54 protein-coding genes (2 of these 54 only partly in view) are annotated in these 57,671 nt (G+C 50.6%); 23 read left to right on the top strand and 31 right to left on the bottom strand.

Annotated elements, in window-relative coordinates:
* The 3 genes from cgtA to rplU form a co-directional block, all read right to left on the bottom strand.
* Positions 1-300: the 5' portion of an Obg family GTPase CgtA gene (cgtA, locus tag BM191_RS08485; protein WP_092877098.1), read on the bottom strand. 876 nt of this gene lie to the left of the window's left edge; 300 of the gene's 1,176 nt are visible here — the first part of the coding sequence; the start codon lies at positions 298-300; its stop codon lies off the left edge, out of view.
* Positions 301-540: 240 nt separating this feature from the next.
* Complete coding sequence (gene rpmA, locus BM191_RS08490; RefSeq protein ID WP_078003462.1) at positions 541-798, bottom strand: 50S ribosomal protein L27; 258 nt, start codon at positions 796-798, stop codon at positions 541-543.
* A 15-nt stretch (positions 799-813) separates the two neighbouring features.
* Positions 814-1,125 (bottom strand): 50S ribosomal protein L21, encoded by a 312-nt coding sequence (gene rplU / locus BM191_RS08495; protein ID WP_092877100.1) that lies wholly within the window; start codon positions 1,123-1,125, stop codon positions 814-816.
* Between the two features lie 292 nt (positions 1,126-1,417).
* Here rplU and ispB point away from each other — a divergent pair, with 292 nt between their 5' ends.
* Together ispB and BM191_RS08505 are read left to right on the top strand one after the other, a co-directional pair.
* A complete protein-coding gene (ispB, locus tag BM191_RS08500) occupies positions 1,418-2,389 on the top strand; it encodes an octaprenyl diphosphate synthase (protein ID WP_092877102.1) in 972 nt (323 codons plus the stop codon).
* Between the two features lie 854 nt (positions 2,390-3,243).
* The gene (locus BM191_RS08505) at positions 3,244-3,543 is read left to right on the top strand and encodes a helix-turn-helix domain-containing protein (RefSeq protein WP_092877104.1); all 300 of its coding nucleotides are present in this window, start codon (positions 3,244-3,246) and stop codon (positions 3,541-3,543) included.
* Between the two features lie 46 nt (positions 3,544-3,589).
* Here BM191_RS08505 and murA read toward each other — a convergent pair whose 3' ends face one another.
* The 7 genes from murA to mlaF all read right to left on the bottom strand — a co-directional run bounded on the left by murA (position 3,590) and on the right by mlaF (position 8,393).
* Positions 3,590-4,858 carry a UDP-N-acetylglucosamine 1-carboxyvinyltransferase gene (murA, locus tag BM191_RS08510; RefSeq protein WP_092877106.1) on the bottom strand — a complete coding sequence of 423 codons (1,269 nt, stop codon included), beginning with the start codon at positions 4,856-4,858 and terminating at the stop codon, positions 3,590-3,592.
* Positions 4,859-4,927: 69 nt separating this feature from the next.
* Positions 4,928-5,182, bottom strand: coding sequence for a BolA family iron metabolism protein IbaG (gene ibaG, locus BM191_RS08515; protein WP_092877108.1), 255 nt, complete (start codon positions 5,180-5,182; stop codon positions 4,928-4,930).
* 124 nt (positions 5,183-5,306) lie between these two features.
* Positions 5,307-5,600: a lipid asymmetry maintenance protein MlaB gene (gene mlaB / locus BM191_RS08520; protein WP_092877110.1), complete on the bottom strand. Its 294-nt coding sequence runs from the start codon at positions 5,598-5,600 to the stop codon at positions 5,307-5,309.
* Entirely contained in the window at positions 5,597-6,232 is a 636-nt protein-coding gene (gene mlaC, locus BM191_RS08525) for a phospholipid-binding protein MlaC (protein WP_092877112.1), read from the bottom strand. Before mlaC ends, mlaB begins: the two co-directional genes overlap by 4 nt.
* Positions 6,233-6,240: 8 nt before the next feature.
* A complete protein-coding gene (mlaD, locus tag BM191_RS08530; RefSeq protein WP_092877274.1) occupies positions 6,241-6,786 on the bottom strand; it encodes an outer membrane lipid asymmetry maintenance protein MlaD in 546 nt (181 codons plus the stop codon).
* Between the two features lie 4 nt (positions 6,787-6,790).
* Complete coding sequence (gene mlaE / locus BM191_RS08535; RefSeq protein ID WP_092877114.1) at positions 6,791-7,573, bottom strand: lipid asymmetry maintenance ABC transporter permease subunit MlaE; 783 nt, start codon at positions 7,571-7,573, stop codon at positions 6,791-6,793.
* A 7-nt stretch (positions 7,574-7,580) separates the two neighbouring features.
* Positions 7,581-8,393 carry a phospholipid ABC transporter ATP-binding protein MlaF gene (mlaF, locus tag BM191_RS08540; protein WP_092877116.1) on the bottom strand — a complete coding sequence of 271 codons (813 nt, stop codon included), beginning with the start codon at positions 8,391-8,393 and terminating at the stop codon, positions 7,581-7,583.
* 216 nt (positions 8,394-8,609) lie between these two features.
* Between mlaF and BM191_RS08545 the strand changes: the two genes are divergently transcribed.
* The 11 genes from BM191_RS08545 (at position 8,610) to npr (ending at position 16,619) form a co-directional block, all read left to right on the top strand.
* Entirely contained in the window at positions 8,610-9,590 is a 981-nt protein-coding gene (locus tag BM191_RS08545) for a calcium/sodium antiporter (protein WP_092877119.1), read from the top strand.
* A 10-nt stretch (positions 9,591-9,600) separates the two neighbouring features.
* A complete protein-coding gene (gene kdsD / locus BM191_RS08550) occupies positions 9,601-10,587 on the top strand; it encodes an arabinose-5-phosphate isomerase KdsD (RefSeq protein ID WP_092877121.1) in 987 nt (328 codons plus the stop codon).
* 25 nt (positions 10,588-10,612) lie between these two features.
* The gene (gene kdsC / locus BM191_RS08555) at positions 10,613-11,167 is read left to right on the top strand and encodes a 3-deoxy-manno-octulosonate-8-phosphatase KdsC (RefSeq protein WP_092877124.1); all 555 of its coding nucleotides are present in this window, start codon (positions 10,613-10,615) and stop codon (positions 11,165-11,167) included.
* Positions 11,164-11,742, top strand: coding sequence for an LPS export ABC transporter periplasmic protein LptC (lptC, locus tag BM191_RS08560; protein ID WP_092877126.1), 579 nt, complete (start codon positions 11,164-11,166; stop codon positions 11,740-11,742). Before kdsC ends, lptC begins: the two co-directional genes overlap by 4 nt.
* Positions 11,714-12,259, top strand: a complete 546-nt coding sequence (gene lptA, locus BM191_RS08565) for a lipopolysaccharide ABC transporter substrate-binding protein LptA (RefSeq protein WP_092877128.1) — start codon at positions 11,714-11,716, stop codon at positions 12,257-12,259. The genes lptC and lptA overlap by 29 nt, the downstream gene beginning before the upstream one ends.
* 6 nt (positions 12,260-12,265) lie before the next feature.
* Positions 12,266-12,991 carry an LPS export ABC transporter ATP-binding protein gene (lptB, locus tag BM191_RS08570; RefSeq protein ID WP_092877130.1) on the top strand — a complete coding sequence of 242 codons (726 nt, stop codon included), beginning with the start codon at positions 12,266-12,268 and terminating at the stop codon, positions 12,989-12,991.
* A gap of 48 nt (positions 12,992-13,039) precedes the next feature.
* Positions 13,040-14,473 carry an RNA polymerase factor sigma-54 gene (gene rpoN / locus BM191_RS08575; RefSeq protein WP_092877132.1) on the top strand — a complete coding sequence of 478 codons (1,434 nt, stop codon included), beginning with the start codon at positions 13,040-13,042 and terminating at the stop codon, positions 14,471-14,473.
* Positions 14,474-14,495: 22 nt separating this feature from the next.
* Complete coding sequence (gene hpf / locus BM191_RS08580) at positions 14,496-14,783, top strand: ribosome hibernation promoting factor (RefSeq protein WP_092877135.1); 288 nt, start codon at positions 14,496-14,498, stop codon at positions 14,781-14,783.
* Positions 14,784-14,982: 199 nt separating this feature from the next.
* On the top strand, positions 14,983-15,465 hold the full coding sequence (gene ptsN / locus BM191_RS08585; protein ID WP_177203319.1) for a PTS IIA-like nitrogen regulatory protein PtsN: 483 nt from the start codon (positions 14,983-14,985) through the stop codon (positions 15,463-15,465).
* 30 nt (positions 15,466-15,495) lie between these two features.
* On the top strand, positions 15,496-16,350 hold the full coding sequence (rapZ, locus tag BM191_RS08590) for an RNase adapter RapZ (protein WP_092877140.1): 855 nt from the start codon (positions 15,496-15,498) through the stop codon (positions 16,348-16,350).
* On the top strand, positions 16,347-16,619 hold the full coding sequence (gene npr, locus BM191_RS08595; RefSeq protein WP_092877142.1) for a PTS phosphocarrier protein NPr: 273 nt from the start codon (positions 16,347-16,349) through the stop codon (positions 16,617-16,619). Before rapZ ends, npr begins: the two co-directional genes overlap by 4 nt.
* A gap of 9 nt (positions 16,620-16,628) precedes the next feature.
* Here npr and mtgA read toward each other — a convergent pair whose 3' ends face one another.
* Both mtgA and arcB read right to left on the bottom strand, forming a co-directional pair.
* Positions 16,629-17,345 (bottom strand): monofunctional biosynthetic peptidoglycan transglycosylase, encoded by a 717-nt coding sequence (gene mtgA / locus BM191_RS08600; protein ID WP_407927869.1) that lies wholly within the window; start codon positions 17,343-17,345, stop codon positions 16,629-16,631.
* A 768-nt stretch (positions 17,346-18,113) separates the two neighbouring features.
* Complete coding sequence (gene arcB, locus BM191_RS08605) at positions 18,114-20,456, bottom strand: aerobic respiration two-component sensor histidine kinase ArcB (protein WP_092877146.1); 2,343 nt, start codon at positions 20,454-20,456, stop codon at positions 18,114-18,116.
* Between the two features lie 871 nt (positions 20,457-21,327).
* Between arcB and gltB the strand changes: the two genes are divergently transcribed.
* Together gltB and BM191_RS08620 are read left to right on the top strand one after the other, a co-directional pair.
* The gene (gene gltB / locus BM191_RS08615) at positions 21,328-25,794 is read left to right on the top strand and encodes a glutamate synthase large subunit (protein WP_092877148.1); all 4,467 of its coding nucleotides are present in this window, start codon (positions 21,328-21,330) and stop codon (positions 25,792-25,794) included.
* 11 nt (positions 25,795-25,805) lie between these two features.
* The gene (locus BM191_RS08620) at positions 25,806-27,224 is read left to right on the top strand and encodes a glutamate synthase small subunit (RefSeq protein WP_092877150.1); all 1,419 of its coding nucleotides are present in this window, start codon (positions 25,806-25,808) and stop codon (positions 27,222-27,224) included.
* Positions 27,225-27,329: 105 nt separating this feature from the next.
* Here the strand turns inward: BM191_RS08620 and sspB are convergent, their stop codons facing one another.
* The 5 genes from sspB to zapE form a co-directional block, all read right to left on the bottom strand.
* Positions 27,330-27,830 carry a ClpXP protease specificity-enhancing factor gene (gene sspB, locus BM191_RS08625; protein WP_092877152.1) on the bottom strand — a complete coding sequence of 167 codons (501 nt, stop codon included), beginning with the start codon at positions 27,828-27,830 and terminating at the stop codon, positions 27,330-27,332.
* 5 nt (positions 27,831-27,835) lie between these two features.
* Positions 27,836-28,477, bottom strand: coding sequence for a stringent starvation protein SspA (sspA, locus tag BM191_RS08630; RefSeq protein ID WP_092877154.1), 642 nt, complete (start codon positions 28,475-28,477; stop codon positions 27,836-27,838).
* Between the two features lie 305 nt (positions 28,478-28,782).
* Complete coding sequence (rpsI, locus tag BM191_RS08635) at positions 28,783-29,175, bottom strand: 30S ribosomal protein S9 (RefSeq protein WP_092877156.1); 393 nt, start codon at positions 29,173-29,175, stop codon at positions 28,783-28,785.
* 15 nt (positions 29,176-29,190) lie between these two features.
* Positions 29,191-29,619, bottom strand: a complete 429-nt coding sequence (gene rplM / locus BM191_RS08640) for a 50S ribosomal protein L13 (RefSeq protein ID WP_092877158.1) — start codon at positions 29,617-29,619, stop codon at positions 29,191-29,193.
* Positions 29,620-29,847: 228 nt separating this feature from the next.
* Positions 29,848-30,978, bottom strand: a complete 1,131-nt coding sequence (gene zapE / locus BM191_RS08645) for a cell division protein ZapE (RefSeq protein ID WP_092877161.1) — start codon at positions 30,976-30,978, stop codon at positions 29,848-29,850.
* A 166-nt stretch (positions 30,979-31,144) separates the two neighbouring features.
* Here zapE and zapG point away from each other — a divergent pair, with 166 nt between their 5' ends.
* The 3 genes from zapG (at position 31,145) to degS (ending at position 34,214) form a co-directional block, all read left to right on the top strand.
* Positions 31,145-31,549: a Z-ring associated protein ZapG gene (zapG, locus tag BM191_RS08650; protein ID WP_092877163.1), complete on the top strand. Its 405-nt coding sequence runs from the start codon at positions 31,145-31,147 to the stop codon at positions 31,547-31,549.
* A 150-nt stretch (positions 31,550-31,699) separates the two neighbouring features.
* Positions 31,700-33,067, top strand: coding sequence for a serine endoprotease DegQ (gene degQ, locus BM191_RS08655; RefSeq protein WP_092877165.1), 1,368 nt, complete (start codon positions 31,700-31,702; stop codon positions 33,065-33,067).
* Between the two features lie 88 nt (positions 33,068-33,155).
* Positions 33,156-34,214, top strand: coding sequence for an outer membrane-stress sensor serine endopeptidase DegS (gene degS, locus BM191_RS08660; protein WP_092877167.1), 1,059 nt, complete (start codon positions 33,156-33,158; stop codon positions 34,212-34,214).
* 478 nt (positions 34,215-34,692) lie between these two features.
* Here degS and mdh read toward each other — a convergent pair whose 3' ends face one another.
* Complete coding sequence (gene mdh, locus BM191_RS08665) at positions 34,693-35,628, bottom strand: malate dehydrogenase (RefSeq protein ID WP_092877170.1); 936 nt, start codon at positions 35,626-35,628, stop codon at positions 34,693-34,695.
* A 419-nt stretch (positions 35,629-36,047) separates the two neighbouring features.
* On the opposite strand from mdh, the gene argR reads away from it, so the two are divergent.
* Positions 36,048-36,518 (top strand): transcriptional regulator ArgR, encoded by a 471-nt coding sequence (gene argR / locus BM191_RS08670; protein WP_092877172.1) that lies wholly within the window; start codon positions 36,048-36,050, stop codon positions 36,516-36,518.
* A 148-nt stretch (positions 36,519-36,666) separates the two neighbouring features.
* Here the strand turns inward: argR and BM191_RS16785 are convergent, their stop codons facing one another.
* The 5 genes from BM191_RS16785 to aaeX form a co-directional block, all read right to left on the bottom strand.
* Positions 36,667-36,828 carry a hypothetical protein gene (locus BM191_RS16785; protein WP_177203317.1) on the bottom strand — a complete coding sequence of 54 codons (162 nt, stop codon included), beginning with the start codon at positions 36,826-36,828 and terminating at the stop codon, positions 36,667-36,669.
* Between the two features lie 333 nt (positions 36,829-37,161).
* Positions 37,162-38,616: an NAD-dependent succinate-semialdehyde dehydrogenase gene (locus tag BM191_RS08675; RefSeq protein WP_230479556.1), complete on the bottom strand. Its 1,455-nt coding sequence runs from the start codon at positions 38,614-38,616 to the stop codon at positions 37,162-37,164.
* A 110-nt stretch (positions 38,617-38,726) separates the two neighbouring features.
* Positions 38,727-40,685 carry a p-hydroxybenzoic acid efflux pump subunit AaeB gene (aaeB, locus tag BM191_RS08680; RefSeq protein WP_092877176.1) on the bottom strand — a complete coding sequence of 653 codons (1,959 nt, stop codon included), beginning with the start codon at positions 40,683-40,685 and terminating at the stop codon, positions 38,727-38,729.
* 8 nt (positions 40,686-40,693) lie between these two features.
* Positions 40,694-41,626, bottom strand: coding sequence for a p-hydroxybenzoic acid efflux pump subunit AaeA (aaeA, locus tag BM191_RS08685; RefSeq protein ID WP_092877178.1), 933 nt, complete (start codon positions 41,624-41,626; stop codon positions 40,694-40,696).
* A 7-nt stretch (positions 41,627-41,633) separates the two neighbouring features.
* Positions 41,634-41,837 (bottom strand): p-hydroxybenzoic acid efflux pump operon protein AaeX, encoded by a 204-nt coding sequence (aaeX, locus tag BM191_RS08690; protein ID WP_092877180.1) that lies wholly within the window; start codon positions 41,835-41,837, stop codon positions 41,634-41,636.
* 489 nt (positions 41,838-42,326) lie between these two features.
* Here aaeX and BM191_RS08695 point away from each other — a divergent pair, with 489 nt between their 5' ends.
* A complete protein-coding gene (locus BM191_RS08695) occupies positions 42,327-42,533 on the top strand; it encodes a hypothetical protein (RefSeq protein WP_143088809.1) in 207 nt (68 codons plus the stop codon).
* A 65-nt stretch (positions 42,534-42,598) separates the two neighbouring features.
* Here BM191_RS08695 and tldD read toward each other — a convergent pair whose 3' ends face one another.
* From tldD to csrD, 8 genes are all read right to left on the bottom strand, one after another.
* Positions 42,599-44,044 carry a metalloprotease TldD gene (gene tldD, locus BM191_RS08700; RefSeq protein ID WP_092877184.1) on the bottom strand — a complete coding sequence of 482 codons (1,446 nt, stop codon included), beginning with the start codon at positions 44,042-44,044 and terminating at the stop codon, positions 42,599-42,601.
* A gap of 91 nt (positions 44,045-44,135) precedes the next feature.
* Positions 44,136-47,990 (bottom strand): AsmA2 domain-containing protein YhdP, encoded by a 3,855-nt coding sequence (gene yhdP, locus BM191_RS08705; protein ID WP_092877187.1) that lies wholly within the window; start codon positions 47,988-47,990, stop codon positions 44,136-44,138.
* A gap of 159 nt (positions 47,991-48,149) precedes the next feature.
* Complete coding sequence (rng, locus tag BM191_RS08710) at positions 48,150-49,619, bottom strand: ribonuclease G (RefSeq protein WP_092877190.1); 1,470 nt, start codon at positions 49,617-49,619, stop codon at positions 48,150-48,152.
* Positions 49,609-50,202, bottom strand: a complete 594-nt coding sequence (locus tag BM191_RS08715) for a Maf family protein (RefSeq protein WP_092877193.1) — start codon at positions 50,200-50,202, stop codon at positions 49,609-49,611. The genes rng and BM191_RS08715 overlap by 11 nt, the downstream gene beginning before the upstream one ends.
* Positions 50,203-50,210: 8 nt before the next feature.
* A complete protein-coding gene (mreD, locus tag BM191_RS08720) occupies positions 50,211-50,699 on the bottom strand; it encodes a rod shape-determining protein MreD (RefSeq protein WP_092877195.1) in 489 nt (162 codons plus the stop codon).
* A complete protein-coding gene (gene mreC, locus BM191_RS08725; protein WP_092877197.1) occupies positions 50,696-51,826 on the bottom strand; it encodes a rod shape-determining protein MreC in 1,131 nt (376 codons plus the stop codon). Before mreC ends, mreD begins: the two co-directional genes overlap by 4 nt.
* 116 nt (positions 51,827-51,942) lie before the next feature.
* Positions 51,943-52,986, bottom strand: coding sequence for a rod shape-determining protein MreB (mreB, locus tag BM191_RS08730; protein WP_092877199.1), 1,044 nt, complete (start codon positions 52,984-52,986; stop codon positions 51,943-51,945).
* A 329-nt stretch (positions 52,987-53,315) separates the two neighbouring features.
* Positions 53,316-55,256 carry an RNase E specificity factor CsrD gene (gene csrD, locus BM191_RS08735; protein WP_092877201.1) on the bottom strand — a complete coding sequence of 647 codons (1,941 nt, stop codon included), beginning with the start codon at positions 55,254-55,256 and terminating at the stop codon, positions 53,316-53,318.
* Between the two features lie 233 nt (positions 55,257-55,489).
* Here csrD and acuI point away from each other — a divergent pair, with 233 nt between their 5' ends.
* From acuI to msrQ, 3 genes are all read left to right on the top strand, one after another.
* Positions 55,490-56,467 (top strand): acrylyl-CoA reductase (NADPH), encoded by a 978-nt coding sequence (gene acuI / locus BM191_RS08740; protein WP_092877203.1) that lies wholly within the window; start codon positions 55,490-55,492, stop codon positions 56,465-56,467.
* A gap of 132 nt (positions 56,468-56,599) precedes the next feature.
* Positions 56,600-57,607, top strand: a complete 1,008-nt coding sequence (gene msrP / locus BM191_RS08745) for a protein-methionine-sulfoxide reductase catalytic subunit MsrP (protein WP_092877205.1) — start codon at positions 56,600-56,602, stop codon at positions 57,605-57,607.
* Positions 57,608-57,671, top strand: partial view of a protein-methionine-sulfoxide reductase heme-binding subunit MsrQ gene (gene msrQ, locus BM191_RS08750; protein WP_092877207.1) — the 5' portion only. 536 nt of this gene lie beyond the right edge of the window; only the first 64 of its 600 coding nucleotides appear in the window; it begins with the start codon at positions 57,608-57,610; its stop codon lies beyond the right edge, outside the window. It begins immediately after the preceding gene.

Consider the following 57,671-nt stretch of genomic DNA (forward strand, 5'->3'; position numbering starts at 1 on the left):
CCCCTGATCGATAATACGCGTTCCTACCGGAACCTTGACGGTAACGTCTTTACCGCGCTTACCGGTACAATCACGACTCTGACCGTTATGACCACGCTCGGCGCGAAAGGCTTTTTCGAATCGATAATCGATTAGGGTATTGAGGTTTTCATCAGCTTCAATGTAAACGTCACCGCCGTCACCGCCATCTCCGCCATCCGGTCCACCTTTAGGAATATACTTTTCCCGACGGAAGCTAACGCAACCATTTCCGCCATCACCGGCAGCCACCAGGATAGTGGCTTCATCAACAAACTTCATCTTACTTCTCCGTCTATCATTCGCCCGATGTCAGGCGCGGAAAATCCGCGTCTGTCATCCGGGAAGACACCATGCGGACTCAAAACAGCGATAACGCAAACTGCGTATAAAGTATACAACACCCTTACCGTGCATCGCTAACGTCGGTCTGGCGCAGAATGTAAAAAAGCCCCGCCATCTTGAGCGGGGCTTTCTGAATCATCGTTACACAGTGTTAATAGCTGTGCGGCGCGATAACCATTACTCAGCTACGATGCTGACGTACTTACGGTTGTTCGGGCCTTTAACTTCAAATTTGACTTTACCATTTTCGGTCGCAAAGAGCGTGTGGTCACGACCACAGCCAACGTTAGTTCCCGCATGGAATTTAGTGCCACGTTGGCGAACGATGATGTTACCAGCCAGAACGCTTTCGCCACCAAAACGTTTTACGCCGAGGCGTTTTGCATTTGAGTCGCGACCGTTACGAGTGGAGCCGCCAGCCTTTTTGTGTGCCATTTGTCAGATCTCCTGTTAGGCGCTGATGCCAGTGATCTTCACATCAGTGAACCACTGACGGTGACCCTGCTGCTTACGGTAGTGCTTGCGACGACGAAACTTAACGATTTTAACTTTTTCGCCGCGACCATGAGCAACAACTTCTGCTTTAATCACACCACCTGAAACTAAAGGCGCGCCAATTGTCACGTCTTCACCATTGGCAATCATCAGAACCTGGTCGAACTCAATAGTTTCGCCGGTTGCGATGTCCAGCTTTTCCAGGCGAATGGTCTGACCTTCGCTTACTCGGTGTTGTTTACCACCACTTTGGAAAACCGCGTACATATCAAACTCCGCTTACGCGCTTGCCGTCTTATATTTCAGGCCGCGCAATAAATTATTCACAATAGGGCGCGAATTCTACGCAAGTTTCTTGATTAAGACAAGTGTCAGTTCGCGACTATTGCAGAAAAAAAGCGCAGCACGATTAGGTGAGTTTCAACCGCTCAATTTTCAAGTACACTCTTGGATATATCCATCGTCATGTCGGGCATATACGCCCGGAGATAAACAGGGCACAGCCACGGTAAGCCGGCACTTATCCTGGCAGTAAAATGAGTAACAACTGAACAGACTGATGAACTTAGAACAAATAAATAAACTCACCGCACAAGACATGGCGGATGTAAATGCAATCATAATGGAACAATTGAATTCCGACGTGTCGTTGATCAATCAATTGGGCTACTACATCGTCAGCGGCGGCGGTAAGCGCATCCGCCCTATGATTGCTATTCTCTCGGCACGAGCCCTCGATTACAGCGAACAACAACATACCACCGTGGCAGCACTCATCGAATTTATCCACACGGCAACCTTGTTGCACGATGATGTGGTTGATGAATCAGACATGCGACGCGGCAAAGCCACAGCAAATGCTGCTTTCGGCAACGCGGCAAGCGTGCTGGTAGGTGATTTCATTTATACCCGCGCTTTTCAGATGATGACAGGCATCGGCTCCTTACGCGTGCTGGCGCTTATGTCTGAAGCGGTGAATGTGATCGCTGAAGGGGAAGTAATGCAGCTGATGAACTGTAATAACCCGGACATTACTGAAGAAAGTTACATGCAGGTCATTTATAGTAAAACCGCCCGCCTGTTTGAAGCAGCTGCCCAAGCCTCAGCCATTCTCGCTGGCGCAACGCCTGAACAAGAGAAAGCGTTACAGGATTATGGGCGCTTTATCGGTACCGCTTTTCAGCTAATCGACGATTTACTGGACTACAGCGCGGATGGAAAGACACTCGGCAAAAACGCCGGCGACGACCTTAGCGAAGGCAAACCTACACTGCCGCTATTGCATGCTATGCAGCATGGCTCGCCGGATCAGACGGCGATGATTCGTGGTGCAATAGAGCAAGGGAACGGGCGACATCTGCTCAAACCAGTGCTGGAAGCGATGCACCAGTGCGGTTCCCTGGAATGGACGCGCCAGCGTGCCGAACAGGAAGCCGATAAAGCAATTATCGCGCTTAAGGTTCTGCCTGAATCGCCGTGGCGAAGCGCGCTTGAAGGATTAGCTCATATGTCCGTAGAGCGTGAATTTTGAATAATTAAATTGCGGCGACACCTTCTTCCCGATTGCTCTCCGATCAAGCCAGTTTTTTGTCAGACAGGATGTGAGCGCCGCTCATCGTAAAGTCTCTGAGGCGCGCCTTCGCAAGCAGGAAACGTCAGCGCCTCCACTCTTTCGTTGCCGTAAGTTAATACCAGGAAGCGGTCAGGATAATTTCCTTCTGTGTTACTTTCTTAGCAGCAGTTGACACATATGCACATCAGGATGATAAGCATAGCGATTGATTTGCGGCATGCGCAGAAAGACCAGCCCGATAAACCTCAACAGTAGCCTACTACCCTGCACAACAACGCGAACGTCACTCAGCGCTTTAAGGGCCGGAAGAAAATATTAATAAAAAATCAATTAATTAGATAATTATCTTCTATCCCTGCGTTATTATTTTCTTTGATCAATCAAGAGCGCCCCCTGAAAACGTTAGGACGGCAGGCTTCAACGGATAGTCAATAACGTTGCAGCGTCTAAGAATGCGTCTGAACCTGGTGAATGCACGACCCGAATGGATCATCGAAAACGATTATCTTAGCGAACGGCCGTTTTATAGCCGCGCGCTGCTGGCGCAAGCCGCCCTCCAACGCAAACATTATCTATGACCGATGCGGTCTATCCCCGTGCAACGTTACAACACGATATGCGGTTTCGGACGCAAAAACGGAAATTTTTATGAAAGCTCCATAAAAACAGACTTTATTTTTTGTTATAACGCTATTTGATAATTAAAAATGTTAAAGTAAAAAATCAATAACCTTATTTATCATGCAATTAGATTAATAATTAACATGAACAGGTAATAGCAAGGAATTTCCAGTAAACATTAAGGGAGGCTTATGGAATCGCTAAAAAATGACTGGCATTCAGCAGATATTATTGCGGCTTTACGTAAAAGAAAAACGTCACTGGCCGCGCTTTCCCGCGCTTCAGGCCTCAGCTCTTCAACACTGGCAAATGCCCTATGCCGTCCTTGGCCCAAAGGAGAATGGATCATAGCCAAGGCGCTCAATGTTCATCCGGCAGAAATATGGCCCAGCCGCTATTACGATCCAGACACACATGAGCTGCTCGATCGCAAGCGGCTGATTCGATCTGAAAAAACAGGCGAAAATGACATCAACACCCGGCAGCGCTAAAAAAAAGGACGACCTGAGTCGTCCTTTTTTCCACCGACAGGAAACGTCAGAGTACCTCTTCTCCGTCGATCCTTTTGATATCAGCGCCAAGTTCACGCAGCTTATCTTCGATGCGATCATAGCCACGATCGATATGATAAATGCGATCGACCAGCGTAGTACCTTCAGCAATGCAGCCCGCCAGCACCAGACTGGCTGATGCACGCAAGTCAGTAGCCATCACCTGTGCTCCGGAAAGCTTTGCTACGCCGTGGCAGATTGCGGTGTTACTTTCAATTTCAGCATGCGCGCCCATTCGAATAAGCTCGGGCAGATGCATAAAGCGATTTTCAAAAATAGTTTCGGTAATCACCCCGGTGCCTACCGCCACCAGATTTAACAGGGTAAACTGCGCCTGCATATCCGTTGGGAAACCTGGGTGGGGTGCAGTGCGCACGTTAACGGCCTTAGGCCGCTTTCCGCGCATGTCCAGAGAAATCCAGTCTTCACCCACTTCAATCTCAGCGCCAGCTTCCCGTAGTTTCGCCAGAACAGCATCCAGCGTATCAGGTCGCGTATTGCGGCATGTCACTTTACCACCGGAAACCGCTCCCGCGACCAGGAAGGTTCCAGTTTCAATGCGATCGGGCAATACGCGATAAACGCCGCCACCCAGCCTTTCCACACCCTCGATGGTGATACGATCGGTTCCCATACCACTGATCTTTGCACCAAGAGTGTTGAGAAAGTTAGCTGTATCAACAATTTCAGGCTCGCGAGCGGCGTTTTCAATAATAGTGGTACCTGTAGCAAGGGTAGCAGCCGACATAATTGTCACCGTCGCGCCGACACTCACTTTATCCATAACGATATGCGCCCCTTTCAGACGCCCGTTAACCGATGCTTTAACGTAGCCCTCCTCCAGTTTAATTTCCGCCCCCAGCTGCTCAAGGCCAGTAATATGCAAATCAACCGGGCGAGCACCAATCGCGCAGCCTCCAGGTAAAGAAACCTGCCCCTGCCCGAAACGGGCTATCAGTGGACCAAGCGCCCAGATGGAGGCCCGCATGGTTTTTACCAATTCATAAGGCGCACAAAAAATATTGATCTGGCTGGCATCGACATGCACCGAGCCATTACGTTTTACCTGCGCCCCAAGCTGACTGAGCAGCTTCATCGTGGTATCAATATCCCTCAGTTTCGGGACATTCTGGATTTCAACTGGCTCTTCAGCCAACAGAGCAGCGAACAGGATCGGCAGCGCAGCATTTTTCGCTCCGGAAATCGTTACTTCACCATTCAGCCGTGTTGGCCCCTGCACACGAAATTTATCCATTGCTACAGCTCTCAATTTACCAAAATAAGCATTTGCTGACCGCAGGCGAGCTGAGGTCAGACAAATCTATTAAAAACCGTTCAGTTTACGGTCTCGCGCCCATTCAGCTGGCGTGTACGTTCTGATGGAAACCGCATGAATGCGGTTATCCGCAATGTACTCCATCAGGGGCGCGTAGACCGCCTGCTGTTTCTTTACCCGACTCAGATCGGCAAAAACTTCACCGACAGCGATCACCTGAAAGTGACTGCCATCGCCTGAAACGTGAACCTCATCTAAAGGCAGCGCGCTTAAAAGCACGGATTGTATTTCGCTATTTTCCATGACCGTTCTGACGTTGATTGATGATAACAGCCTCACATAGTAGAGGAGTTTGCCTTTATCTTAAACAAGCAGAAAGCCCCGGTCTGCACAGGGGCTTTCTGTAATATGCGGTAGCGATACACGGCTAGTCGCCAGGCACCAGCTGCTGTAAATTATATAAAGAGATAAGCGATTGTAACCTGTCGGTTATGCCCATTATCTGTAACGTTTGGCCTTGCTTAATCGCCTCTTCTCGGAGATGAACCAACAGCGCCAGTCCAGCAGTATCCACCTGCTCAAGGCCGCTGACATCCAGCAGGCTAACGCCTTTTATCAGCTCATCACGCTGCGGCCATAGTGGCAATAACGTCTCGTGATTCAGCCGGCCGTTCAACGCCAGGCGCCCATCCACGCAGCGCCAGGTGAGCTGCTGACTCATCGCTGGTTATCCAGCGTTATTGGCTGAGCGGCATAAGACTCCAGACGTTTGGTCAGTGCATCGATACCCTGAGTGCGCAGGATATCACTCCACTCATTTTGCTTAGTAGTGATCATACTTACACCTTCAACAATCATATCGAATGCTTGCCAGCCGCCGGTAACGCTATTCTTACGCCACTGGAAATCGAGCCTTACTGGCGGTCGGCCATTCGGATCTAAAATCGTGACGCGGATAGCGATAATAGTGGCATTATCAAGGGGCTGCTCAGGCGCTACCTTATAGCGTTGACCGTGGTAGAGCGCAAGCGCCTGACCATATGCCTGAGCCAGATAATCGCCGAAGGCTTTAAAATAGGCCTCACGTTGGGCAGGGGTTGCCTGTTGATAATAACGCCCCAGAACCAGCGCGCCGGCATATTTTATCTGCACGTAAGGCAGTAGTTCCTGGCGGACTATCTGACGCAGGTAGTTAGGGTCTTGTTTGATTTTCGCCTGCTCAGTTTTTAAACGACTAAAGGTTTTTGCTGCAGCCTGGTCCATCAGCTTATAGGGGTTACTTTGGTCAAGCGCCGCGTTGGCGGTCAACGGCGCGATCGCCAGCAGTGCAATCATCATTAAACGTTTAAACATACCAATCCTCATTTAGTCTGTGTAGGTGCAGAGAGTTCAGGCGGAGTGCCATCCTGCACCGGGTGCTGACCTTTGTTTTCACTTTCATCGTGGCTCTTATACAGGAACTGTCCGATGAGATCCTCCAACGCCAGCGCCGACTTCGTATCCTGAAGGGTACTGCCATCTTTCAACATAGCCGTTCCCATTTCCGGATCGGAAAAACCAACATTTAAAGCCAAAAACTGCTCGCCAAGTAGGCCCTGCGTGCGCACGGCCAGCGAACTGGTATTCGGTAGCTGATTATATTTATCCTCAATCGCCATAGTAACACGTGGCAGATACGTTTTAGGATCGAGCGAAATATCAGTAACTCGCCCGATCACCACGCCACCAATTTTCACCGGCGAACCGGTTTTCAGGCCACCGATATTGTCAAAATTCGCGTAAAGACGCCATGTGGGTTCATTGCCCAGCGATTTTATACCCGCAACGCGCAGGCACAGAAAAATGGCCGCACAAAGTGCCAGAAGTAAAAAAGCACCGACCCAAATTTCACTTTTCTTAGTTTGCATAGCATCAGTTCCCAAACATCAGTGCCGTCAGCACAAAATCCAGCCCCAGTACCGCTAACGATGCGTGTACTACGGTACGAGTCGTCGCCCGGCTAATCCCTTCCGAAGTCGGAATGGCATTATAGCCATTAAACAAGGCTATCCAGGTCACGGTAATGGCGAATACTGCGCTCTTAATAACGCAGTTCACAATATCTTTTCGCAAGTCGACGGCGTTCTGCATTGTCGTCCAAAAAAAGCCGCTATCAATGCCTTTCCAGCTAACACCAACAAGCGCGCCACCTAATATGCCTACGGCGACAAAAATCACCGTTAGCAGCGGCATGCTAATAAAGCCGGCCCAGAAACGCGGGGAAACCACACGCCGTAGCGGATCGACCGCCATCATTTCCATACTGGAAAGCTGCTCTGTGGCTTTCATCAAGCCGATTTCGGCCGTCAAGGCTGATCCCGCACGGCCGGCAAATAGCAGCGCGGTGACCACCGGCCCCAGCTCACGTAGCAGCGATAGGGCCACCAGCATTCCGAGACTGGTTTCTGCGCTATAGGTGGTCAGTACCAGATAGCCTTGCAGCCCAATCACCATGCCGATAAACAAACCCGATACAACGATAATAAGCAACGACAGCACCCCCACGCTATAAAGCTGCTTTACAAGCAGGGATCCGTGCTTACGAAACTCAGGCCGTCCGATTAGTGCATGGAACAGCATGATTCCGGCGCGGCCAAAAGATGCGCACGTTTGAATGCCGCGTCGTCCTAGCGAGGCCAGTAAACGAACTAACATTGTCAGATTAACTCCCTGATCCGATTAAATCCGCCAGATATTCACCTGCCGGAAAACGAAAAGGCACCGGCCCGTCAGCAATACCGTCTATAAACTGCCTGACGCGGCTATCCGAATTTTGTTTTAGTTGTTCAGCAGTTCCCTGGGCTATTACCTTCTGGCCAGCGATAATGTAGGCATAATCAGCAATGCTCAGCACTTCCGGCACGTCATGGGAAACCACAATACAGGTGACACCCAGAGCATGGTTGAGTTCATCAATCAGCTTAACCAACACGCCCATTGTGATCGGATCCTGCCCGACAAAAGGCTCATCAAACATAATCAGATCTGGCTCAAGCGCGATGGCTCGCGCTAACGCGACACGCCGAGCCATACCGCCAGAAAGCTCGGACGGCATCAGCCGCGCCGCACCACGCAGACCGACCGCTTCCAGCTTCATCATGACCGTTGTGTGCAGCAGCGGCTCGGGCAACCGGGTATGTTCGCGCAATGGCCAGGCAACATTATCGAAAACGGAGAGATCGGTAAACAGTGCGCCAGACTGGAACAACATGCTCATTTTCTTTCTGACGGCGTAAAGGTGTGAGCGAGACAAGGCCGGAATATTATCGCCTTGGAACAAGATCTCGCCTTTATCGGGTTGCAGCTGCCCGCCGATAAGCCTGAGCAGGGTCGTTTTGCCAATCCCTGATGGCCCCATAATTGCCGTCACTTTACCTTCAGGCACCACCAAAGATACATCGTCAAAGATGATGCGGTCGCCGCGACTGAAAGTAACGCCGCGGACTTCAACCAGATTTGCTGGCATCTGCTCCATTATGACCTCTGCTAAACGGGTAAGAGTAATCCACGTAGATGGTAACCCATTAAATTCTGAAGAAGTGACTTTTACAGAAACTTACCGCGTAAAGACCACAGATCCTCGCATAAGTTTTACTTTTTCTTTTCACAGCGTCAGAATCACATCCATTATTATAAGCTTGCCTGCCATCGTCTATATAAAACGATAATGGTTTCGCAAAAAGGATCCTTCATGCTTGTTGCTACCACCCTTCTGGTAATCGGTTTGGTGCTGTTGGCCTATGGTGCAGACCGCCTGGTTTTCAGCGCATCGATCCTTTGTCGCTCTCTGGGGATACCTCCGCTGATTATCGGTATGACGGTCGTTGGAATTGGAACATCGTTACCTGAATTCATTGTTTCACTGTCGGCGGCGAATCATGGCCAGCTTGACATGTCTGTGGGTACAGCGTTGGGATCAAACATTATTAACATTCTGCTGATTCTCGGCGGCGCGGCGCTGATCCATCCTCTTACCGTACAATCCAACCTGATCAGACGCGAAATACCGCTGATGCTGCTGGTTACCTTACTCAGTGGTTTTTTGCTGTTTGATAATGAGCTAAGCCGGGTGGATGGTCTGCTATTAATCATCATGGCATTAGCCTATTTGCTGGTGGTTATCCATATTGCAAAACGCGCCGCCCACAACAACAGCGATACGCTGCCCCGCGAGCAACTGGCGGAACTCCCTCTTGGGGATACCAGCAACACGGTGGCATTTCTCTGGCTTGCGGTAGCGCTAATTATGCTCCCGGTTGCCACAAATATGGTTATTGATAACGCAACGGTTGTTGCCGATTATCTCGGTGTCAGCGAGCTAATCATCGGCCTGACGATAATTTCGGTCGGTACCAGCCTGCCTGAACTGGCTACAGTGATTGCCGGTGCGCTGAAAGGCGAAGACGACATTGCTATTGGCAATCTTATTGGTTCTAACATTTATAATATTGCTATTGTACTTGGCGTGCCGACTTTACTGCACCCAGGCAGTATTGACAGCGATGCCTTTGACCGTGATTACTGGATTATGCTCGGCGTTAGCGCAGTGTTTACGCTGATTTGTCTGCAGCGCCGCCGACGTATCGGCCGAGTAACGGGATCTCTGTTACTTTGTAGTTTTCTCCTCTGGGTAGTGCTGCTTTACTTTTCCCCCTCACAGAGCTTCTGGTAAGGACTAAATTATGCCCTACAGCGAACTTGAACCTGGTTTTGACTTTCAACAGGCTGGCAAAGAGGTTCTGCGCATTGAGCGCGAGGGCCTTGAGCAGTTGGATAATTACATTAATGACGATTTCAGTCGCGCCTGCGAAAAGATATTTTACTGCCACGGAAAAATCGTTGTGATGGGCATAGGGAAGTCGGGTCATATCGGAAAAAAAATAGCGGCAACTTTCGCCAGCACCGGTTCTCCGGCTTTTTTCGTCCACCCTGCAGAGGCTAGTCATGGCGATTTGGGAATGGTCTCGCCAGGCGATGTGGTCATTGCTATTTCTAACTCCGGCGAGTCAGCGGAAATCCTCGCCCTGATTCCTGTGCTAAAGCGCCTGAGAGTCGCACTGATTTGTATCACCAGCCGCCCGGAAAGCAGTATGGGAACCGCCGCGGACATTCATCTGTGTGTGAAAGTGCCTCAGGAGGCCTGCCCGCTAGGATTAGCACCAACGAGCAGTACCACAGCGGCATTGGTGATGGGCGATGCGCTGGCGGTCGCACTGCTCAGAGCGCGGGGCTTTACCGCAGAGGATTTCGCGCTTTCCCATCCTGGCGGCGCACTCGGACGTAAGCTATTGTTGCGCGTCGATGATATCATGCACACCGGAGATGAGATTCCTCACGTCAGCCGTGATGCCTGCCTTCGTGATGCTCTGTTGGAAATTACCCGTAAGCACCTCGGAATGACGGTTATCTGTGATGATTTAATGCAGATTGAAGGTATATTTACCGATGGCGATCTGCGCCGCGTGCTGGATATGGGTGTCGACTTTCAACAGATCCGTATCGACGAAGTGATGACCCCAGGAGGCGTTCGGGTGAGACCAGCAATTCTGGCGGTCGATGCGCTGAATATTATGCAAAATAAAAATATTACCGCGGTGCTGGTTGCCGATGGCGATCTGCTGCTGGGCGTTATTCATATGCACGACCTGCTTCGTGCGGGCGTAGTATAGGCTGATAAAAGAGATATCAAGAAAAATGGTCATGGTTGAAACCTGTTACGGCCCGGTCAATAGCGCTGTGCTGCAAAAAGCCCGTTTAATCAAGCTATTGATTTGCGACGTTGACGGCGTTATGTCCGATGGCATGATCTACTTGGGCAACAGCGGTGAGGAGTTAAAAGCGTTTAATGTACGCGATGGTTATGGCGTGCGTTGTTTGCTGACCTCGGGCGTCGAAGTCGCTATTATTACCGGCCGCAAAGCAAAATTGCTGGAAGACCGTTGTACCACTCTGGGAATTACACATCTTTACCAGGGCCAATCCGATAAGCTTTTGGCCTTCGCTGAACTTGTGGATAAACTGTCGTTGGCACCTGAGCAAATCGCCTATATCGGTGATGACCTGATAGACTGGCCAGTTATGGCACGGGTTGGACTGAGCGTTGTTGTTGCCGACGGACATCCGGCCTTGCTGCCACGAGCAGACTACGTCACACAAATTAAAGGCGGACGCGGCGCGGTACGTGAAATTTGCGACCTGATTTTAATCGCACAGGATAAGTTTGATGAGGCCAAAGGGCAGTCAGTATGAGTAAATTTAAGCGCTGGATAACGCTCATTCTGGCTTTGATCGCCCTGATTATGATCGGCTGGAATATGGCCGATAACAGCAGTGAAACTGAAAATCTGAACAGCGGGGACAATAACGATCCTACTTATACCAGCGAGCACTCAGATACGGTGGTATACAGCCCGGACGGCTCACTAAATTACCAGCTGATATCAGATAAGGTAGCTTATTTCACCCAACATGAAGTCAGCTGGTTCGATAAGCCAGTCATGACGACATACGATACAAACAAAGTGCCGATCTGGTCTATCCGGGCAGATAAAGCCCGCCTGACCCACGATCGCATGCTTTATCTATACGGCCATGTAGAGATGAAAAGCCTGACCAGCACCTCGCAGCTACAGCGAATTGTTACAGATAATGCAGTGATCAATCTGACAACACTGGACGTAACCTCAGTTGATAAAGTCACGCTTTATGGCACCAACTTTAACTCAACCGGCATGCAGATGCGCGGTAATTTACGGAAGAAAACGGCCCAGCTGATTGAAAAGGTCCAAACGTCTTATGAAATCCAAAACCAAAAACAGCATTAAGTTACTTCTGGCCGGCTCCATATTGGCTACTGCACTACCCGCTCTGGCGCTCACCGGAGATACGGATAAGCCGGTTCACATCGTTTCGAAAAACCAGTCTCTGGATATGCAGGGCAACGTGGCAACTTTTACTGGCAACGTCATCGCTACGCAGGGGTCAATTAAAATAACCGCAGATAGAGTTGTCGTTAACCGCCCTGGTGGCGACAGTAAAAAAACGGTTATTGACGCCTATGGTAATCCAGCCACTTTTTATCAAATGCAGGACAATGGTAAGCCGGTTCAAGGTCATGCCTCTAAACTTCACTATGAACTGGCCAATGATTTTGTTGAGCTTACCGGCAACGCATTTTTGCAGCAGCAAGACAGCAGTGTAAATGGCGACCGCATCACTTATCTGGTGAAGCAACAAAAAATGCAGGCATTCAGCAACACGGGTAAACGCGTAACGACAGTTCTGGTTCCGTCCCAGTTGCAGAATAAAAACAGCAACGTTCAGGTCAAAAAGAGTAACTAACGCTATATGGCAACCTTAATTGCAGAGAACCTGGCGAAAGCTTACAAAGGCCGCCAGGTTGTCAAAGATGTCAGTCTGACGGTAAACTCAGGCGAAATCGTCGGTTTACTCGGGCCGAATGGTGCTGGAAAAACGACCACGTTTTATATGGTGGTCGGTATTGTGCCGCGCGATGCCGGTCGAATTGTCATTGACGATAATGATATCAGTGTTCTTCCGCTTCATGCCCGCGCTCGACGGGGCATAGGCTATCTACCGCAAGAAGCGTCAATTTTCCGCCGTCTGACGGTTTACGACAACCTGATGGCGGTGCTGCAAATTCGTGAAGATCTTACCGCTGAACAGCGCGAAGATCGCGCCAATGACCTGATGGAAGAGTTCCATATAGAGCATCTGCGTAACAGCCTCGGTCAGTCTCTGTCAGGTGGAGAACGACGCCGGGTCGAAATTGCCCGGGCGCTGGCTGCCAACCCTAAATTTATACTCCTGGATGAACCCTTCGCCGGCGTTGACCCAATCTCAGTTATCGATATAAAAAAAATTATCGAACACCTGCGCGATAGTGGCCTCGGTGTACTGATTACCGACCATAACGTGCGTGAGACCCTGGCGGTTTGTGAACGTGCCTATATTGTCAGCCAGGGCCATATGATCGCCCACGGTACGCCAGAGGAAGTGCTGGCTAATGAGCAGGTGAAACGCGTTTATTTGGGTGACGAGTTCAGACTCTGATAAGGTGTTCAAAATGGGTCAGTATTACGGGGAGATGACATCCTGACTATGAAGCAAGGCTTGCAACTCCGCCTCAGTCAGCAGCTCGCCATGACACCGCAGCTACAGCAGGCTATTCGTTTGCTGCAGCTTTCCACGCTTGAACTTCAGCAGGAAATCCAGCTGGCGCTTGATAGTAATCCGCTTCTGGAACAAAGCGAAAGTAATGACGAGATCGACATTCACGCCGTTGCGGAGAATGACACCCTGGACACGCGTGAGGCTCTTGAACAAAAAGACATGCCGGAAGAGCTACCGCTGGACACAACTTGGGACGAAATTTACACCGCAGGAACATCTTCCAGCACCGGAGCTGACTATCACGATGAAGAGCTGCCTGTCTACCAGGGCGAAACCACGCTGACCCTGCAGGACTACTTGATGTGGCAGGTGGAGCTTACCCCTTTTTCCGATAATGATCGTGCGATCGCCACCTCCATTGTAGATGCTGTTGACGATACCGGTTATTTGACCGTATCGCTGGAAGATATACACGACAGCATTGGCGACAACGAGCTGATGATGGAAGAGATCGAGGCCGTGCTTAAGCGCATTCAGCGCTTTGATCCCGTAGGGGTTGCGGCACGCGACCTGCGTGACTGCCTGTTGGTACAACTGTCACAGTTTATTGCCGAAACACCCTGGCTAAATGAAGCGCGCATGGTGGTGAGTAATTATTTAGATCTGCTGGCAAACCATGACTTTCGGACTCTTATGCGGGTATCCCGTCTCAAAGAGGACGCCCTTAAAGGCGCAATGCGGCTCATTCAGTCGCTCGATCCACGTCCCGGGCAATCGGTCAATACCAGCGAACCGGAATACGTCATTCCTGATGTGCTAGTACGTAAAGTCCAGGATCACTGGTCGGTAGAGCTTAACGCCGATAGCATTCCCCGCCTCAAAATTAACCAACAATACGCCGCACTTGGCAGTCGTATCCGTAGCGATGCTGACAGTCAGTTTATTCGAAGCAATTTACAAGAAGCCCGCTGGCTGATCAAAAGCCTTGAGAGCCGCAACGAAACACTACTAAAAGTGTCTCGCTGTATCGTGGAACAACAGCAAGCGTTCTTCAATCAGGGCGAAGAGTATATGCGGCCAATGGTGCTGGCGGACATTGCCAGCGCAGTGGACATGCACGAGTCAACTATTTCTCGTGTTACCACACAAAAATATCTCCACAGTCCGCGAGGTATATTTGAACTTAAATACTTTTTCTCCAGTCATGTTAATACTGAAGGAGGCGGAGAAGCCTCTTCAACCGCTATCCGTGCGCTGGTAAAAAAACTCGTCTTAGCGGAGAACCCAGCTAAGCCCCTCAGCGACAGTAAGCTGACTACCCTGCTCTCGAAACAGGGCATTATGGTGGCACGGCGCACTGTAGCTAAATACCGTGAATCTTTATCCATCCCGCCCTCAAACCAGCGTAAGCGGCTTGTTTGAACGAACTGATAAGGAAGCAACTATGCAGCTAAATATTACTGGGCAAAATGTTGAAATCACCGACGCATTACGTGATTTCGTTAATACTAAGTTTGCCAAACTTGAACAATTTTTTGACAGAATCAATCAAGTCTATATTGTTTTAAAGGTAGAGAAGCTCTCGCAAATAGCGGAAGCCACGCTGCACGTGAATGGAGGCGAACTACATGCCACTGCGGAAGGGAGAGATATGTATGCATCCATTGACGGGTTAGTTGATAAACTGGCTCGGCAGCTAAATAAACATAAAGATAAATTGAAACAGCACTAATCTTAACAAAGAGCGATACAACGAGCACGGCGCCACAGGCGACATTCCGCGCAATAACCTATCGGCTCGCCCTTGAGGCGAGCCGTTAATCAATCAGGCGTACAAAGGGTTGAATCTGGCCTAGAACTGATCCAGGGTTCAGGTATGAGTAACATAAAGCAATACACCGGGCGTAAATGAACACCTAAGTGAAACTATGATGAATACTGATCAAACACTGGAACTTAACGCGGTACTAAGCCAGTCCTGCACGCGTAGCGGAGTACATTGCCAGAGTAAAAAAAGAGCGCTGGAAATCATCAGTGAGCTGGCCGCAGAGCAGTTAAATTTGCCTCATCAAACTATTTTCGAATCAATACTCACCCGTGAACGTATGGGAAGTACCGGAATCGGTAACGGCATTGCCATTCCGCATGGCAAACTTGAGGAAGACACCTTACGCGCCGTAGGGGTGTTTATTCGTCTCGACCAACCGATTCCTTTTGACGCGATTGATAATCAGCCTGTCGACCTGCTATTTGCTTTGCTGGTCCCGGCGGATCAGTGCAAGACGCATTTGCATACCTTGTCGTTAGTAGCGAAACGTTTGGCCGATAAGTCAATCTGCCGTCGTCTGCGCGCCGCGCAAAATGATGAAGAGCTTTATCAGATCATCACAGAAGGTAATGAAGAGATCCTGTAATTTAGTCTGCTGCAACTCAGGAGAAAGTACATGGTGCTGATGATCGTCAGTGGTCGATCGGGGTCAGGTAAGTCCGTTGCTTTGCGCGCACTCGAAGATATGGGGTTTTATTGCGTTGATAATTTGCCGGTAGAGTTACTGCCCGCACTGGCAAATTCGCTGACCGAACGACAAACATCTGCGGCTGTTAGCATAGACGTACGCAACATGCCGGAGACGCCAGAAATTCTTGAAACAGCTCTGACTAATTTACCTGATACCTTCTCCCCACAGCTGCTGTTTCTCGATGCTGACCGCAGCACCTTGATCCGTCGCTACAGTGATACGCGCCGACTGCATCCGCTCTCCAGCAAGAACCTGTCACTCGAAAGCGCAATTGATGAAGAAAATAACCTGTTGGAACCTCTTCGCTCGAAAGCCGACCTGATTATCGACACGTCAGAAATGTCGGTTCACGAGCTGGCTGAAATGCTGCGTACCCGGCTGTTAGGCAAACGCGAGCGCGAACTTACAATGGTGTTTGAGTCTTTCGGCTATAAACATGGTATTCCAATTGATGCCGACTATGTGTTCGACGTGCGTTTTTTACCCAATCCACATTGGGATCCAAAACTTCGTCCGATGACTGGTCTGGACAGGCCGGTAGCCGCTTTTCTCGATCGTCACACGGAAGTTCATAACTTCATTTACCAAACGCGCAGCTACCTGGAGCTGTGGTTGCCGATGCTTGAAACCAATAATCGTAGCTATCTCACTATCGCCATCGGGTGCACCGGCGGTAAGCATCGATCAGTTTTTATCGCGGAACAGCTGGCTGACTATTTCCGCTCACGCGGTAAAAACGTCCAGTCCCGCCACCGAACTTTGGAAAAACGTAAATCATGACTGTCAAGCAACGCGTTGAAATTAAGAATAAATTAGGCATGCATGCCCGACCAGCAATGAAACTATTTGAGTTAGTGCAAAGTTATGACGCAGAGGTTTTGCTACGAAATGAAAGCGGCACAGAAGCCGAAGCCAGTAGCGTAATTGCCTTACTGATGCTGGACTCAGCAAAAGGAGGCAACATCGAAATAGAGGCCAGCGGCCCCCAGGAGCAACAGGCACTGGCAGCAGTTATCGAACTTTTTGATGCCGGTTTTGACGAAGATTAAACCTGATAGTCATAGCAGATTATGCTCACGCAGAAACCCTTCTCCTCCCAGCTGGCGCATTTGAAGCAATATCCACAGCTGGCGCTGGCGTAGATAAGCGGAAGGAACATCAGCGCGAAAACGCAATGGGCTGGGCAATACCGATGCCAGCAGCGCAGCTTCAGCCGGTGTTATCTTGCTGGCAGGTTTATGAAAATATCGACGCGACGCCTCTTCAACGCCAAAAATACCCTTTCCAAATTCAGCGACGTTAAGATAGACGGTCAGAATACGCCGCTTGCTCCAGACAGTTTCAATGCCGACGGTTAACCCTGCCTCAAGCCCTTTTCGCACCCAGCTTCGTCCATCCCAAAGAAAAACATTTTTAGCCGTCTGCTGAGAAATCGTTGAGGCTCCACGTAACTGCCCATCGCGGCTGCCATCGAGTACTGATTCGATTGCGGCGACATCAAAACCCCAGTGAGTCGGAAACTTTTGATCTTCAGAGGCGATAACAGCCAGCTTCATCCAGGGGGATATAGCATCACTGCCAATCCAGTCAGAATGCGTCACGAAGCCGAAATCACCGCGCAACCAAGCTCCGATTTGACGTTCAGCCATTACTGCAGAGAACGGTACTGGCAGGAAAGCAAAGAGAATGATGCTTGTCACCCATATAACCAGAATACCCAGAACCACTCTGATTATCAGACGTTTAACTCGCTGCCAACCTTTCCATTTTCTCAACATTCACTCCCCACGTTGGATTACAAAAAATCCATAAATGGTTCAAGTTAACGCTCACCGTTTAGTCACTCAGTCCCGATGCCAGCCAGGCTCAGCTTTGATACCGCAGCTGCGAGGCAACTTCATTTAAAAAAACAAAGATTAATTGCACTTATTAGTTAGCTCATTTAATAAATAACGTTTGAAATTATTTTTTGCAGTGTAAATTTCTTCCTGATCCATTCAAATAAATACCTAACTACTTATTATTTGTTACAATATCGGCCTCTGTATCCGCAAGATACACTTGTCGATAGTTCCCATTTCTGGCAACAAGACTGCCATGTTCTTCTGGAGCGGACCAGGACCATTTTTCAAAACGACCATAAGATAGAAAAAACTCTGTTTTGAAAACATTACGTTGCGGTGATACTGTCGTCTATTTCATCTTCGACTTATCACATAGTTCTCTTTGATTCTATTCGGGCATCAGTTAGTTAAAGCTGTCATGCTATTATTATTCAAAAGCGGTTAAATTTGAGCCAATCATCTGTGCAAAATGATTAGCCGCTTGACAGTATCAATGAATTAATGTTTCCTATACATACTTGTGGTTCTTAATCACACATTTTAATGGTTTTTCACGAGCCACGGCAGAATTTGCTGCTGTAGTTAATAACTGTTTTACCCAATACCGCCTGACGCAGCCGACTCCAACTATCAGTATTGCGTCAGACATCGTTTCCCTGGTGTTGGCGCAATATTCGCGCACCCCGGCCTCGGCTGGGGTCATTTTTTTTCTATATCTGCCAGCCAGTTGCGCGCAACGGCAAGATCATGCCGCCACTCTCTTTTTAACTCTTCGACCCATTCCTGGAGATTATCCCACCACGCCGGTAATTCCGGGCTTTGAATCTGTTTTGCCAGCTGTTGCAAATGTATCAAGCCGACCACTCCCGCAGCCCCCTTAATCTTATGTCCTTCCTCCGCGATCCCTTTTTGATCGCGCGCCATCATGTTGGAGTCCAGCACTTCCAGATAACCTGGCATCATCTTTTCAAATATTTCCAGGCTTTGATGAACCAGAGAAGGCCCGACTAACTCAACATATTGTTCCAATACTGTCAGGTCCAGAAGCGACGTCTGTTTCGCTTCAGTTATTGCTGTCGATGGTATTTCAGCAATAGCATCCTGCTGATAATCCCAATATTTTTTGATTATCGCAGCCAGCGCGGACACCGCAAGCGGCTTGGTCAGAACGTCATTCATTCCGGCATCAAGGTACTCTTTTTTATCTTTAAGTACGTTTGCCGTCAGCGCGATCAGCGGCGGCAAAACGCTGTTCGCATAATGCTTACGGATAGCCCTTGCGACTTCCATACCGCTCATATCAGGCAATTGAATGTCTAATAAAACCAAATCGAACTCCTGCGGATCGAACATATCCAATGCGGCTTTCCCCGTCATCGCCACCTCCACGCTGCAGCCGAGCTTTTCCAACACCGAACGTGCAACAATAACGTTAAGCTCGATATCTTCCACCAGCAGAACGTTGAGCGCCGGCAAGGGCATGTCATCGGTAGATTCTACGTCATCGACTTCTTCCGCCACACGCGGAGCCTGGATAGTCAAAGAAAAGCATGTGCCTTCACCCTGCACACTACGTACGCTGATATCACCTCCCATGCTCTGGGCCAGACGACGAGAAACCGCCAGTCCGATACCTGTGCCGGTAGCGGGATTACCGCCATGCTGATCTTTCACCTGATAGTACATGGCAAAAATTTTATCCTGCTCGTCTTGCGGAATACCCATGCCAGAATCCTCAACGTCGAAACGCAGACTATCTTCACTCTGATAGGCGATCCGCACCACGATTTTGCCCTGCTGGGTAAATTTCACCGCATTGCCAATCAGATTCCATAAAATCTGCCGCAAACGTGTTCCATCAGTAATAATTTTGTGCGGCAACGGCAAAGCTGGCGCCATAACAAATTTCAGCCCCTTAGGCTGCGCCAGTAATCCGGACAAATTTTCAAGATCAGCAAGAAAACTGGTGAAATCAATCGGCTGCAAATCAAGTTGTATCTTACGACGCTCAATTTTATCCATCTCAATAATATCATTGAAAATATTACCAAGCGTGACTGCCGATACATGGATAGTTTTCAGGTATTTGAGTTGCTCCTGATTTAATTCCGTATCCAGGAGAATGCGGCTCAGGCCGACAATGCCATTTAACGGCGTACGCAGTTCGTGGCTGATAGTGGAGATGAAGGTCGTTTTATCCCTGCTGGCATTTTCCAGTGCGTCCTGATAGCGCTTACGTTCGGTGATATCACGACCAAACCCCATGAGACCGCTACGCTTACCCACTCTATCGTAGTAAGGGACTTTACGAATTTCAAAGCAGGCTTTGCGCCCGTCTGGATATTGCAGCCACTGTTCATAGGTCAGAGAAACATTATGACGAAACACTTTCTTATCGGTTTCCATCACTTTACTCGCCGCTTCTTCATCATAGACATCTTCCGGCGACAGGCCTATCAGCTGCTTTTCACTTTTACCAGTAAGCAGCTCCATCGCCCGATTACAGCCAGAAAACTGCTGGTCGCTATTACGATAAAATACCAAATCGGGCGAAGCATCGAGAAAAGATCGTAGAAACGTTGACTGCTGCTCCAGTTCAATTTGCGCTTGCTCACGCCTGACCATCTCTTCCTCAAGCTTTTCAACTACCCGCAGACGCGCCTCTTCTGCTTTGATACGATCTGCGATCTCCTGATTCAGACGGGTGATGGTATCCTGCATTTGTTGATTCAATGTCATATCGCGCTGGCGCATCTCTTCAAGCTTATCAACAAGCCTCGCCAGACGCTGGCGCGATTCCTCCAGTTGTTCCACCACCACCGACAGGAAATAGACCGCCCAAGGCGTGATCAACAGACCGAAAAATACTGAGCGCACCACATCGATGCTTTCGACGCGTCCGTGTAAAAGCATGGTCACGGCCATCTGAACCACTATTGCCAATACAACCAGCGCGGAAGCCAGCAACAGGGAAAAACGTATCAATCCGAGCTTGACCATCAAGTCAACGTAATATTGCGCCAGCAATCTAATTTGTTTCATATGTCCGTCCTGACAACAAGATACCCGTCAATCATACCGTATAACTGACGCCAACGCTTTTGGGCTATGTGACGTCCTTACCCGGCCGCCTGATAAATGTCTCATCAGAAAAAGGGCACTTTCTGCACGATTTGAGTGCATCAACTGAATAATTTAGTGCGGCTCTCATCGGCTATTGACTAATTTTCACAACCGCATAATCTGAACAAGCGGGCTAAATTCCCCCCTGACTTACACTTCTGTTTGTTTTCTGTACGATATCCTTGGATCTTCGTATCCCTCGCTTTTACTTAGCGAATAAAAATTCACAATAAACGTTTTTTTAATCACCAACTATCTGATTATTTTTTTTAATATTGCGCACGCTTTTAATGCAGATAACCGTAAAAGTGAAAAATAGTGATTGTTTGTATAAACTATAAATATACAGAATATTAAATCGCTAATTAAAAATATATCAGTATTATAGTGTGTATATACCGCTATTACATAGAGAGAGGATTCAAAAGACTTGCAACTACAGCACCATGATGGCATTAAAGGAAAAGACAATAATAACAAATAAAATCATAGATATAACCTTGGTGTAAGTTACAAGACTGGATTAATAAGCCAATTTGACCTGACCTCGCTTTCCCGCTAAGTTGGACTTCCACTGGAAGCTTTCTGGACGGATGTTTTAGCCGTCATAATTATGCAGTAATTGAGACTCCCTCAGAAGCAAGTCCTCTATACTTGTCTGAACGATGCGAAAAGCAGGAAGAAAGGTGACCAATGCGTAAGCGTAGATGCGCAAAACTGTCACCAACCCTTTCTGTGGTTGACCGCCGTCGGAATCGGGAGTCCACAGAGCCTGGGGAGGTTCACGAATATGTTGTATGATAAATCCCTTGAAAAGGATAATTGTGGTTTCGGTCTGATCGCTCATATAGAAGGCGAACCCAGCCACAAAGTAGTGCGTACGGCCATCCATGCACTAGCCCGAATGCAGCACCGTGGTGCAATCCTCGCCGATGGTAAGACCGGCGATGGCTGTGGCTTACTGCTACAAAAACCCGACCGTTTTTTTCACATTATCGCCCAGGAAAAAGGCTGGCGGCTGGCAAAAAATTACGCTGTCGGCATGCTGTTTCTTAACCGGAACCCGCAGCAGGCCGAGCACGCCCGCCACATCGTTGAAGAAGAAGTGCTGCGTGAAACCCTTTCAATCGTTGGCTGGCGCGAAGTGCCGACCAATCAGGAAGTGCTGGGCGAGATAGCGCTCTCCTCACTGCCACGCATCGAACAGTTGTTTATTAACGCCCCGGCTGGATGGCGCCCACGCGATATGGAACGCCGCCTGTTTATGGCCCGCCGTCGTATCGAAAAGCGCGTTGAAGCACTGGCAGACAAAGAATTCTACATCTGTAGCTTTTCAAATCAGGTTAACATTTATAAAGGCCTGTGCATGGCGGCTGATCTGCCGCGCTTTTATCTTGATCTGGCAGACATGCGCCTTGAATCGGCGATTTGTTTATTCCACCAACGCTTTTCCACAAACACCGTTCCACGTTGGCCGCTGGCGCAGCCGTTTCGCTATATGGCGCATAATGGCGAAATTAATACCATCGCCGGAAACCGCCAATGGGCGCGTGCGCGCGCTTATAAATTCAATACGCCCCTGATCCCCGACTTGCAGAATGCAGCTCCTTTTGTTAATGAAACCGGCTCAGACTCCAGCTCTATGGACAATATGCTTGAGCTTTTTCTGGCTGGCGGCATGGATCTGGTGCGCGCCATGCGCTTGCTGGTGCCACCTGCCTGGCAAAACAATCCGGATATGGACCCGGAGCTACGCGCCTTCTTTGACTTTAATTCCATGCATATGGAGCCTTGGGATGGCCCGGCAGGTATCGTCATGTCGGACGGCCGATATGCCGCCTGTAACCTCGACCGCAACGGGCTACGCCCGGCACGCTACGTCATCACCAAAGATAAGCTCATTACCTGCGCCTCAGAAGTCGGCATCTGGGATTATCAGCCAGATGAGGTAGTAGAAAAAGGGCGCGTTGGTCCTGGCGAACTGATGGTTATTGACACTCGCGCGGGCCGGATTCTGCATTCTGCAGAAACCGATCATGATTTGCAGAGCCGCCACCCTTACAAAGAGTGGATGGAAAAAAACGTGAAGCGTCTGGTGCCATTTGAAGATTTACCCGATGAGCAGGTCGGCGATCGTCAGTTGGACGATAGCCAACTGGCCACTTTCCAGAAGCAATTCGCATACAGCAGCGAAGAGCTTGATTCAATCATTCGTGTGCTTGGTGAAAACGGTCAGGAAGCGGTTGGGTCGATGGGTGACGATACGCCATTTGCTGTACTTTCAAGCCGTCCGCGCATCATTTATGACTACTTCCGTCAGCAGTTCGCTCAGGTAACTAACCCGCCAATCGATCCGCTACGTGAAAATCACGTTATGTCACTGGCAACCAGCATTGGCCGCGAAATGAACGTCTTCTGTGAAGCCGAGGGCCAGGCTCATCGCGTAACCTTCAAGTCGCCCATTTTGCTTTACTCCGACTTTCGTCAACTCACCACGATGGAAGGTGAGTATTATCGCGCCGACACGCTCGATTGTACGTTCAACCCAGCGAAACAAACGCTGGAAGAAGCGATTTATAAGCTGTGCGATACGGCAGAGCAGATGGTGCGTTCCGGCACCGTATTGCTGGTACTCTCAGACCGCGAAATCAGCCCCGAACAACTGCCGGTCCCGGCGCCAATGATCGTTGGCGCGGTGCAGGCGCGACTGGTGGACAAAAACCTGCGCTGCGATGCAAACATTATCGTTGAAACCGCCAGCGCTCGCGACCCTCACCATTTCGCGGTGCTGCTCGGTTTTGGCGCCACAGCGATCTATCCGTGGCTTGCCTATGAGTCACTGGCGAAAATGGCTGACAGCGGCGTTATCGAGAAAGATTATCGCAGCATCATGCTCAACTACCGTAACGGCATCAATAAAGGCCTTTACAAAATCATGTCCAAAATGGGCATTTCAACCGTTGCGTCCTATCGCTGCTCGAAACTGTTTGAAGCCGTGGGGCTGCATAATAATATCACCGCATTCTGCTTCCAGGGCGTAACAAGCCGTATCGGTGGTGCCAGCTTCACCGACTTTCAGCAGGATCTGGTAAATCTGGCTAAGCGCGCATGGCTACAGCGTAAACCACTCGATCAGGGCGGATTACTCAAATACGTATACAACGGTGAGTATCATGCCTATAACCCGGATGTGGTCGCCACCCTACAGAAAGCCGTGAACAGCGGTGAATACAGCGATTATCAGCAGTATGCCCGTCAGGTCAATGAACGTCCGGTGGCAACACTGCGCGATCTACTGGCGCTGAATCCGGATGGGCAAAGTGTGGGGGTTGATGATGTGGAGCCTGCCAGCGAACTGTATAAGCGTTTTGATACTGCAGCGATGTCTATCGGCGCACTTAGCCCTGAAGCGCATGAGTCTCTGGCCGAGGCGATGAATAGTCTGGGCGGTTTCTCTAACTCCGGTGAGGGGGGAGAAGATCCGGCTCGCTACGGTACCAATAAAGTGTCGCGCATTAAGCAGGTTGCCTCTGGCCGTTTCGGCGTGACACCGTCCTACCTGGTCAATGCTGACGTCATCCAGATTAAAGTCGCTCAGGGCGCAAAACCTGGCGAAGGCGGTCAGCTGCCGGGAGACAAGGTAACGTCTTATATCGCTAAACTGCGTTATTCGGTGCCCGGCGTAACCTTGATTTCCCCGCCCCCGCATCATGATATCTATTCAATTGAAGATTTGGCGCAGCTTATTTTTGACCTCAAACAGGTCAATCCAAAAGCAATGATTTCAGTGAAGCTGGTTTCTGAGCCGGGAGTCGGCACCATCGCCACTGGCGTTGCTAAAGCGTATGCCGACCTGATAACCATTGCTGGCTACGACGGTGGTACCGGCGCCAGCCCACTCAGTTCGGTAAAATACGCTGGCTGCCCCTGGGAGCTGGGGTTGGTAGAAACGCAGCAAGCATTGGTTTCTAACGGCCTGCGTCATAAAATCCGTCTGCAGGTCGACGGTGGACTGAAAACCGGCCTGGATATCGTTAAAGCAGCGATTCTGGGGGCCGAGAGTTTCGGCTTTGGCACCGGGCCGATGGTCGCTCTGGGTTGTAAATATCTGCGCATCTGCCATCTGAATAACTGCGCGACTGGCGTAGCAACGCAGGATGAAAAGCTGCGTAAGAACCATTATCACGGGCTGCCGCTGCGCGTGACCAACTACTTTCAGTTTATTGCCCGTGAGACTCGAGAAATCATGGCACAGCTGGGTGTGAAACGCCTGGTCGACCTGATTGGTCGTACCGATCTGCTAAAAGAGCTGGAGGGTTTCACCGCCAAGCAGCAAAATCTGAATCTCTCTCGCCTCTTGGCAACGGCAGAACCGATGCCGGAAAAAGCGCTTTATTGTACCGAAGGCAACCCGGCCTTTGATAAAGGCGTGCTGAATAACGCTCTGCTGGAGCAGGCTATGCCGTTTGTCGAAGCCCGACAGAGCAAAACGTTCTGGTTTGATATTCGCAATACAGACCGCTCGGTAGGTGCAATGCTTTCCGGCGCGATTGCCGCTCAGCATGGTGATCAGGGACTGGCCGCCAATCCTATTCGCGTATATTTCAACGGTACAGCGGGTCAAAGCTTCGGCGTCTGGAATGCCGGCGGTGTCGAGTTGGTGCTCACCGGGGACGCTAACGACTACGTTGGTAAGGGTATGGCAGGCGGTATGCTGGCTATTCGCCCCCCTCTGGGTTCGGCGTTCCGCAGCCACGAAGCCACCATCGCTGGCAACACCTGCCTTTATGGCGCAACGGGCGGCAAGCTATTCGCCTCTGGTCGGGCTGGTGAACGCTTTGCCGTACGCAACTCCGGTGCCATTACCGTGGTAGAAGGTATTGGCGATAATGGCTGTGAGTATATGACCGGCGGCATCGCCTGCGTGCTGGGCCGGACTGGCGTTAACTTTGGTGCGGGTATGACCGGCGGCTTTGCCTACGTACTGGACGAGGATGGCGAATTTCGTAAGCGTGTAAACGCAGAGTTAGTCGAGGTGCTGAATGTTGACGAATTGCCGATTCATGAAGAGCATCTTCGCGGCCTGATAACCGAGCACGTTCAAATTACCGGATCAACGCGCGGCGAGGAAATCCTTGCCAACTGGCCGGATTTCTCTGCCAAATTTGCGCTGATCAAGCCTAAATCCAGCGATGTGAAGGCGTTGTTAGGTCACCGTAGTCGTTCCGCAGCTGAGCTGCGGGTGCAGGCGCAGTAAGGGGTTAGTTCATGAGCCAGAACGTTTATCAGTTTATCGATTTACAGCGGGTCGACCCGCCCAAAAAGCCGCTGAAAGTTCGTAAAATCGAGTTTGTTGAGATTTACGAACCGTTCTCTGAAGGTCAGTCGAAGGCGCAAGCCGATCGCTGCCTTTCCTGTGGCAACCCCTATTGTGAATGGAAATGCCCGGTGCATAACTACATTCCCAACTGGTTGAAACTGGCTAATGAAGGCAGGATCATTGAAGCGGCCGAACTTTCTCATCAGACCAATAGCCTACCCGAAGTTTGTGGTCGGGTTTGCCCACAGGATCGCCTGTGCGAAGGTTCCTGTACGCTGAACGATGAGTTTGGCGCTGTTACCATCGGTAATATTGAGCGCTACATCAATGATAAAGCCATGGAGATGGGCTGGAAGCCCGATCTCAGTCAGGTGAAACCAACCGGTAAACACGTTGCCATTATCGGTGCCGGTCCTGCGGGTCTGGCCTGTGCTGACGTTCTGGCACGCAACGGTGTACAGGCGGTAGTATTCGATCGTCATCCGGAAATCGGCGGATTACTGACCTTTGGTATTCCCTCTTTTAAACTGGAAAAAGAGATCATGGTTCGCCGTCGTGAAATCTTTACCGGAATGGGCATTGAATTTCGTCTGAATACCGAAGTCGGCCGCGACGTGCAGATTAACGAGCTTCTGCACGATTACGACGCAGTTTTTCTTGGGGTTGGTACCTATCAATCAATGCGTGGAGGCATTGAACATGAGGATGCCTCTGGCGTATATGACGCGCTGCCTTATCTGATCGCCAACACGAAAAACGTTATGGGCTTCTCACAAGGCGAAGATGCTCCCTTCATTGATATGAATGGTAAACGCGTGGTGGTTCTGGGAGGAGGAGATACCGCGATGGACTGCGTGCGAACCTCTATTCGTCAGGGAGCCACCCACGTAACCTGCGCTTACCGTCGTGATGAAGAAAATATGCCAGGCTCACGTCGCGAAGTGAAAAACGCGCGCGAAGAAGGCGTTGAATTTCAGTTCAATATTCAGCCTCTGGCGGTTGAAATCAATACTAACGGTAACCTATGCGGTGTGAAAATGGCGCGTACAGAAATGGGCGAACCAGATGCTAACGGCCGTCGCCGGGCAGAGATCGTACCGGGTTCTGAACACATCCTGCCAGCAGATGCGGTAATTATGGCGTTTGGCTTTCGTCCACATGCGATGAGCTGGCTGGAAAAACATACCGTTGAACTTGATAAGCAAGGGCGCATCATCGCACCGGAAGTAAGCAATAACCCGTATCAGACCAGCAACCCGAAAATTTTTGCTGGCGGTGATGCGGTTCGCGGCTCAGACCTGGTGGTTACCGCCATTGCAGAAGGTCGCAAAGCGGCAGAGGGTATCATGAACTATCTTGAAGTCTGACGGCTCCGGCAATCAGTTAACGAATAAAAGGCCTGTTTCCGGCAGCAGATTCAGGCCCTTCGTCTACGCTTTACGCAAAGCATATTTTTGCCTGGCTTTCGCCCTTTATTTCACCACTCGCAGTGAAGGTCGTCCACCGCGCGGAGGTGGCTCGTCATCTGGCTGGCCATCATCGTCGCGGCTCTCAGCATTGTCCGGACGATCGCCGTCGATCACTGACATTACCGGCTCGGCTACTTCTTGCTGGCTAGCAGAGGGATCGAATTCGGCATCATCATAGGTCGGTTCAGGCTCAAACATAGTCCCGGCACCGTTCTCGCGTGCGTATATTGCCAGCACCGCAGCGAGTGGAACCGAAACCTGACGCGGAACACCCCCGAAACGCGCGTTGAAACGCACTTCGTCGTTACCAAGTTCCAGATTGCCAACCGCTCGCGGGGCAATATTCAATACAATCTGCCCGTCTCGAGCATACTCCAACGGGACCATTACGCCCGGTAGATTGATATCGACCACCAGATGCGGCGTCAGCTGGTTATCAAGAAGCCAGTCATAAAAAGCCCGTAGCAGATAAGGACGACGAGGTGTTAGCTGTGACATTTCCATGGATATCAGCCCCGCGTTTGCAGGCGTATTTCACGTTCAGCTTCAGTAAGCGAAGCCAAAAAAGAGTCACGTTCAAAGACGCGCGTCATGTAGCCTTTGATCTCTTTAGAACCGGTTCCCAGCAGCTCTACGCCAAGCTGAGGTAAACGCCACAGCAACGGTGCCAGATAGCAATCTACCAGGCTAAACTCCTCGCTGAGAAAATAGGGTGTACGTGCGAACAACGGCGCAATGGCAAGCAGCTCTTCACGCAACTGCTTGCGTGCGGCTTCAGCATCCTGAGCGTTTCCACGCTCAATGATACGCATCAGGCTGTACCAATCATATTCAATACGATGCATCATCAGGCGACTTTCACCGCGCGCCACAGGGTAAACCGGCATTAGTGGCGGATGAGGAAAACGCTCATCAAGATATTCCATGATAATGCGCGATTCATACAGCGTCAGCTCACGATCTACCAACGTAGGTACCGTTCGATACGGATTGAGGTCAATCAGATCCTGCGGCAGGTTATCCATCTCGACCTGCTCAATCTCTACGCTGACGCCTTTTTCAGCCAGTACAATACGGACCTGATGACTAAAAATATCAGTTGGACCAGAAAACAGCGTCATTACCGAACGTTTGTTGGCAGCGACAGCCATGTAAACCTCCAAGTTTATCCAGAAAATTACTGCGAATAGCCAACCACGAGGCGACCAACCTGTTCATTATAATGGCCTCGGGTACGTACTGCTCCCGAACCGGCTTTCTGCTCAGAGTGAAGCAGGCATGATGCACCATATAATATAGGCACAGGGCGTCAGTAGTTTACCAGATTTTAGACAGTTTGTGGCGGAGCTGGTGGGGAATTGTCAGCAAAATCACGCAAAATTAAGTGTCATAAAGGAAAAAACCCGGCAAATGCCAGGTTTTTTTATGTAACTGAATCTGCCAAAGCAGATGCCAATTAACGTTTGGAGAACTGAGGACGGCGACGTGCTTTGCGCAGGCCCACTTTTTTACGTTCAACCTGACGAGCATCACGCGTAACAAAACCAGCTTTACGCAGTTCAGAACGCAGGGATTCGTCATACTCCATCAGTGCACGGGTAATACCGTGACGGATAGCGCCAGCCTGACCAGAAATACCGCCACCTTTAACGGTGATGTACAGATCCAGTTTGCCGACCATATCAACCAGCTCCAGCGGCTGACGAACTACCATGCGGGCAGTTTCGCGACCAAAGTATTGTTCTAAAGAACGCTGGTTGATAACGATGTTACCGCTTCCCGGCTTGATAAAGACGCGAGCGGAAGAGCTTTTGCGGCGACCAGTGCCGTAGTTTTGAGTTTCAGCCATTGCCTGTAATCCCGATTAAATGTCAAGAACTTGCGGTTGCTGTGCCGCGTGGTTGTGCTCATTGCCCGCGTATACTTTTAGTTTACGGAACATTGCACGACCCAGCGGGCCCTTCGGCAGCATGCCTTTAACCGCGATTTCAATCACACGCTCAGGACGGCGGGCAATCATCTCTTCAAAAGTCGCCTGCTTGATACCACCGATGTGACCAGTATGATGATAATAGACTTTATCCAGACGCTTGTTACCCGTCACGGCAACTTTGTCAGCGTTGAGAACGATAATATAGTCACCGGTATCAACGTGCGGAGTATATTCCGCTTTATGCTTACCACGCAGACGGCGTGCCAGTTCAGTCGCCAGACGACCCAAAGTTTTGCCATCAGCGTCAACAACATACCAGTCACGCTGTACGGTTTCTGGCTTAGCTGTAAAAGTTTTCATTAAAAGCTTACCCAATAGTAGTTACACGTTGGTGAAATCCCAAACGCTTGAATAAACGGTCGAGGCTCACACGACCATCTCGTCCAGCAAGCCCACCCCCTCAGGCAAGGTTGCCGGCGCAGCAAAGTTTTGGGAAAAAACTTTGTCGTAACGTGGGGTCGCAAGATTATAGAGAAGTCGATATGAAAGATCGACCCTTTTTTACACGATATTTCGTCTGACTGCATCTCACGGCAAGTGGTCCAAACGCAGATACTCTTCGCTTTGCATCTCCTGCAAGCGGGAGATGCAGCGCTGATATTCAAACTTCAGTCGCTCTCCCTGATAAATCTCATGCAACGATGCCTCTGCAGATATAATCAGCTTCACGTGCCGTTCATAAAACTCATCGACCAGCGCCAGAAAGCGACGCGCCTGATCTTCGGTTTTATAAGCCATCACTGGAACGTTGAACAAAAGAACGCTATGGAAGCGATGCGAAAGCTCAATATAGTCATGCTGACTGCGCCCTTCCCCACACATGACATTAAAATCGATGGCCAACACACCCTGAGCGCTACCCAACGTATTAATCGTCCGATGGTTGATATCAAGCATCTGCCCATCGCCGCGCGCTTGTCCCGCCAAGGCAACAAACATGTTATCCATCGCCGCACGATTAGCATCATTCAGTGGGGTCATCCAAAGATGTGCCGAGGTCAGAGTGCGCAAACGGTAATCTATGCCAGCATCAACATTCATAACGTCGCAATAGCGTTTGATAAGCTCAATTGCCGGCAGAAATCGCGCCCGCTGCAAACCGTTGTGGTAGAGCTTATCCGGTGGAATATTGGAGGTCGCCACCAATGAGATCCCTCTGGCGAACAGAGCCTCCATTAGCGTACCTAATAGCATGGCATCAGTGATATCTGAGACGAAAAATTCATCAAAACAGAGTAAATCAGTTTCTGCTTTAAACCTGTCAGCAACAATTTGTAACGGATCGCTCTGCCCCTGAAGCTCAGTCAGCGACTCATGTACCCGCAACATAAAGCGATGAAAGTGGAGACGCTGCTTACGCTCTCCACGAATGGACTGAAAAAACAGATCCATAAGCCAGGTTTTACCCCGCCCCACACCGCCCCACATATAAAGGCCACGAACAGGTTCAATTGTCTTATTTTTATCTCTGCCAATCAGCTTGCGCAGATTGTTAAGCAGGGTGCTTCCGGCGTCGGCTGATGGCATGACGCACTCTTCGTTTAAAGCATGCCAGATACGGTCAAGACGAGTTACGGCAGCAAGCTGAATGTCATCCGGCTGAAATTCACCGCTATTAAGCGCCTGCTGATAGCGCGCCAGCGGAGAGGATATATGCATAGTCACGGCAAGATCCCTGATTAAATTGAGATGCCACAGGATATACTAATCGAAGAAACATTTTACGTGCGGGCAGACCGCAACAGGATTCCACTTCCGTAAGATTAACGGTTATAGTGGTGTAAGTGGAAGCCTTTACGGACAACGAAGATATTTGGGAGTCATTATGACCTGGGAATACGCGCTCATTGGTTTAGGCATTGGCATTTTGATTGGTGGCCTGGCTGTACGCTATGGAAACCGTAAGCTACGTGAGCAGCGCAATATGCAGTACGAACTGGAAAAAACAAAAGCAGAACTGGCAGATTATCGGGAGGAGTTGTCAAATCATTTTGCCCGCAGCGCCGAACTGCTGGACAACATGGCTCGTGATTATCGCCAGCTTTATCAGCATATGGCAAAAGGTTCCAATGACCTGCTACCTAACCTGCCGGGAAATAAAAAACCCTTTTCATATCAACTGACTGGTTCAGAAGCTGATAACGACCAGGCTCCGGTACAAATGCCACGCGACTACTCAGACAGTGGCGCTTCGGGCTTGCTGCGCGATGAACATCCCAAACATGATTAATCCCCGTAAGAAGGGCGCGCACTGCGTCCTTTTTATTATCAACGATATAAACAGGAACCCTTTGACTGTCTGCCTGTCATAACATCCAGCATCGTGTTGTTATCAATTTATTTCGAACCTATTTCCTCTGCCCAGCAGGTGTTTGTAACGATGAAGAAAAAAATATTAACGCTAAGCGCACTGGCGCTGGCTATCGCTATCAATCTTTCCCTGGCTACTCAGGCACAGGCGACTTTACCTGCTCAGATTCAGGGTCAGCAGCTGCCAAGCCTGGCACCGATGCTGGAAAAAGTGCTGCCGGCGGTGGTCAGCGTGCATGTTGAAGGAAGCGCGACGGTAACGCAAGATCAGATCCCCGAACAGCTCCGGCGTTTCTTTGGGAAGCAAGGTCAGAACACCCATTCACAACCGTTTGAAGGTATTGCCTCAGGCGTCGTGATCAATTCAGAAAAAGGTTATGTGCTGACAAACAACCACGTGGTTAACGGTGCCAATAAAATCAGCGTCCAACTGAGTGACGGCCGCGAATATGATGCGAAACTCATCGGCCATGATGAGCAGACCGATATTGCGCTGCTGCAGCTAAAAAACGCCACCAACCTGACACAGATTAAAATTGCCGACTCCGATAATCTTAAAGTCGGTGATTTTGCCGTGGCCATCGGCAACCCTTTTGGCCTCGGTCAGACGGCAACCTCCGGTATTGTCTCCGCACTCGGTCGCAGTGGCCTTAACCTGGAGGGGCTGGAAAATTTCATTCAGACTGATGCGGCCATTAACCGTGGTAATTCAGGCGGTGCGCTGGTTAACCTTAACGGTGAATTGATTGGTATTAATACCGCAATTCTGGCCTCTTCTGGCGGTAACATCGGTATTGGCTTTGCTATTCCAGGCAATATGGCAATGGAATTGGCGCAGCAGCTGATTGAGTTCGGAGAGGTTAAGCGCGGGCAGTTAGGCATTAAAGGCACCGAAATGACGGCCGATATGGCGAAAGCATTTAACGTCGATCAGCAGCGAGGTGCCTTTGTTAACGAAGTTCTGCCTGGCTCCGCTGCCTCTAAAGCCGGTATTAAAGCCGGTGACATCATCACTGCCGTTGATGGCAAAGCTATTTCCAGTTTTGGCGAGCTACGGGTGAAAATCGGGACCTCTACGCCAGGTAAAGAGGTAAAAGTGGGCTTGCTGCGCGACGGAAAACCGCTGACGGTCAGCGTTAAACTTGACAATGGTGCTCAATCCACCAGCGTCCACGGATTGCTAGCCCCGGCGTTGCAAGGGGCTGAACTACGCGATGGGGCTGCCAAAGATGGCAGTAAGGGTGTCAAGGTTGACAACGTGGGTAAAGCCACCCCTGCCGAACAAATTGGGCTACAAAAAGATGATGTGATCATTGGCGTCAACCGTACCCGTGTACAAAATCTTGCCGACCTGGCTAAGGCGCTGGAAAGCAAGCCATCGGTACTGGCGATGAACGTTATTCGCGGAGACGAGAGTATTTATCTGTTAATGCGCTAAACGCGAGTGAAAATCATGATGCGGACACCTGATTGTCCGCTTAACTCGTGTTATCCTTCCTGTCGTTATCCACTGATCACACTACGTCATGTTTTTCAAATTTCTGCGTTCAATCATCATCGGGCTGGTAGTTGCAGGCCTACTGCTGGCAGCCGCTCCGGCCTTACGGCTGGGTAAGACGCTGTTTGCCTCGTCAGATGAAAGCGTTAATGATACGCCCATCAGTTATAATGCCGGCGTGCGACGAGCTGCGCCTGCCGTGGTAAATGTTTATAACCGCAGCGCCAATACCAATGATGACAGCCTCGGGATCCATACGCTGGGATCTGGCGTTATCATGGATAGCAGAGGTTATATCCTCACGAATAAACATGTTATTAACGATGCCGAGCAGATTATCGTCGCGCTACAGGATGGCCGGATTTTTGAAGCTATGCTGGTCGGTTCCGACTCGCTGACCGATCTTGCCGTGCTGAAAATCAATGCGACTAATCTTCCCGTCATCCCAATCAATCCACATCGGGTTGCCCATATTGGCGATCTGGTGATGGCGATCGGCAATCCGTATAACATCGGACAAACGGTCACTCAAGGAATCATCAGCGCGACGGGACGTGTAGGTCTTAGCCCTTCCCGCTACCAAAACTTCCTGCAAACTGATGCGTCGATAAATCGCGGTAACTCCGGCGGCGCACTGATTAATTCGCTGGGAGAGCTGATGGGCATCAATACACGTTCATTTGATAAAAGCGACAACGGTGAAACGCCGGAAGGTATTGGCTTTGCTATTCCAACGGGGCTGGCAGTAAAAATTATGGATAAGCTGATCCGTGATGGTCGGGTTATTCGTGGCTATATCGGCATCAGCGGACGTGAAATCCCGCAGTTGCGCAACCAAAGCGGCAATCTTGATCATATCCAGGGAATTGTAGTAACGAACGTCACGCCCGATGGCCCGGCGGCAAAAGCAGGTATTCAGGTTAATGATATGATTACCAGCGTCAATAATAAACCGGCTGTATCGGCAATCGAAACGATGGATCAGGTTGCAGAGTTGCGTCCCGGAACGGAAATTGAGGTTGATATACTGCGTAATGATCAGCGACTGCGTCTGAAAGTGACCGTGGCAGAATATCCCCAGTCCTAACCCGAAACCTGGTACTGAAATTAAGCGCTCCCGTCAGTTGAACGTTGCGTCCACTCTCTAAGTATCCGTAATCTCATTGGAATTACGGATATTTTTAACAGATTTCCGCAGGCTCCCAGCAGCCGCCATATATTTACACTAAGAGTCTTCCCTGCTCTTTCGGATCGCCTCCCCTGAACTCATCAGGCAAGACCCTGCATATGCAAGCGTTTAAGATAACAATGATGGCCTGGACTGTACGTCTCGTTTTACCTTATGACGCCATTAAGTTTGTCAGCTGCGATCTCACCAGGAAAAATGTCGCAAGTAATACAGTAAATGCGGCTGATGGGAAAAGCCAGGTTACGCCGACACGCAAGGTCAGACATGACCTTTAGCGGTAAAAAAAGCCGCAATGTCACGCATTACGGCTAACGTCAAAAGCTAACCTGGAGCGCATCAGATTTTCAGTCGCTCTCTATTTCATGCCAATGGCGGTTCATTTCACAAAATCGACGCCCTGCTGAATATCTTTTTTCAGCGTATCCAGCATGCCATCCATTGCATTCTGCTCAAAAGCACTCAACGTGCCGATAGGCTTACGCTCCTGAACGCCATTTTTACCCAGCAACAGCGGTTGTGAAAAGAAGCGGGCGTGTTCACCGTCGCCTTCAACATACGCGCACTCCACCACGTTGCTCTCGCCCTGCAGCGCACGAACCAGCGCCAGACCGAATTTTGCCGCCGCCTGTCCCATAGACAGGGTTGCCGATCCGCCACCCGCTTTAGCTTCAACAACTTCCGTGCCGGCGTTCTGAATACGTTTAGTCAGATCGCTAACCTCCTGCTCGCTGAAGCTAACGCCGGGGATCTGCGATAGCAGGGGCAGGATAGTCACGCCGGAGTGGCCACCGACAACCGGCACATTTAACGCTTGCGGATTTTTCCCTTTCATCTCCGCAACAAAAGTATTTGAACGGATAATATCCAGCGTAGTTACACCAAACAGGCGGTTCTTGTCATAAACCCCAGCCTTCTTCAAAACCTCGGCGGCGATAGCAACGGTGGTATTAACCGGATTCGTGATTACGCCTATTAGTGCTTTCGGGCAGGTGTCAGCCACCTGTTGAATAAGATTGCGTACAATGCCTGCATTAACATTAAACAGATCGGAGCGATCCATCCCTGGCTTACGCGCCACCCCCGCAGAGATAAGCACAACATCAGCGCCTTTCAGCGCAGGCGTTGCGTCCTCACCGCTGAAGCCTTCAATTTTCACCGCAGTGGGAATATGGCTGAGGTCAACGGCTACGCCCGGAGTGACTGGTGCGATATCGTAAAGTGACAACTGTGAACCAGCAGGAAGCTGAGTCTTTAACAGAAGAGCCAGCGCCTGACCAATACCACCTGCTGCACCGAGAACTGCTACTTTCATCCTGGAACTCCTATATAGTGAGCATAACGTGCCAGGGGATTGAAAAGTTTCAACTTGAACCTACAAACAGGGCTAAGGTGATAACCTCAATAAGACTCTATACCCTGCCGTATTGACAGCAAGGAGCGTGATGCTTAAGGCATCGCTGCTAAATCCTGCTGACTTTTAACCTCTGCAATCCCTGACTGTAATAGTTAATCCATAGTGGCTTAATAAACCCACTAGATTTTATAACAATAAATTAACTTATCCAGTCCGCACATCGCAAAACAATTTTTTTCTCATTCGACCGGTTTGCAACGCTGCACATTTTGCATCTATAAAAATATACTAGTCACTTTATTGCATAATAATGCAATAAAGTGCATAATAAACGGTTACTAGGCTCACACTTTTGACGCGTTCATCGAGTAAACATTATGCGAACATCATCTAAACAGGAAGATTTGATCAAAGCTTTCAAGGCGCTGCTGAAAGAAGAGAAGTTCAGTTCGCAGGGTGAGATTGTTTTGGCGCTTCAGGATGATGGCTTTGAGAATATTAACCAGTCAAAAGTTTCTCGCATGCTAACCAAGTTCGGTGCCGTACGCACACGAAACGCCAAAATGGAAATGGTTTACTGCTTACCCTCAGAACTCGGCGTGCCTACCACCACCAGCCCTCTGAAGAACCTGGTACTGGACATTGACTTTAATGAAGCTTTGGTAGTTATTCATACTAGTCCCGGCGCGGCGCAGCTAATTGCTCGTTTGCTCGACTCTCTCGGCAAATCAGAAGGCATTTTAGGTACCATTGCCGGCGACGACACTATTTTTATTACCCCCGTTCGCGCCTTTACCGTACGTCAGCTGTATGATGCGATCCTGGCCTTATTCGTGCAAGAACTCTGACGACGTGTTATCCCCTCAGCAACGTTGCCATTCTCCATCCCTGTTTTAATCATCACCATGTCAGCACAGCTGATTTAATTTAATGTGCGGGACATCTCAAGAATAAAAAACAATATCATCGTCTTCAATACAGCATTCAGAGCCGACTTTAGCCACATGGCGTGTAGTCAGAAGTCCGGACTAAAGGCGTTTGCAGTGGCGCTATTAGCGTCCTTATCAACGAAGCAGCTAACAGCAATACATCACCCATTCCACTGGCTGGTGTACCCCATTTCTGGTCAGCCGTCTGACGGCCCCAGACCCAAGCCACCGGAGCCTTCCTTTATCTTTTTAACCGGGATAGAAACGTAATTTCCCTTTCCGCTCTTCTTCCGCTTCATTAAATAAAAGCATCAATGTACATCGCACCGTTGATGCAAATACCCCAAATTAGCGGAGACGATTTCAAGTGGCCCCACCAACAGAGGTTTCGTCACGACATCCCATAAACTTCCCGATCGCCTGTCCTCTTATCCGCCAGAAAAAACCGCACGCTGAACGGGCGATACAAATTCGCCCGTTCACCTATTTCATTCAAATCAAAAAGGTCGGGTCTTATGCCACTTTTCCTTGTTTGACATGAATAGAACAACTCTCCGAACGTTTACAATCCACTGATGTGTATAGCTTTAACGTCAAGAAATTCATCAAGCCCAAGCACGGAACCTTCGCGCCCTAAACCAGACTCTTTCACACCGCCAAACGGTGCCAGTTCGGTGGAAACTGCGCACTCGTTAACGCCAACCATCCCACTTTCTAACGCTGCAGAAACCCGGAATACGCGTTGCAAGTTCTGCGTATAAAAATAAGCCGCGAGGCCGTACTCCGTTTCATTAGCCCGACGTATAACCTCATCTTCGTTATCAAAACGGAAGCAGGCCGCAACCGGTCCAAAGGTCTCTTCCTGAGCCAGCTGCATGTTTTCATTAGCATCAGCAATAACCGTTGGCTGCCAGAAATTCCCCCCCAATGGGTGATGATCGCCACCAGCAATAATACGAGCGCCCTTTGCTAACGCATCGTTAACATGCTCCTGGACTTTTTCCACCGCATTTTTGTCGATCAGCGGTCCGATAACAACGCCTTCATCCATCCCGTTCCCCACTTTCAGCTTTTTGACTTCTTCAGAAAGCTGACTGACAAAACGGTCATATATACTGCTGTGAATAAAGAAGCGATTCACACTGACGCATACCTGACCCGCGTTACGGAATTTATTGGCAATCGCGCCTTTTACCGCAGCATTTATATCAGCATCTTCAAATACAATGTATGGCGCGTTGCCGCCAAGCTCCATCGAAACTTTTTTCATCGTTTCAGCGGCATTGCGCATCAGCAGTTTTCCCACTTGGGTCGATCCGGTAAACGAGATTTTACGTACCCGCTTACTCGCCATAATCGCGTCGCTTATCGCTGACGTGTCACCAGCAACCGCATTGAGTACGCCATCAGGGACGCCCGCTTTTTTCGCCAGCGCCAGCAGCGCAAAAGCACTCAGCGGCGTATTATTTGCCGGTTTGATAATACCGGTACAGCCAGCTGCTAATGCCGGCCCCAGCTTGCGCGTCAGCATAGCCATCGGAAAATTCCACGGCGTAATCGCAGCGACAACACCAACCGGCTCGCGAGTGGACAGAATGCGACTACCGGCTTTTGCCGGCGGAATAATCTCGCCATTAGCGCGTTTTGCCTGCTCGGCGAACCACTGGATAAAGCTGGCGGCATACTCAACCTCAGCTTCGGCCTCCATCAGCGGCTTTCCCTGCTCCGCCGTCATCAGCTTACCCAGCCAGCTTTTATGCTCAATTATTAGCTGATACCAGCGATAGAGAATTTCTGAGCGTGACTTTGCGGTGCGAGCGCGCCATTCGGGAAAAGCCCGGTAGGCCGCCTCAATAGCATCTTCGGTTTCACGTTTACCGGCGCGCGCTACATTGGCAATAACCTCACCCGTAGCGGGGTTGAGTACCTCAAAGGAATCGCTGAGACTAAGCCACTGGCCGTTAACGAGGTAGCCCGTCTGAAAGAGTTCATGCTGCTGCAAGGTCTGCACATTCATCTTGTTTTCCCGTTGTTTAATCATCCTGAAGAATAAGTATAGATGGCAAAAGCACTCTGCCGCTCTGGTTTGAAGCACTTTAGTACAACCGATTTTCAGAACGACTCTATTTATATTTGCACCAGTGCATTTTGATATTTTTTCAGCATCATAATCAGTCGTGATACAGCGTCACCGACGCTAGCAGGAGCCTCGCACTGCGCCAGCTTTTGCTGGTAAACATCCAGCTCATCCAGCAAGCGTTGGAATAAAACCCGACGGCTGCTGTCGCTACGTGCAGCGATCACGCGATCCGCACTTTGACGTAGCTGCTTATGGAATCCCGATAGTTCCGCATTCACTGGCACATCCGCGTTACGTAAACGCTGGTGGCAGATAATCAGTGTTAAGCCAATGCGGTATTTATCAATATCGTTAGGAAACAGGTTCAGTAATAAAAATAGCTGCTGATAGAGTGCGGGCAGATGGTTTTCCTGGCGACGGACTTTGTTGGTGGTCATGGCGGATACGGCCGCATACATTAGTCGGTTAAGTAGCTTACGTCCGGTTCGGGCACGGGAGTTATCACGGATCAGCAGGATCACCATCAAAGAGACAAAACAGCCGATCATCTGGCCCAGCGCGTTATCCAGAAATGCATTGATTTTGAAAGACATCGGATTATCCAGCACCAGCACGTTGATCGTACCCACCAATGCGCCCAGGGTACCGATCTGCCGACGCTGCGTCAGTATTCCGGCAATAAACGCCATCACACCCAGCGAAATACAGAGCAAAAGCATGCTTTGCTGCGTTGCTGGCATGAGGACAGCAAAGTAGAACAATCCCAACGGCAGGGCAGCAGTCATACCGTAGAGAAAGTCTTTTACCATCATCAGCGGATTGGGAGTACGCATTGCCAGCGCGGTGATCACCGCCAGCATCACCATGCAACCGCTGCCTGAACTCCAGCCGGTCCATAACCAGAATAACGAGCCGGCAGCGGTTGCAGCAAAAGTGCGGATACCATTAATCATCGCATGATGGGTTTCAGCGGATCGCAGTTTGATCACCACCTCGTCTTTCATCACATCTTCTTCAGTACGACTGATATTGCAATTAGTATGCACGCCCTTCATCAGCAGTGAGTAACGGGTTGCGGCTGCCACCCAATTACTGATGGTTTCAGGTGAGTAGGTATTGCCGCCGACAGTAATGTCGCGACGTAACAGCTTCAATCGTTGATGAACATCCAGTGCGCTCTCCACTGACTGTTCAAAGAAAGCGCGGAAATGTGCGGGGATATATGTGCTGTTCGAATTCTGAATCAGAAAGGTTTCACCAGCCTGAGTTATCAGCATCAGCGAAAGTGAATTCAACGCTTTGAGCCGCCGGTTAACCCGCAGCCAGCGCGATGACTCCATCATCAGATTACTACGCATACCGTTTAACGCAGTGGTACGCCGTACCAGTGCAGCCCATGATTTATCAACGGCTTCACGCTCTCCATGTGCGACGCAGAGCTGTAACAGGCGGTAGTGTTCCACCAGCAGCGCTTCTATTTCACGGTCTACCTCATTCTTAATCGATCGCGGCGAAAACAGCAGATCCGCGAGCACCGCACAGACGATGCCGATGATAATTTCACTGCAACGCTCAACAGCAAACTGTGGGGCAAGCAGCAGCTTGCCTTGTGCATCAGCGCTGACGACGATAATTAATGCGGTATAGCCTGCCAGTGCAAGCGCGTAGGAATTCTCAACGCGCACCAGTGAGGAAAGCCATACACATCCCCCCGCCCAGATGCAGCATAAAAGCAGCATGACCACCGGTGCGCGAATAGTTGTAATCATGATAGCCAGCGCGGCAATACAACCAATAAAAGTACCAATGATGCGCAGCATGCCACGATAACGCAGTGCGCCAGAGTAGGGATCGCCCCCCGCAACAAAGGCCGTACCACCGGCAACAATGCAAGCAGTCATCACTGCCCAGCGCGGTGTTTCGAGGTTAAAGTGAAAACCAATCGTCAGCGCCAGAACCAGTGCAAAGGTTAGTTTTATCGGGAAACGAAGCTGATGCCAGTACATAGGCCCCCTTAACCGAATTCACGCAGGCGATTAACCAACTTCATCAGCGCCGTTGTCTCACCCTGCTGACGATCTTTTTCCCCTGTCACCACCACGGTCGCCGTCGTCCCTGCGGGATAGAGATTGCCGGGCTGCCTGTCGAGGCGAATACGCACCGGGACACGCTGCGCCAGCCTCACCCATTCAAGATTAGAATCGACGGTCGCCATTCCCTTGCTGTCGACACTGCTGCTGCTATTGGTGACACCTGCGGCAATGCTATCAACCGTGCCTTTCAGAATATGATTGCTGCCAAGTGGGGTAATTTCCGCCCGATATCCGGGGTGAACGCCAGCCAGCTTGGTCTCTTCCATATAGGCTTGAACGAAATAACTGCCGGCTTTAACTAACGCAATCGCCGTTGAACCACGCGTAATAAATTCACCGGTATAAACGTTCAGATTAGTGACCCAGCCGTCAGCCGGGGCGCTTACCGTAGTACGCGTCAGATCGAGCTTTGCCATGTCACGCGCGGCGATGGCTTTCGCCAGCTGATGCTGCGTGGTCTGCAAATCGTTGTTTGCCTGATCGATGGCCTCACGTGACATCGCTGCGGTTCCTAGCCGGTTGCGACGGGATGCCTCGCGCTGCTTCTCAGCAACTATCGACTGATAATAAGCAACGTCGGCTTCATCCTCCTCTAACGCTTTCTCATAGCGTGGCTGGTCAATAACAAACAGCACATCACCCTGTTTAACCCGCTGGTTATCATGAACCTTTACCTGTGTTACCAGGCCGGTAACGTCCGGAGCTATTGCGACAACGTCAGCACTGAATTTTGCGTCACGCGTCCAGGGAGACTCGGTGTAGAACACCCAGGCGCGGAAAATGGCCACTATCGCGATAACGACAAGAACCAGCGTGATGGAGAAACGGGAGATTTTTCTTGCGAGAGCTTTCACTATGACCTCAAACGAACAGGCAGGATACAAGATAGAACAAACAGCAATATAGCGCTGTATTAAAAAGCGCCGGATGCCAGACAAAATCATAGATGCCGGTTGGCGTCAAAACCCGCCTCACCAACCAGAACAGCATCAGTGCGATGATGATTTCAACAAATACAGGGGGAAACGACAGCCCGAAGATGACAATTACCGGAAACACACTCATTTTTTGCCCTTAGAAAAACAGACCAGCCCTTCCCCTGACAGATGTCCCGGATGGCTCTGAATCGAAATAGTCACGGCTAACGGCTTGCTGACAACCGGGCCAAAACACACTATCTGTGACAATCTGAACCGTCATGAATAACGCAGTCTTAAAAAGGAACGCGCTTTTAAGGGCGACGATATTGGAAAACGGCTGCTGGAAACCACATAGTAACGTTGCTTACTATATTCATGCTACCAAATTTAATCATCACTTTTAAACCAGCGTGAATAATGGAGAGACTCCAGGGGATGCCCAGCTTCGCATGGTGAGTGGAGAGAGGATCATATACCGTTGTCACACGCTTACTCAAAATAAGCGCTTCATTGAAAAGCCCGATTGTGCCCCGGCTGAAAGACGGACCACGGGTTAAATGAATGCATCGCAGTAACCGACTCAGCGCTGCCGGATACTTCTGACGCTCAACGAAGAGTGAAAAACGGCGTGGGCATGGCCGAGGTACTCATGCCATATGTGATTGGTAAACTTAACAGCGTCGGGATCGGGTCCCTGTTTAATGGCTACCGGCCACCGCCAGAACAGGTTTATGCCGTCCATAGTGGGAAAGATAAGCGTCCACTTAAGGCTCAGGGTTACCTGATCAACGACATCGAAAAGGTAACGCAAACCAGACATGCGCTGCGGGATCAACATTGAAAAAAGGCGTTCAGTATACTGAACGCCCGACAGCTCAAAGTTAAACCGCGTGGGTTAAGGCGCGATTACGCCGTACCACCAACGGTGATTTTATCGAGTTTAAGGCTGGGCTGACCCACCCCCACTGGCAGACTCTGGCCCTCTTTACCGCATACGCCAACGCCTTTATCGAGCGCCAAATCGTTGCCGACCATCGATATCTGCTGCATGGCCTCAATACCCGAGCCTATCAGCGTAGCGCCCTTAACCGGTTTGGTTATCTTCCCTTTCTCGATCAGCCAGGCTTCAGCGGTTGAAAAAACAAACTTTCCGGAGGTGATATCAACCTGCCCACCGCCAAAATTAGGCGCATACAGGCCATAATCAACACTTTCAATAATTTCCTGCTGAGTTGATTGGCCCGCCAGCATGTAGGTATTGGTCATACGTGGCATCGGCAGATGGGCGTAAGATTCGCGCCGGCCGTTACCGGTAGGCTTCATTCCCATCAACCGGGCATTGAGCTTGTCCTGCATATAGCCTTTGAGGATACCGTTCTCAATCAGGACGTTGTATTGCCCCGGTACCCCTTCGTCATCGATAGCCAGCGAGCCGCGCAGCCCATCAAGCGTACCATCATCTACTACCGTACAAAGCTCAGAAGCTACTTTTTTTCCCATCTGACCGCTGAAAACGGAAGTGCCGCGGCGGTTAAAATCCCCTTCCAGCCCGTGGCCTACGGCTTCATGAAGCAGCACGCCCGGCCAGCCAGCCCCCAGAACAATCGGTAGCGTTCCGGCGGGAGCAGCAACCGCTTCAAGGTTTACCAACGCCATGCGCACAGCTTCCTGCGCCCAGGCTTCTGCCCGCACTTCGCCGTTATCGTCAGCAAGAAAGAATTCATAGCCGGTGCGTCCGCCACCTCCGCTACTTCCTCGTTCACGCTTACCATTTTCCTCAACCTGAACACTTACCGACAGGCGAACCAGCGGACGTACATCGGCAGCCAGCGTGCCATCAGTAGCGGCCACCAGCACCTGCTCATACACACCGCTCAGGCTGGCACTGACTTCCTGAACACGAGGATCAGCGGCACGAGCAGCTTTATCTACCCGATGTAACAGCGCAATTTTTTCTTCGCGTGAGAGGCTTTGTAACGGGTCCTGCACGGTGTAAAGCTGGCGATTCACCACTGGGCCAAGCGTATGCGCCTGGCCGTTTCCTGCTTCACGTACGATGCTACGCGCAGCGGTGGCGCTTACCTGCAGAGCGTTCAGAGTAATTTGATCGGCATACGCAAAGCCGGTTTTCTCTCCGCTGATCGCGCGGACACCAACGCCCTGATCGATATTCCAGGAGCCATCTTTAATGATGCGGTCTTCGAGAACCCAGGACTCGTGAAAACTCGACTGAAAGTAGAGGTCTGCATAATCCACTTTGCGCTCAGAAAGCTGGCTGAGAAGCATATACAGGTCTTGTGAATTAATATTATTGGCAGCTAGTAACTGCTCACTTACCATATTTAAAGTCATGAATTCTCACTGTTGCGTGTGGCACCAGTTCTTACTGGTAACAGAAGTAACTTACAGTCAAGCCTGAGGCAATTATCAGGCGGCGTCAAATTCACTTCGCCTGGCTCGGTGGTGGCTGGCGCTGCACTTCATCAATTTCAGGTTTATCCAGTGGGCCGCTGATGTGATAACGCAGTATCGATATTTTGCTCCACAGCGGGCCAAGCACTTTACTGGCAGCAAAAACCGCCGCGCCTACCATCGGATTTACCGCAAAAGCCGTCGCTACGCCGACCGTTGTTGAGATTTCTGGCGTAACCACCGCCTCCATATCCAGCCGACGACTGACCAGATTGACCTTACCTTGCATCGCAAGATCCGCTTCCAGACCATCAACGTACAAATTGTCGCTATGCACGATGCCGTTTTGAATCCAGGCTGTCCCCCTGATCGCGTCAAATGGGAAACCCTGACTAAAAGTATCGCTGAAATCCAACCGCAGCCTGCGTAGCAGCTCATCTAAGCTGAACAGGCGTAAAATTTGTCCGGCGGGACCGGTATTCACATCGGTAATTTCGCCGGCGCCAAAATGCGTTTTCAGCGTACCGCTCAACGTCGACTCTGAACGCTGCCATGGCGTCGAGCGCCAGTGCAGGTCGTAATCGATATTAAAAGGGGCATTGTGTATTGGTGACTCTACACCAAACCAGTTAACCGCATCAGTTATATTCTTACCGCTGAGTTTACCCTTAATTGAGGTGCGCAGGTCTCCCGGCCGGTTGACCCACTCGCCATTAATCTGCAAACGGGCTTTCCCGGTATCAACCACGCCATGATTGAGCGTAAGCGTGTCAGCATTATGGGTCAATATCCCCTTAACCTGGCCAAAATTTTGCCCACGCAGCCAGCACTGCTGGCAGTCCAGTTTCAGCGCAGGCCAGTGCCGGAAATCAATCGTATCGCTACCCTGAAGAAAAACTGATGAGCCTTTAGCGTCCGACGACCACTGCGGGTTGTAATAAAGATAGGGCAGATTAACGTTCCACAGCCCATCCGGAGCTATCGCCAGCGTGCCGTCAATTTCCTGCCCTTTCGCCTTCAGGTTTAACTCACCGCGGGGGTTATTGCTCAGCGTAACATTAAGATCGTGCCACCGTTGGCCCCCCAGCTCCAGCATGGGGGTATGCAGTTTCAGGTTATCGGGCAGTTGAGACAACTGCGGCGACGCAACGCCGGTCGCGGCAGAAGATGATCGCCTGCCGTGTTTATTCGCCGGGGATAACGGAGGCGACGATTCCAGCAGCGCCAGCCAGCGATCGCCGTCAAGCGCGGGCAGGTTCAGCACCATACCACTGGCTTGCGGCAGCGGTGGCACTGATTTAGCATCATTAAGCCAGATACCGCGCTCAATACGTAGCGGCTTCCTCAGCAGCCAGCGACTATTGAAAAACTGATTTGTCCCGGCGCTGCCGCTGAGGTTAAGCGTATTCACGTCTCCTTGCGCGATTATCTTCACAGGAAAAGCGCTGCCGCTTTGTTTATCGAGCGGTGCAGGTAAGTGACTACTTATGCCGCTGAAATTACTACTAAAGTTAACTTTATAGGTACTGTGGCCCTGATGTGGCAGATCCACCATCACGTTACTTTTCCAGGCTGTGCTGCCTTTTAACTTATCGCGGAGCACTGCCGGCAGACCAGGTAACGCACCTACAGCCCAATGACCGCCCAAATCGACGCCGATATCGAAATTACTGGGGCTTTCATGCGTGTTAAAACGAACGTCCAATGGCTGACCCAGCCACTCAGCCCTCATCAGCTCGCTATCAAGATCGCCGTTATTAAAATGAAAGCGCCCGCTGACATTATGTAGCGTGCTGCCGATAGGCTTGATAGTCAGTGTATTGTTTTGCATCAGCACGTTGCCGCTTGCACGCACGATCCCAAGCTTATGTTCGAGAGGAATATCAAGATGTAAGCGACTACTTACTTCTCCTCCAATCAGCAGCTCATTGAGAGTGGTTCCGAGTGTATTTCGTAAAGCGGACTGATTGAAGTAGTCCCGGACATCAGCGCCCTGACCCCGCAGTTCACCATCAATCAGCAGGTGCGCTTTACTGTACTCTGGAATAGTGACAGAAACATTTTTTGCCTGAACCTTGCCGAGCATCGCTTCGCGCGCCGTCATCCACAGCCCGTCATTGATAAAGTCAAGGTTGATAGCCAGATTGCGGATCGCCGGCCAGTCAGGCTGAAAGGCAAAGGTTGCATCACGCAATGGCACGGCTACCTCGAACATCCCTTCATTATGCTTAAACGGAAACTGCTTCGGATTGCCCGAGAACAGCAGCGTGGCATCTGTTGTTTCCCCTCCCTGGATCGCCCCAGTCAGATAATCCACCAGCGCTTTACCCATCAGCGGCTCCGGAAAATAACGCCAGGCTTCACGTGCGTCCTTGACGTCAATGCCGGCAAGGATAGCCAGGTGCGGCGCTTCTTTAGGAGAATTGTTGAAGGTGAAGTCACCATGCGCTCTGATAGCCAGCGCCTGAAGATCAATATCACGACCGCTCAACATCAGCCCCTGCGGGCCATATAGCCAGTTAAACGAACCGGTAAACGATTTAATTTGCAGTGGTGCTTTGAACATTTGCTGATAATTCAGCTCGGTTTCCGGCAGCGCTAACCGTAGCAGACCATCCGCTACGCTGCCGCTTAGCTCACCAGTTAGCTTCTGCATCTGCGGTAGCAGTCTCCATGCCCGCCAGCTCAGGTTTTTCCAGCGCGCCTGAAACCTGGCTTGTTCTGGCTGATTTAACGGGATATCCAGCGCAATAGACTCAATCTGTCCACGCGGCTGAAGCTGCTGCCAGTTGTCGACTAACTGGGGGGAGAGCCGACTGACCAGTGAGGCTAACGGTTCCAGACGCGCGAGATCAAGATGGGTGGCACGAACACGCAGCTCCGCTGTGCGTGCCTGGCCAGGTAAAACGTTATTTTCCGGCTGCCAGAGCATATCGAACCGACCTTGTGACCAGGGTTTACCATCGGTCATCAGGTGCATTTGCGGCAGGTTAAGCAACCAGCCTCCATTGATGCGGCTAAAATGCGCGGTCTGGTTATCAACTTGCAAGCTATGGGATTGTCCCTGGCCTTGCCAGTCAGCGCCACCACGCTTCAGCCAGAGATCGCCATCATAAATATTGCCGTCTTTCAGGTTGATCCATGCGGCGAGGCTAAAGCGCGCATTCTGCAACGTCGTATTGTTTTTAACCCACTGGCCCAACCATGGCTTGACGTCGACATCATCGGCCCACATCCACACGCGACCATCGTTAAGTAAGCCGTTGCTATCGCGCAGATCCATTCGCACCTGTAGCACGCCATGCTGGCCATTCAGGCTGGAAAGACTCACTTCGCCTTCAGCACGATGGCGGTTCTTTTCATTAAACCAGGTGAGTCTGGGCATTGACAGCGTCAGCCGCTGGCCTGACGGCGACGGAAAGCTCAGCTGGCTGTCACGTAAAATGAAATGGTCGAATTGATGCAAAAACAGATCGCTGAGATGATCACGCTGAAAACGCCCCGCATCGTCACTACTGCCAGTTAACAGCGTGTTGGTTTTCAGATTAAGCTGGTAAAAGGTAAGGTCATGAAACTGCCAGCGTCCATGCAGCAACGACTGCCAGATGTTGAGCGCCAGATTGACGTGCGTTATTTTTAGCTCACCCCCATCCTTCATGGCAACCCGTATGTTACGGATACTCAGCGAGGGTCCGAAGTTTTTCCAGCGACCGTTTAACTCGCTGGCATCTATCTGCATTCCTGATACGGAAGAAAGCGTATTGAGAATCGGCTGACGCCAGCTGTTCAGCATTGGCATCGCCAGGCGCAACGCACTCACCATTAAAGCCACTATGACGATAATAGCAGCACAGGTCAGTAACATAATACGCGGCAGTCGCCTCAAACTTCTCTCCTTGTCCAGCGTGACGCAACACGTTGGCTCGCACCTTTTCTGGATCGGGCATATTCAGATAGAGGTGGCTAATTTAGCGTATTGTAAACGCGATTTTTATGGTTGGTGTCGATATTGGGATGAAAGGCGAACTTTTCGCTTAATACTTCATTACATCATCACCACATCAAACTGCTCCTGGGTATAGAGCGGTTCAATTTGTACTTTTACTTCCTTGCCAACAAACAGCTCAACTTCCGCCAGCGCATGTGATTCATCGCTTTTAAGCGCGTCGCCGACTGTCGGGGATGCGTAAACAAGAAAACGGTCAGAATCATAGGCATAATGTACACGCACAATTTCGCGCATGATTTCATAGCATACCGTTTCGACCGTCTTTAACGTACCGCGCCCCTTACATACCGAACAATCGCCGCAAAGAACATGCTCAATACTTTCACGCGTTCGCTTACGCGTCATTTCAACCAGCCCGAGCTGCGAAAAGCCGCTAATGCTGGTTTTAACGCGATCTTTGTTTAATGCCTGCTCAAGCGAGTGCAAAACCCGGCGGCGGTGATCTTCATTACTCATATCGATAAAATCGATAATGATGATCCCCCCCAGATTGCGCAGACGCAGCTGGCGAGCTATCGCCTGAGTAGCTTCGATATTAGTGTTAAAAATGGTTTCATCGAGATTGCGATGGCCGACAAAGGCACCGGTGTTGATATCAACGGTTGTCATCGCTTCGGTCTGATCGATAATTAAATAGCCACCGGACTTAAGTTCGACCTTGCGATCGAGCGCCCGCTGAATTTCATTTTCCACGTCATAGAGATCGAATATCGGCTGTTTACCATTATAGTGCTCAAGCTTACCGGTCATATCAGGAATATATTCACTGGTAAATTCCAGGAGCTGCTCAAATGTCAGACGCGAATCTACCCGAATACGATCCAGACCGGCACCGGCAAAATCGCGTAAAATACGCTGTGCCAGCGCCACCTCACCATATAAACGGCAGCGGTTCTGATTGCGCTTTTTACGCTCAGTGACTTTGACCCATAAGCGCTTCAGAAAAGCAGCGTCAGATGCCAGTTCCTGCTCGCCGATCCCCTCAGCCGCAGTGCGAATGATATAGCCGCCCTGTTCGTCGCAATAGCCCTGAACCACATTTTTAAGACGCTCGCGCTCTGTCTCGCTCTCAATGCGTTGGGAAACGCCAACATGTGACGCCCCAGGCATAAACACCAGATAGCGCGATGGCAGAGTGATGTCTGTTGTCAGCCGTGCGCCCTTGGTGCCCAAGGGATCTTTGACCACCTGCACCATCAAATCCTGCCCTTGACGAACCAGCTCAGCAATATCACGCACAGCAAAATTTTTCTGCTCTTCGCCCGCTACACATTCAGTATGCGGCATGATATCAGAAGCGTGCAGAAAGGCAGCTTTATCCAATCCAATATCAACAAAAGCAGCCTGCATTCCGGGCAACACGCGGCTGACGCGGCCTTTATAAATATTGCCAACAATGCCCCGGCGCGCATCACGCTCGATGTGGATCTCCTGCAAAATACCACCGTCGATATAGGCAACGCGTGTTTCTGAAGGAGTAATATTGACCAGCAATTCAGCTGTCATGAGGCACTCCTGTCATCCGCAGCGATTGAAACTGGCTGAAAAGCTCCGCGGTTTCAACCAGCGGTAGCCCGACGACCGCATGATAACTACCGTTAATTTTGCGCACAAAATTTCCACCCAGCCCCTGGATACCGTAAGCACCCGCCTTATCCATGGGCTCGCCGCTAGCAATGTAACGCACAATCTCATCAACCGTCAGGTGGCGAAACGTCACCTCAGTTTGCACCATAGCCTGGAGACATCGTTGGCGATCGGCGAAGGCAATCGCGGTCATTACCTGGTGGCTCTGCCCGGATAGCGCACTGAGCATCCGCGTGGCCGCGTTACCATCTGCCGGTTTCCCGAGCACCTCACCATTCAGCACCACGATAGTATCGGCGCCCAGTACCGGGAGATCCCGCGGCGCCAAAGCGACGCCCGCCGACGCTTTATCTCGTGCCAGCCGTCTGACGTACTGTTCGGCGCTCTCACCCGCCTGTCGTTGTTCGTCAACATCAGTGGCAAGGCGGCTAAACGCCAGACCGAGCTGGGTAAGTAACTCATAGCGTCGAGGCGAAGCGGAGGCCAGATAAAGGGAGATCATAGGTGTCCTTATTGTACGGCAAACTGACGGCGGACTTTTCTCATCAATAAGAATAGCCAGGGCCAGAGAATACCATCAACCAGACTGCCCCAAAAAATTTCCGGCCGGAACGAGACGTTAATCACCAGGAATTCTGACCAGAAAACGATGACATCCAGAGTCAGGGAAAGCACCATGACCATTAGCGCCTGCTGCCAAAGCGCCAGATTGCGGAAAAGCTGAAATTTAAAGGCAACCAGATAGCTAATAATACTGAATGCCAGCGCCCTGACGCCCAGCGTTGAACCTGAAACCAGATCCAATATGCCCCCCATCATAAAACCGGTGCCGACGCTAACCCTATGGGGTAACGCCAACGTCCAGTAGATGACGATCAGCATCAGCCACGAGGGCCGAAACATGTAAATCTGTTCCGGCCAGGGCATGATTTGTAATATCAAAGCAAAGAGAAAAGAAAGCCAGATCACCCAACGACCGTGGCTACGATAGCTACTCAAGGATGTCCTCCTTCAGCATTTTTCTGCGCCTGCGCCGTGAGCGCATATGAGGGCGAGCCGTTACGTGGCGCTAAGGGTTGGATACGCTTCGCCTGTGGATTAGCGCTGCCAGCACTTGTCGGATTCTGACTCGTTGCAGGCGAAGCCGGCACTGAACCAGTCGGGGTGTTACCTGGCGTAGCAGGCGCTATCGGTGCCGGCGGTCCCATTAGGTTCGCAGGCGGCAGAACCTGTGGCATCATTTGCATCAAGCGCTCGTTAGCGACACGCTGCACATCCTGTGGGGACATCGGCGTCGTTCCATTTCTATCCGCTCCCCACAGCAACAACAGATAACGTAGCCGCTGCAAACCCGCAGTTGGACGCGCCTTAATCACCGTATAGGCACGCTGAGCATCGACTTTAACGGATGAAACAACGGCTACCGGATAACCTTCAGGAAAGCGTCCGCCAAGACCCGAGGTCACCAGCACGTCGCCAACGCGGATATCCGTATTTCCCGGCAGATGTTCAAGCTGCAAATCCTCTGAGCAGCCGTTGCCAGCAGCAATTACGCGTATATCATTACGCAACACCTGCACAGGCAGCGCATGTGAGGGATCGCAAATCAGCAGTACACGACTGGTATATTCTGCTACCGCAATCACCTGGCCTACAACGCCTTTATCACTGATAACCGGCTGCCCCTCATAAACGCCATTAGCGCTGCCCTTATCAATCACGACCTGATTACTGTAGGGATCTGTGCTGGTTGAGATGACCTGTGTCACCATCATATGTTCATCATGACGCAGCGGTGAGCCTAACAGCTCACGCAGTCGGGCGTTTTCCTGCTTATATTGCCCTAACAGCAAAAGGTCACTTTTTTTCAGCAGCAGCTCGCGCTGTAGCGCTTTATTTTCCAGCTCAAGCTGATGGCGCGAGGTCAGAGCATCGGAAACACTATCCAGAATCTTGCCAGGCTCGTTTGCCAGAAAGTAGAAGGGACTGACAGCGGTATCCATATAGGTACGGATACGAGAGAACGCGCCCAAACGACTGTCTGCAACGATGACGACAATAGCAACCAGTACGGCTGTAAAAAGGCGTAGCTGCAAGGAGGGGCCCTTGCTGAAAATTGGCTTCATAAAGGTGAGTCTTCCTCGACAACAAGAGACGGGCGGTTAAACCGCCCCCAGGCTGTGGCCCCTCACTGGTCGCGGACCTGTCGCCATCGCGACACTCACAGCCTGATACAAACGACTTATTCTTCGCTAAACAGGTCGCCGCCGTGCATGTCGATCATTTCCAACGCCTTACCACCACCCCGCGCCACACAGGTCAACGGGTCTTCAGCAACGACGACCGGAATACCGGTCTCTTCCATGAGCAAACGATCAAGATTACGCAGCAGCGCACCACCGCCGGTAAGCACCATACCGCGCTCTGAGATATCAGAGGCCAGCTCCGGCGGGCATTGCTCCAGTGCAACCATCACTGCACTAACAATCCCTGTCAGCGGCTCCTGCAACGCCTCAAGAATTTCATTAGAATTAAGCGTGAATCCACGCGGGACCCCTTCTGCCAGATTGCGTCCGCGTACTTCAATTTCGTGCACTTCATCACCGGGATAAGCCGAGCCAATTCCGTGTTTAATGCGCTCAGCGGTAGCCTCGCCAATCAGCGACCCGTAATTACGCCGCACATAGTTAATAATCGCTTCATCAAAGCGGTCACCGCCAATACGTACTGAAGAGGAGTAGACCACGCCATTGAGTGAAATAACCGCCACTTCAGTGGTACCGCCCCCGATATCAACGACCATTGAACCCGTTGCTTCAGAAACAGGCAGGCCAGCACCAATAGCTGCGGCCATCGGCTCTTCAATCAGAAATACCTCACGCGCACCAGCACCCTGCGCCGACTCACGAATGGCACGACGCTCAACCTGGGTTGCGCCAACCGGCACGCATACTAATACGCGCGGGCTTGGACGCATGAAACTATTGCTGTGAACCTGTTTGATGAAATGTTGCAGCATTTTTTCGGTGACGAAAAAGTCAGCGATAACACCATCTTTCATCGGACGAATCGCAGCAATATTGCCCGGAGTTCGGCCTAACATCTGTTTAGCATCGTGCCCGACAGCGGCTACGCTTTTAGGTGAACCGGCACGATCCTGACGAATAGCGACAACGGAAGGTTCATTGAGGACAATGCCCTGTTCTTTTACATAAATGAGGGTATTCGCAGTACCCAGGTCAATGGACAAGTCATTGGAAAACATGCCACGAAATTTTTTAAACATACTGAAGGATAATCCTGCTAGCTGGGGGCGGAGTTTAAAATCCGCTTACTGTACCAACCACGCTCAATAGCGACAAGGCGCAATGCTAACGTTAGTCGATTAAAAAAAAACAAATGTCAGCATCTAAGATAATTCTTATACGCATCCGGAATGCGCAATGCCCGATATACGCCACTTTTCTCTGCATGGATGAATGTAGAAGCGGATATAATTGTTATAAAAGTTTAACATTTCCTTTCGATTTCGCTCCGGCTCGCTGGCGAAATTTTTCGGGGATTACAACTGCCAATTATTCTACGTCAAATTACGTCCTGCAGCAGTCCAGGCTTTCACTCCGGACGTATATTTTTCTGGTTGCGATTAACTAACTGCGTCGCAGCAAAATAATCTCCCTGACCGCCGGTAACCCCCAATTTCTCCAGGGTTCTCCACTCCTGTGCGCTTTTCACACCGGCTGCAAAAACTCGGGTTGGCGTTTTAACACAAACATCGACCAGACTCTGAACAAACAGCTGATTTTCCGTACGGCGATCGATATTACGCACCAAGCCTGGATGAAGCTTAATTAACTCAACCGAAAACTGCTTGATGTAGGCGGTGCTTACTACCGTGAGGCCGGCCTGATTAACCGCCACCCGACAGCCAAATCCATATAAAAATTCAAAGACCGACTGCAATCGGCTGATGTGTTGACACACATCAGCCTCGGCAAGTTCAAATAAAATGCGTTTTCTTTGCGATATGCTGCACTGAAGCAGGGTATCCCGCAGCCAGTTAAGGAATGACCGCTGAAGTAATGAGTCAATGGTTACCGGTACGGCCAACGCCTCCTGCGGCCACATATCCAGCAGAGACAATATGCCGCTGACCATCTGGCGATCATAGCTCTCCGCCATGCCCATCTGCTGGACCATCGGCAAATATTCAGCCGCCAGCACCTCCTTTTCACCATCAAAGATGCGCGGCATCATCTCCCGATGATGAATCACGTTATGGCTGGTCAGTGCTGGCTTCTGATACAACCGTGGCCCGCCCCGATTCAGCGTTTGTTCCAACAACGTGCGCCACTTAACGCTACCCCGACCAAAGATCAGTGAGGCACCTTCACCTACTGACCAGTTATTACCGCCTTGCAAAGCAGCATGGCGTGTCGCCAGTTCCACGCTATCCATCACCTGCTGGGTTGTCTGTTCACTGTGCCAGGCAGTAATGCCGATGTGAATCATGTCATTACGATCGAACATTCGCGTAGGCGGCAGAGAATCGACAGCATTGATGAGTTGGGCCGCGATGTTATCGGCCTCCTTTAATGTCCTGTGCGGCAATAACACGGCATAATCACTATGAAAATAACGTGCCAGTAGTGCACCAGGATAGCGCATAACAAATGTGGAAAGCATATTCACCAGGTCGAACTGATACTCATCGATACGATGTGCTCCCCAACGCTCACGAATGGATTCGATATCCGGCAGCCGAATCATCATCACAACGCCGTGAGTACCCACGTTCTCGGGGTCTTCCAGCAGATTGGTCAATTGACTGTCGAAGAACAGGCGATTATGCAGACCGGTATGCGCATCCTGAGAAGCAAACGCGCGAATTAACGTATCAATACGGATCCGCTGATCGCCAGCCTCTCTCAGATCAGCCAGCAGCAGGTCGAGTGCGCTACTGGCACGCGGAGGCCACTCATGCACTGAGCCTTGTTTCACGCTCCCCCGCTCGCCACTGAGAATACGGCCGGCTCGGGTTTCCAGCTGTTCCATTCCTTTTAACTGCCGATAAAGCCAGCGATTTGCAACCAGCATGATCATTATCATCACCACCACAACCACGGCAACCGCAGCTAACAGCGAAAAACCAATCAATGAGGTGAACCAGGTTTTTAACGTATCTACCCAAAAAATACGGAGTTCCACCTGGGGATGCCGGGGCAATCTGACGCGGGTCTCAGCGTAACGATTTGGCTCGTCACTAATCAGCGAGTCCTGATGCACTACCACCTGCAACAACGTATTATCCTGCTGCACCAGGTCAATACGCGCAATTTGCATGGGCAACATCATTTTACTGAGCCAGTTACTGATATCCGCAGGCTGTTGATGCAATAAGGCCTTATCGACCTCCGAGGCAATAATGTGCACTCGCTTCTCGACGCGCTGGTTACCCAACCAGAAGAAACTGACTAAGCAGCCAACCAGCGTTAACAGCATCGCCATCACGCTCAGAAGTGTTATAAATGCAGAAAGTCTGGTGGTTAATCGCATCCTTGTGCCTGTATTTACTGCCATGTATAAAATCATCACTCGCCAGGTTCGGTCTGGTCAATCGGGCGGTGACAACCTGCCAGCAATTATGACGCTCGCGTTCTTAGCAGCTGGGAAAATACCACATCTTTCGCAGCCTGGCTTGTGCGATATCACTCATAATGGAATTTTCGCGAGTATAGTTTGTTAACAGCCATTTTCGCCGACAATCACCTAATTTTCAGGAGATTCCTATGCAAGCGTTGTTACTGGAACAACATAACGGCCAGACGCAAGCACGGCTGGCAGATATTTCCCCCGATGAGCTTCCAGACGGTGAGGTTACCGTTGAAGTGGACTGGTCAGGCATTAACTATAAAGATGCGCTGGCGATCACCGGTAAAGGCAAAATTATCCGGCAGTTCCCAATGATTCCCGGCATCGATTTCTCGGGGCGTGTAGTGTACAGCAACGATCCGCGTTTTCATTATGGCCAGTCTGTGATTCTGACCGGCTGGGGTGTCGGTGAAGCGCATTGGGGTGGGCTGGCTGAGCAGGCCAGGGTAAAAGCCGACTGGTTAGTGGCTATGCCAAAAGGGCTCGATAGCCGCAAAGCGATGATTATCGGCACGGCTGGTTTCACCGCCATGCTATGTGTTATGGCGCTGGAAGAAGGTGGCATTACGCCACAAAGCGGCGAAATACTGGTAACCGGTGCCGGTGGAGGTGTTGGCAGTACTGCCGTTGCGCTGCTTCATAGCTTGGGATACAAAGTTTGCGCCCAGAGTGGCCGTAGTGCCACCCACCCGATGCTACAGCAACTGGGAGCAGACAACATTCTTAGTCGGGAAGCGTTGAGCGGTGACGTTCGTCCGCTGGAAAAACAGCGCTGGGCCGGTGCTATCGATACCGTAGGCGACAAAGTTCTCGCTAACCTGTTAGCTCAGATTCATTACGGTGGCGTTGTCGCCGCCTGTGGTCTGGCCGGGGGCGTCAATCTACCCACCACCGTTATACCGTTTATTTTGCGTAATGTGCGCTTACAGGGCATCGATTCCGTAAACGTACCAGCCGTACGCCGCGCTGAAGTCTGGAAGCGGCTGACTAAAAGCCTGCCGGAGTCTTATTACCAGTTGGCTACCCGTGAAGTGACACTCCCGGGAGCTATCGAAGCCGCTCAGCAGTTGCTGGCAAACAACATCACTGGTCGTACACTGGTCAAAATACGCTAATTTTTCAGCGCCCTGTTTTTTACCAGGGCGCTGCTCGTGTCCAAAATTTCATATTTAACATTAAAAACTCGCCTGAAATGCGGTTTGATCCCATGCTTACTGCCAAAGCTACAGACTTAATGGGACGCCGCAATGAACAAACCGCTCAAAAAACTCACTGAAAATGACGTAACCCCTGAGGCTATTTTCAACGCTAACCGGCGTCAGCTCGTGAAACGACTTGGTATCGGCGCAGCGGCAATCAGCCTGCCGGGTAGGGTGCAGGCCGATATTCTTTCATGGTTTAAAGGTCACGACCGTCCTAAGGCCGCACCCGGTAAAAAACTGACGTTCAGCCAACCGGAATCCTATCAGGCAAATCTGACGCTCACCCCGGAAGAGAAGGTCACCGGCTATAACAATTTTTACGAGTTCGGACTGGATAAGGCCGATCCAGCGGCCAATGCAGGGACGCTGAAAATCGAACCGTGGAAAATTGAGATCGGAGGCGAAGTAGCAAAGCCAGTGACGCTGGACATGGACGACATCGCTAAGCGCTTTCCCTTTGAGCAGCGAATTTATCGTATGCGTTGCGTTGAAGCCTGGTCAATGGTCGTCCCCTGGATTGGCTTTGAATTAGGCAAGTTACTGAAAGCCGCAGAACCTACCAGCAGTGCACGTTACGTGGCATTTCAGACAGTTTTTGCACCAGACCAGATGCCGGGACAGAAAGATCGTTTTATCGGCGGCGGCCTGAGTTACCCCTATATTGAGGGGCTAAGGCTGGATGAGGCTATGCATCCGTTGACGCTACTGACCACTGGCGTATACGGCAAAGCGTTGCCGCCGCAAAACGGCGCGCCCATCCGCCTGACAGTGCCGTGGAAATATGGCTTCAAAGGTATCAAGTCGATAGTCAAAATCACCCTGGTTAAGGATATGCCCCCCACCACCTGGAACCTGTCTGCCCCCAGAGAGTATGGTTTCTACGCTAACGTCAATCCGCATGTTGATCATCCTCGCTGGTCTCAGGCTACCGAACGATTCATCGGCGCAGGAGGAATCCTTGATGTCAACCGACAGCCAACACTATTATTTAACGGCTATGCCGATCGGGTAGCATCATTATACAGAGGGCTTGATCTGCGGGAGAACTTCTAAGTGCGGCGTCTTAATGTTAAACAGATCGGCTGGCTAAAAGTTCTGCTGCATCTGTCAGCTTCTC

Source organism: Izhakiella capsodis (assembly GCF_900115045.1).
In the GTDB taxonomy this organism is placed as follows: domain Bacteria; phylum Pseudomonadota; class Gammaproteobacteria; order Enterobacterales; family Enterobacteriaceae; genus Izhakiella; species Izhakiella capsodis.

Coding starts and splice junctions, on each gene's coding strand:
- lptC (WP_092877126.1), top strand. CDS start 11,164: ATGAGTAAATTTAAGCGCTGGATAACGCTCATTCTGGCTTTGATCGCC.
- BM191_RS08695 (WP_143088809.1), top strand. CDS start 42,327: ATGGCCGAGGTACTCATGCCATATGTGATTGGTAAACTTAACAGCGTC.
- sspA (WP_092877154.1), bottom strand. CDS start 28,477: ATGGCTGTCGCTGCCAACAAACGTTCGGTAATGACGCTGTTTTCTGGT.
- argR (WP_092877172.1), top strand. CDS start 36,048: ATGCGAACATCATCTAAACAGGAAGATTTGATCAAAGCTTTCAAGGCG.
- tldD (WP_092877184.1), bottom strand. CDS start 44,044: ATGACTTTAAATATGGTAAGTGAGCAGTTACTAGCTGCCAATAATATT.
- zapE (WP_092877161.1), bottom strand. CDS start 30,978: ATGCATATATCCTCTCCGCTGGCGCGCTATCAGCAGGCGCTTAATAGC.
- sspB (WP_092877152.1), bottom strand. CDS start 27,830: ATGGAAATGTCACAGCTAACACCTCGTCGTCCTTATCTGCTACGGGCT.
- BM191_RS08545 (WP_092877119.1), top strand. CDS start 8,610: ATGCTTGTTGCTACCACCCTTCTGGTAATCGGTTTGGTGCTGTTGGCC.
- zapG (WP_092877163.1), top strand. CDS start 31,145: ATGACCTGGGAATACGCGCTCATTGGTTTAGGCATTGGCATTTTGATT.
- ispB (WP_092877102.1), top strand. CDS start 1,418: ATGAACTTAGAACAAATAAATAAACTCACCGCACAAGACATGGCGGAT.
- rpmA (WP_078003462.1), bottom strand. CDS start 798: ATGGCACACAAAAAGGCTGGCGGCTCCACTCGTAACGGTCGCGACTCA.
- mlaE (WP_092877114.1), bottom strand. CDS start 7,573: ATGTTAGTTCGTTTACTGGCCTCGCTAGGACGACGCGGCATTCAAACG.
- BM191_RS08675 (WP_230479556.1), bottom strand. CDS start 38,616: ATGAATGTGCAGACCTTGCAGCAGCATGAACTCTTTCAGACGGGCTAC.
- mreC (WP_092877197.1), bottom strand. CDS start 51,826: ATGAAGCCAATTTTCAGCAAGGGCCCCTCCTTGCAGCTACGCCTTTTT.
- mreB (WP_092877199.1), bottom strand. CDS start 52,986: ATGTTTAAAAAATTTCGTGGCATGTTTTCCAATGACTTGTCCATTGAC.
- mlaC (WP_092877112.1), bottom strand. CDS start 6,232: ATGTTTAAACGTTTAATGATGATTGCACTGCTGGCGATCGCGCCGTTG.
- mlaD (WP_092877274.1), bottom strand. CDS start 6,786: ATGCAAACTAAGAAAAGTGAAATTTGGGTCGGTGCTTTTTTACTTCTG.
- hpf (WP_092877135.1), top strand. CDS start 14,496: ATGCAGCTAAATATTACTGGGCAAAATGTTGAAATCACCGACGCATTA.
- kdsD (WP_092877121.1), top strand. CDS start 9,601: ATGCCCTACAGCGAACTTGAACCTGGTTTTGACTTTCAACAGGCTGGC.
- aaeX (WP_092877180.1), bottom strand. CDS start 41,837: ATGAGTGTGTTTCCGGTAATTGTCATCTTCGGGCTGTCGTTTCCCCCT.
- rpoN (WP_092877132.1), top strand. CDS start 13,040: ATGAAGCAAGGCTTGCAACTCCGCCTCAGTCAGCAGCTCGCCATGACA.
- msrP (WP_092877205.1), top strand. CDS start 56,600: ATGAACAAACCGCTCAAAAAACTCACTGAAAATGACGTAACCCCTGAG.
- acuI (WP_092877203.1), top strand. CDS start 55,490: ATGCAAGCGTTGTTACTGGAACAACATAACGGCCAGACGCAAGCACGG.
- rpsI (WP_092877156.1), bottom strand. CDS start 29,175: ATGGCTGAAACTCAAAACTACGGCACTGGTCGCCGCAAAAGCTCTTCC.
- BM191_RS08505 (WP_092877104.1), top strand. CDS start 3,244: ATGGAATCGCTAAAAAATGACTGGCATTCAGCAGATATTATTGCGGCT.
- kdsC (WP_092877124.1), top strand. CDS start 10,613: ATGGTCATGGTTGAAACCTGTTACGGCCCGGTCAATAGCGCTGTGCTG.
- rplM (WP_092877158.1), bottom strand. CDS start 29,619: ATGAAAACTTTTACAGCTAAGCCAGAAACCGTACAGCGTGACTGGTAT.
- gltB (WP_092877148.1), top strand. CDS start 21,328: ATGTTGTATGATAAATCCCTTGAAAAGGATAATTGTGGTTTCGGTCTG.
- mlaF (WP_092877116.1), bottom strand. CDS start 8,393: ATGGAGCAGATGCCAGCAAATCTGGTTGAAGTCCGCGGCGTTACTTTC.
- murA (WP_092877106.1), bottom strand. CDS start 4,858: ATGGATAAATTTCGTGTGCAGGGGCCAACACGGCTGAATGGTGAAGTA.
- BM191_RS08620 (WP_092877150.1), top strand. CDS start 25,806: ATGAGCCAGAACGTTTATCAGTTTATCGATTTACAGCGGGTCGACCCG.
- ibaG (WP_092877108.1), bottom strand. CDS start 5,182: ATGGAAAATAGCGAAATACAATCCGTGCTTTTAAGCGCGCTGCCTTTA.
- BM191_RS08715 (WP_092877193.1), bottom strand. CDS start 50,202: ATGATCTCCCTTTATCTGGCCTCCGCTTCGCCTCGACGCTATGAGTTA.
- degQ (WP_092877165.1), top strand. CDS start 31,700: ATGAAGAAAAAAATATTAACGCTAAGCGCACTGGCGCTGGCTATCGCT.
- rng (WP_092877190.1), bottom strand. CDS start 49,619: ATGACAGCTGAATTGCTGGTCAATATTACTCCTTCAGAAACACGCGTT.
- degS (WP_092877167.1), top strand. CDS start 33,156: ATGTTTTTCAAATTTCTGCGTTCAATCATCATCGGGCTGGTAGTTGCA.
- csrD (WP_092877201.1), bottom strand. CDS start 55,256: ATGCGATTAACCACCAGACTTTCTGCATTTATAACACTTCTGAGCGTG.
- rplU (WP_092877100.1), bottom strand. CDS start 1,125: ATGTACGCGGTTTTCCAAAGTGGTGGTAAACAACACCGAGTAAGCGAA.
- rapZ (WP_092877140.1), top strand. CDS start 15,496: ATGGTGCTGATGATCGTCAGTGGTCGATCGGGGTCAGGTAAGTCCGTT.
- lptA (WP_092877128.1), top strand. CDS start 11,714: ATGAAATCCAAAACCAAAAACAGCATTAAGTTACTTCTGGCCGGCTCC.
- mdh (WP_092877170.1), bottom strand. CDS start 35,628: ATGAAAGTAGCAGTTCTCGGTGCAGCAGGTGGTATTGGTCAGGCGCTG.
- ptsN (WP_177203319.1), top strand. CDS start 14,983: ATGAATACTGATCAAACACTGGAACTTAACGCGGTACTAAGCCAGTCC.
- aaeB (WP_092877176.1), bottom strand. CDS start 40,685: ATGTACTGGCATCAGCTTCGTTTCCCGATAAAACTAACCTTTGCACTG.
- mlaB (WP_092877110.1), bottom strand. CDS start 5,600: ATGAGTCAGCAGCTCACCTGGCGCTGCGTGGATGGGCGCCTGGCGTTG.
- lptB (WP_092877130.1), top strand. CDS start 12,266: ATGGCAACCTTAATTGCAGAGAACCTGGCGAAAGCTTACAAAGGCCGC.
- npr (WP_092877142.1), top strand. CDS start 16,347: ATGACTGTCAAGCAACGCGTTGAAATTAAGAATAAATTAGGCATGCAT.
- arcB (WP_092877146.1), bottom strand. CDS start 20,456: ATGAAACAAATTAGATTGCTGGCGCAATATTACGTTGACTTGATGGTC.